This window comes from Humidesulfovibrio sp. (genome assembly GCF_031082295.1).
Taxonomy (GTDB): Bacteria; Desulfobacterota; Desulfovibrionia; order Desulfovibrionales; family Desulfovibrionaceae; genus Humidesulfovibrio.
Genome location: NZ_JAVHLD010000008.1, coordinates 57,672 through 114,052 on the forward strand (window position 1 = coordinate 57,672; position 56,381 = coordinate 114,052).

Genomic DNA, 56,381 nt, shown 5'->3' on the forward strand with positions numbered 1-56,381 from the left:
ACGAAACCACCCCGGGCGCCCAGACCAAGAAAAAGACCGCCAAGGAAGCCGCCAAGGCTTTCGAGGACGCCGTCAAGAAGCTGAAGAGCGGCGAAGCCGTTGACGAGTCCAAACTCGGTCTGCACATCCAGAAGTTCAACATGTCCACCTGCGAGTTCGTGTTCTACGGCGTCCCCTTCAAGTTCAACCCGCTGATCCCCTTCCTGGGCGGCATCTGCATTTCCGCCGTGGCGGCCTTCCTGGGCGTCGGCGGCGGCTTCCTGCTGGTTCCCTTCCTGACCAGCGTGACCCAGCTGCCCATGTACCTGGCAGCCGGCACCTCGGCCCTGGCCGTGCTCGTCAGCATGGTCACCAGCATCATCACCCTTATGACCAAGGGCACTCCCATCGAGTGGACCCTCATCGGCACCGAGTTGGTGGGCATCACCGTCGGCTCCATTGTCGGCCCCATGACCTCCAAGTACCTGTCGGACAAGCTGATGAAGCGCATCTTCATCGCGCTGTCCTTCTACATCGGCTTCGGCTACCTGCTGGCCGGCTTCGTCGGCTACAAGATTCCCGGCGTCTAAACGCCCCGTGCGACATCCTGGCCGGGCTCCCGCAGGGGGCCCGGCCTTTCACAACAGAGCAGCACACCCAAAATGACTCCATTCCAAGCCGTCGACGCCTTTCTCATCATTCCTTTCCGCATTCTGCCCAACCCCGCGGCCGGTTTCTACCTCGGCGTCTTCGTTCTGGCCGTGGGCAGCGCTGTTGTTGGCTGGTGGAGCAAGGCGCTGGTGAACTATGCGAACCGCTCGCGCCGCAGGGCCGAGGACGGAGAGGCGCAGCGCCGCAGCGAGCTGTCCTTCCAGGCGCTGCAGATGAACGACAAGGACGCCTACCTGGCCCAGAACCAGCTGGCCCAGGAACATTACGGCAACTCCCTTGCCCTGGCGGCCGGACGCGGCGCCGCCCTGCTCTGGCCAGGCATGATCGCTCTGGCCTGGCTGACCATCCGCTTCGAGGGCGTGCCTGCCCCCTTCCTGTGGGACAGCGCCGGCCCTGTCACCGTGTTCTTCCCGCCATACATCGCAGCGATGTGGGCGCTCTCGCGGCTGAGCCCCAAGAAGCCGCACAACCCTTTCGCGGCCTGAGGCCACCCTCTTTCCATCCGCCCTTCTCTACCGTAATGTTTGGGCATGACCCCTGACCGCTACATCGCGCACATCGACATGGACGCGTTCTTCGCTTCCGTGGAGCATCTGGACCACCCCGAGTGGCGCGGCCAGCCGCTCGCCGTAGGCGATGGCCCGCGCTCGGTTGTTTCAGCCGCAAGCTATGAGATACGCAAGTTCGGCGTGCGCTCGGCCATGCCCGTGGCCCAGGCCAGGAAACTCTGCCCGCACGGGCTGTTCGTGCCGGTGCGCATGTGGCGCTACAAGGAGATGTCCAGGCGAATCATGGCCGTGCTGCAGCGCTTCTCGCCCCTGGTGGAGCAGGCGAGCGTCGACGAGGCCTACCTCGACGTCACGGGGCTGGAACGGCTCTTCGGCCCGCCCGAGGATCTCGCAGCAACCATCCGCGCCGAGGTGCGCCGGGAGACGGGGCTCTCGTGCTCTGTGGGCATCGCGCCCGTGCGCTTTCTGGCCAAGATCGCCTCGGACTTCCACAAGCCCGACGGCCAGACCATCATCCGCCAGCAGGAGGTGCGCGCCTTTCTGGATGCGCTGCCGGTGCAGAAAATTCCCGGCGTGGGCGGCCGCACCCTGGAGATATTGAACGGATTGGGCGTGCGCCTGGCCGGTGATGTCCTGAAACGTCCGGCGGAGTTCTGGAGACAGAAGCTGGGCGAACGCGGCCTGTGGTTGCTTGAGCTGGCCCAGGGGCGCGACGACAGGCCCGTGACGCCCTTCACCCCGCCCAAGTCCTCCAGCGCGGAGAACACCTTCGAGCGCGACACCCGCGACCCGGTGGTGCTGCGGCGCTGGCTGCTGCTGCAGAGCGAGCGCGTGGGCGCGGACCTGCGCGCCCAGGGAGTGCGCGGCCGCACCGTCACACTCAAGGCCACCTTCGCCGACTTCCGCAAGCTCACCCGCTCGCGAACCCTTGAGGAACCGGTCAACGACACGCAAAGCATCTTCGAGACGGCGCTGGCGTTGCTCAAGGAGCTGAACCCAAGACAGGACTTGCGGCTCATCGGCGTCGGCGTGTCGCAGTTCGGGGAGCGTTCAAGGCAGCTCTCGCTGCTGGAGCCGGAGCCCCAGGCAAAAAAGCCCAAGGGCGCGCTGGACCAGGCCCTCGACGCCGTGCGCGGCCGCTTCGGCAAGGGGGCCATCGTTCGTGGCGACCTGCTGAACTTCGACGACTAGGCGGAGAAGGGGGAGGCAGGCGGCAAGAATTGGCCGCTCAGGTCATTTTGTCTTGCGTGGCGGGCTGCAAGCTCAGAGCTTCAATTTGTATTGGGCCAACTTGTGGCGCAGGGTGCGCGCGCTGATGCCGAGCAACTCCGCCGTGCGGTTCTTGCTGCCGCTCGCGGCCTTGAAGGCGCGCTGGATTGCCCTGATCTCGGCCTCGCGCACCACGGAGTCGAGGTTCAGCCCCTCGACGCTGTCGTCGCCCTGGGGGCACACGGTGTCCATGCCGATGCCGAGGCGCATCTCCAGCGGCAGGTCCTCCGGCTTCACCAACCCCTCACCCTTGTGCAGGAGCACCGCGCGCTCGACCAGGTTCTTCAGCTCGCGCACGTTGCCGGGCCAGGAATGGCGGAGCAGCAGCGCCATGGTGTCCGGCGCCAGGGAAAGGTTGGGCCGATGATACTGGCAGCCGAACAGCCAGAGGAAGTATTCGGCCAGGGGCGCGATGTCCTCGGGCCGCTCGCGCAGGGACGGCAAGGAGATGGGAATGACGTTCAGGCGGTAGAACAGGTCGGCGCGGAAACGCCCGGCCCGGACCATCTCCGGGAGCAGGCGGTTGGTGGCGGCCACGATGCGGGCGCGAAACCCCTGGTCCTTCTCTCCGCCAAGGCGCTTGAAGGTGCGCTCCTCAAGAACGCGCAGGAAGTCCACCTGGTTGGACAAGGGGATGTCGCCCACTTCGTCCAAAAAAAGGGTTCCGTCGGCCGCAAGCTCGAAGCTCCCCTTCTGCAGCCGCAGCGCGCCGGTAAAGGCCCCCGGTTCGTGGCCGAAGAACTTGTCCGCAAAGAGCTCTCCCGTGAGCACACCGCAGTTCACCGGCACGAAAGGCCGCCCGCTGCGGTTGGAGAGGGTGTGCAGCAGCCTGGCGAAGAGCTCTTTGCCCGTGCCGGACTCGCCGGTGAGCAGAACCGGAGCGTCGGACCCGGCGACCTGGATGGCCACGTGGTAGAGCGCGCGCATGGATTCGGAGCGAAAGAGCAGCCCGGCTTCGTGCATGGCGGAACGCGCCTCGGGATCGCCCACCACGCTTTGCGGCAAAAATTTGCCGTCGAACATTTCGGACTCAACGCCCATCCCGTTTCCCCTCTTAGAACACAGACAGGAATCCGCCCTCACTGGCTCGGCGAATAGGCTTTCCTGTGCCGAAGACACCCACACGCCATCACTACTGGGCAATATTTTGCCAGTCAAGAGCAATTGGGACGAAACATGCCGCACAGGGAAGTTTCTTGCCGCTTTTGCGGCAATCTCTTGCCGCATGACCGCGCCAGCGTTTTCAATAAATCAAATTATTACAAGCTGTTATTGTTCGGCACAGATATTGATACTAATGGGAAGTCCCTGCGCCGGGCCGGTTCCGGGGCAAGCAAGGGTGCAGTACAAATCCAACGACGATCAAGGGAGCGGGAATGACGATGAATCGGAAACATGTGCTGGCGGGCTCCGCCTGTATTGCCTTGATGGGTGTGCTGCTTTTCGCGGCCATGGCCTGGGCCTCCAACGCGGGTACGGATGCCGTTGCCCAAGCGGGCTCTGAAATGGTCAAGGCTGGCGCGCAGCTTGGCGCGGACACGGGCGTTGCCTGGTGGGTTTGGCCCCTGGTGCTCCTGTTCTTCTGCTTTGTGCTCGGCATCATCGCCGTGCTTGCGGGTGTTGGCGGCGGCGTGCTTTACGTGCCCCTCGTCAGCGGCTTCTTCCCCTTCCACCTAGACTTCGTGCGCGGCGCGGGCCTCATGGTGGCCCTGGCCGGTGCGCTGGCCGCTGGCCCCGGCTTGCTTAAGCGAAACTTCGCCTCGTTGCGCCTGGCCCTGCCCGTGGCGCTCATCGCCTCCAGCTGCGCCATCGTCGGCGCGTTCCTGGGCATGGCCCTGCCCACCAATGTCGTCCAGCTTTTCCTGGGCATCACCATCATGGGCATCGCCATCCTGCTCCTGTGCTCCAAGAACTCGGCGCACCCCGTCGTCAACAAGCAGGACGCCCTCGGCTTGGCCCTGGGCATGAACGGCGCCTACAATGATCCCTCCACCGGCGAGCTGGTGCAGTGGAAGACCCACCGCACCCTGCCCGGCCTCCTGATGTTCATCATCATCGGCATCATGGCCGGCATGTTCGGCCTGGGCGCCGGCTGGGCCAACGTGCCCGTGCTGAACCTCATGATGGGCGCGCCCCTCAAGGTGGCCGTGGGCACCAGCAAGTTCCTCCTGTCCATCACCGACACCTCCGCCGCCTGGGTTTACCTGAACAAGGGCTGCGTCATCCCGCTCATGGCCATTCCGAGCATCATCGGCCTCATGCTGGGTTCTTTCGTCGGCGTGCGGCTGCTGGCCAAGGCCAAGCCCACCTTCATCCGTTACATGGTCATCGGCGTGCTGCTCTTTGCGGGCGGCAAGGCTCTCCTCAAGGGCCTGGGCATTTAATCCGCTGCGCAACGCACGCATTCATTTCGGAGGATAATATGAGCGATACCATTCATACCGGCAAAGCGACTCCCGAGCAGGTCACCTACGCCAACATGCTGTTCTACGGCTGCTGGGGCGGCCTTGCCCTCATGGCCGTGACCTACCTGCTCTACGTGTTTGGCATCATCACCCCGCACGTGCCCCTGGAAAAGGTTCCCTTGCTCTGGTCCCAGCCCGTCGGCACCTACCTTGAGCTGGGCAATGTCCCCACCGGCTGGGGCTGGAGCGTGCTCATCGCCAAGGGCGATTTCCTCAACTTCCTGGGCATCGTCCTTCTGGCGGGCATGACAATTGTTTGTTATATTCCGCTCATCCCGGCCTTCTTGAAGCGCAAGGAGCTCGTCTTCGCCGCGCTCGCCCTGGCCGAGATCATCGTGCTTCTGTTCGCCGCTTCCGGCATTGTTGGCGGGGGCGCGCACTAGTACTGCCCACCCACCAGGGAGGCGGGCGCAGGCATAACGCTTCCCTGGGGAGGACACGAGTTGGATCAGAACACACTCATCAGCTTGAGCGGACTGGACAGGGCCGACCTGCCCCGCATCCTGCGCGAACTGCCCTTCGGGGTGGCCGTGCTGGATGCGGAGCGCCGGACCCTGTTCCTGAACCGCGCTCTGGAGAGCCTGACCGGCTACAACACCGCGGACGTGGCGGGGGTGTACTGCCGCCACGTGCTGCGGGGCAGCTTCTGCCTGCATGACTGCCCGCGCCAGCCGCAGTCCGGGTCCTGCGCACCCGAAGCCTGCAGCGAGGCCCGCGAGGGCACCCTGGTCAACCGCCACCGCCGCAAGATTCCCGTGCGGCTGACCAGCCTGCCGGTGCTTGATCGCGAGGGCAAGCTGCTGTGCACCTTGGACGTTCTGGAAGATCTTTCGGCCCTGAAGGACATGGAGACACGGCTCTCCGTTTCCGCCAGCCCGGGCCAGATGGTCGGCCGCTGCGCCGTCATGGAGCACCTGCTGCGCATCCTTCCCGCCGTGGCGCAAAGCGACTCCTCCGTGCTGCTCACGGGAGAATCCGGCACCGGCAAGGACCTTCTGGCCGAGTCCCTGCACCGCTTCAGCCCCAGGGCGCGCGAGAGCTTTGTGCGGGTGAACGCCACGCCCATGCCCGAGGCCCTGCTCGACGCCGAGCTTTTCGGCCAGGTGGAAGGCCCCGGCGGCGTGCCCAGGCCCGGCAAATTCCAGCTGGCGCAAAACGGCACCCTGTACCTCTCCGAGATCGCGGACATGCCCCTTGCGCAGCAGGGCCGCCTGCTTCGCCTGCTTGACGAGAAGGCAGTGGTGCCAGCCGGTGGCGAGCGCCCCATGCACCTGAACGTCCGCGTGGTGGCCGCCTCGGGTCGCGACCCGGAGGAAATGGTCAAGGCCGGACTGTTGCGGGAAGACCTGTTCCACCGCCTGAACGCCGTGCGCCTGCACCTGCCGCCCCTGCGCGAGCGTGGCGAGGACATCAACTTCCTGCTGGCGCACTACCTTAAGATTTTCGCGGCCAAGTTCCGCAAGCAGGTGCTCGGCTTTTCAAGCGAAGCCGAGGCGCTGCTGACTTCCTACGATTACCCCGGCAACGTGCGCGAACTGCGCAACATGGTCGAATACGCTGTCATGGTCTGCGCCGACGAGGTGATCCGGCCCGAGCACCTGCCCACCCACCTGCGCCTGCCGCGACCTGCCTCGATGCCCCACGCAGCGCCCGCCCCCTTGCGCGGCAAACCAGCCGGGGTCCACAAGCCCGTCCGGAACAAGGCGTAGGGGGCGATCATGGGTAAAAAAATTCTGGTGACGCTCTACCGCGACGAAGTTGCCCCGCGCTTTGACCTGTGCGCGGAGGTATTGCTTGTCACCGTCGACGCCACAGGGCATGAAGTAAGAAGGCAGGACCTGGTTCTGGCCCACTCCAGCGCCGACGACCTCTGCGACCTGATTCTGGACCGCGAGGTGGCCGCAGTCATCACAGGCGGCATCGAGGAAGAACACTACCACTACCTGCGCTGGAAGCGAGTGGAGGTTGTGGACGGCGTGGCCGGACTTGCCGCAGAGGCGCTGGCCCTGTACCTGCGCGGAGAACTTTCCCCCGGCGCAATCCTTTTCCCAAGGCTCGGCCATGATTAAGCTCGCCGACATCATCAAGCACCCGCTGCGCGAGCTGCAAAGCGACGTGGATGAAGCGGAATCCCCGGTGCGCTATGTCGTGCTTCGCCGCAAGATCTTCGCGCTCATGGCGGCGGCCACGCTCATCCCGCTCCTGGCCATGGGCGCCCTCAACTACTACGAGCACCAGACCACCATGGCGCGCGAGATCCAGAATCCGTTGCGCGTGCTGGTGAACAAGACCAAGAATTCCTTTGAGCTGTTCCTGACCGAGCGTTCCTCCACCGTGAGCCTCATCGCCTCGGCCTACACCTATCAGGAACTGGCCGACGAGAAGAAGCTCGCCCGCATCTTCAGCGTGATGAAGAAGGAATTCAAGGGCTTCGTTGACCTTGGCCTTATCGACGACAGCGGCACCCAGGTGAACTACGTCGGACCCTACGCCCTCAAGGGCAAGAACTACGCCGAGCAGCGCTGGTTCCAGGAAGTGCGGCTCAAGGGCAAATACGTCAGCGACGTGTTCATGGGCTTCCGCAAGTTCCCCCACGTCATCGTGGCCGTGCAGCATATGACCGAGGACGGGCGCACCTGGATTTTGCGCGCCACCCTGGACACCCACCAGTTCGAACGCATCATCGCCTCCATGAGCCTGGAGCCCGATGCCGACGCGTTCCTGGTCAACGCGCAGGGCATTTTGCAAACCAGTTCCAACAACTACGGCAAGGTGCTGGAGAAGATGAGCTTCCCCATGCCGCCGCAGACCTACGAACCCGCGGTGCTGACCATGGTCGACCCCCTGGGGCGCGAGGTCTACCTTGCCTACGCCTACTTCCCCGAGGCCAACTTCGCCCTCGTGGCCGTGAAGCCGCGCGGCTCTGTGCTCAAGACCTGGTACACCGTTCGCGGCGACCTGCTGTTCATCTTCGCCCTGGGAGTGCTGGCCGTTTTCGTGGCCGCCTACCGCGTCACCAACGTGCTCATCGGCCGCATGAAGGAATCCGAGGAGCGCCGCGAGATGGCGCTCCGGCAGGTGGAGCATTCCCAGAAGCTTTCCAGCATCGGGCGCTTGGCCGCGGGCGTGGCGCACGAGATCAACAACCCCCTGGCCATCATCAACGAGAAGGCCGGGCTCATGAAGGACATCATGGCGCGCGAGCAGGATTTCCCCGCCAAGGCCAGGATCGACGGCCAGGTGGAGAGCATCCTGCGTGCTGTGGAGCGCTGCCGGGGCATCACACACCGCATGCTCGGCTTCGCCCGCCGCATGGACGTCAGCATCGAAGACCTGGACGTTGGCGAGATCATCAAGGAGACCGCCGGGTTCCTCTCCAACGAGGCCATGCACCGCAAGGTCGACGTGCGCCTGGAGATCGACCCCGAACTGCCGCGCATCAATTCCGATCGCAGCCAGCTCCAGCAGGTGTTCCTGAACCTGTTCAACAACGCCCTGGCCGCCGTGGCTGATGGCGGGCGCATCCTGGCCACAGCGCGCGAGGTCGGGGACAATGTCGAAATCTCCGTGCGCGACAACGGCTGCGGCATGTCCGACGAAACCCTGAAGCACATCTTCGAGCCCTTCTTCACCACCAAGAAGGGCAAGGGCACCGGGCTCGGCCTCTCCATCACCTACGGAATCATCAAACGCCTGGGCGGAGACATCGCCGTCGAGAGCGAGCAAGGCGTGGGCACCACGCTCACCATCACCCTGCCCAAGGGGCAGCGGGAGGCATTGGCATGAACGCGAAAGACTGGAAGATACTGCTGGTGGACGACGAACGCGAGTTCATCACCACCCTGGCCGAGAGACTGGAGTTGCGCGGCATCCCCGCCCGCGTGGCCTTTGACGGCGAAAGCGCGCTTGAGGCCATCGCTGCCGAGGAGCCGCACGTGGTCATTCTCGACGTGCTCATGCCCGGCATCAAGGGGCTGGAAGTGCTGGAGCGCGTGAAGCGCACCAACCCGCTGGTCCAGGTGCTGCTCCTGACCGGCCACGGCAGCACCCGCGACGGCATCGAAGGCATGCGCCTGGGCGCCTACGACTACATGATGAAGCCGCTCAACATCGACACGCTCATCGAGAAGATGGAATCGGCCATCGACTATGCCAAGAAGGCCGCCGCCCTGCCGGGCAAGAGCGACGGGTAGCGGGAGGACCTTATCATGCGCGACGCCCTGTTCATGGGCCGGATGACGGCCTCTGCAACACACGAATTGCAGAACATTCTGGCCACGATCCGCGAGTCCTCCGGGCTCATGGACGACCTTTTGGCCATGAGCAGCGAAGGCTTCGCCCACGCCGAGCGCTTCAAGAAAGGCCTTGGCGTCCTGGCTGAGCAGGTGGAGCGCGGCATGATCCTGACCGAGCAGCTCAACTTCTGCGCCCACGCGCCGGAGAAAAGCCCGGCCGGAGCCGATGTGAACGAGTCCGTACGCGCCCTTGTGGGGCTCTCGCGCCGCAGCGCTGCGCGCAAGAAGACCTCGCTGGTGCTGGCTCCTGGCCGCGCAGGACTGCGCACGTCCCTGCGCGCCGTCGAGGTCATGGACGCCGTGGGCGCTGCCCTGGAGGCCGCCCTTGATGTGCTGCCCATAGGCACGCAACTGATGCTCTCCGTGGAGGAGCAAGGCGGGCTTGGCGTTGTGCGCCTGGACGGACCGGGCTACGAGACGCTCCAGCAGGCCAAAGGCTGGAACGCACTGGTTGCGCTGGCAAAGACGCTTGGCATCGGCCTTTGCGCCGGTCCGGGCGGCATGGGTTTGGTGCTGTCCCTGCCCAGGCCCGCGGCCTGAGCCCCAGGCCCGGGGGATTGATTTTTAGGCAAAGAAGAGTAGCATCCAGAGTAGCAGCTTGAATCACCATGTTACGCAGGCGGAGTGCACGCCCCTGCGAACACCCAGGAGGTCACTATGCTCGGGATGCTCAAAACGCTTGAGGACACCTTCGCGGCATTGGCATTCGCCGATGCCGGGGAGCGGCAGGAGGCCATGCGTATGGCTGGAGTGAAGGAGATGTCGGTATCCGTCTCGGACGTGTACGCCGCTGTCGCTTTTGCGGAAGCCGGCTGCGTGGCCGAGGCCCGCGAGATGCTGGGAATTCGCCCCGTTCGCCTCGCACCCACGCCCAAAGTCTGCGGGTTCCTTGAATCCGTTGGGCTTGCGGGTGTGCGCGTAGCCTACGGACTGGCGGAAGCCTAGCCGGAGAGCCAAACACCGGGGGCCGGGACCGTCACCTGACGCCCTAGACCCGGCCCCCGGAACCGCGCCAAAACGCGGCAACAAGGAGTGCACCGTGAGCAAGAAGATCAAGCTGCTGCTGGTCGACGACGAGGAAAATTTCATCAACACCCTGGCCGAACGCATGAAGATGCGCGACATGGGCTCGGATGTGGCCCATGACGGCGAGACCGCCCTTGAGATGGTCAAGGACGAGGCTCCCGACGTCATGGTCCTCGACCTGCGCATGCCCGGCATCGACGGCGTGGAAGTGCTGCGCAAGGTCAAGAAGGCCAATCCGCACATCCAGGTCATCATCCTCACCGGCCACGGCTCGGAGCAGGACCAGGAGCTGTGCATGCAGCTCGGCGCCTACGAGTACCACAAGAAGCCCGTTGACATCGACCGCCTGGTCAAGAGCATCAAGGGCGCCTATCGCCAGAAGATGGAAGACATGATGGTGGCCGCCACCTTTGCCCAGGCAGGCGACTTCGAAGACGCCGACGAGGTTATCCACGAGCACGACGAGAAGTAGCCGAGGGGGCAGCCATGAACGCTGTCCTGCTCGTCGATGACGAGCGTGACTTCGCCGACACATTGGCCGAGCGGCTCCAGACGCGGGGCTTTATGGTCCGAACCGCCTACGACGGCGAGGAGGCCCTGCGTCTGGCCGCCGGGTTTGATGTGGACGTGGCAGTGCTTGATGTGAACCTGCCGGGCATGAACGGCCTTGACCTGCTGCGCGAGCTCAAAGTCGTGCGGCCCCAGGCGGAAGCCCTCATGCTCACAGGCCAGAACGATCTTGCCACCGCCGTCTCCGGCATGAAGCTCGGGGCGACCGACTATCTGGTCAAGCCCGTGCCCATTGAGCGGCTGGTCGAGGCCATTACGCGCGCCCAGGACCGCCGCCAGGAGCGACTGGAAGGCTTGCGCATGGCCGAGACGGCCAAGATGGCCGCGCTGGGCCAAATGGCCGAGGGCGTGGCGCATGAGATCAACAATCCCGTCAACGTCATGGTTTCCCTGGCTGGCTGGATGGACGATCTGACCGGAGACCTGGGCGAAGCGCTCAAGACAGGCTCCTGCGATGTCTCCGGCACCCTGACCGAGCTCTCCGAGAGTGCGTCCAAACTCCATGAACACGGCCTGCGCGTCAAACAGCTCACGGCCAAGCTTTTATGCCTGTGCCACAACACCGCCGTGGAACCGGGCGCGCGACCGGCCAGAAGTTCCGACGACGGCGACCTGGACGTCCTCATCCGCACCTTGCTGGCAGAGCGCTCGCAGCGCATGTCCGAGGCGCACATCACCACGAACACCGACCTGACGCCGCACCTGCCCGCGCTGACCCTGCCCCAGGCGACCTTGCCAGGGGCGAACCTGAGCACAGCCCTGGGCAACATCCTCGACAACGCGCTCGACGCCATGGCTTTTGGCGGGGGCATGCTCACCGTGACCACCAGGTCCGAGGCGGGCGAACTCGTCATCGTCATAGAGGACACCGGCTGTGGCATCAGCCCCGCGCACCTGCCCCGCATTTTCGAGCCCTTCTTCTCCACCAAGGAAGTGGGCCAGGGCACAGGACTCGGCCTGTCCGTCAGCTACGGCGTCATCAAAGGGCTCGGCGGAGACATCCTTGTGGATAGCCGCCTGGAGAAGGGCACGCGAGTGGTCGTGCGCCTGCCGCTGGCCCAGGCCATTGACGCTCCCCACCACCCGCACTAGCACAGCCAGACCTCCATCGGCCCGACCCTGCCAGCCCTGCTGGCTCTGGCAGATCCCATGCGCCCGGTGCTTGGCTTATTCTGCCGTGCCCTGAAGAGAAGGCCGCCTGCGACGGATGCGCCCCAAAACCCTGGTGAGGTCGTCAAAGGAGACAGGCTTGGACAGGTAGGCGTCCATGCCTGCGGCCAGGAAGCGCTCCCGGTCGCCTGCCATGGCGAAAGCCGTGAGCGCGATGACAGGAATGTCCTTGATGTGCTGAAATTCCGGGCTGTTGCGCAGGGTCGTGGTGGCTTCAACACCGTTCATGCCTGGCATGTGGATGTCCATAAGGACACAGTCGAACTGCCCCTGGCGCAGATTTTCCAAGGCCTCGACACCACTTGAGGCGCAGGTCACCGTCACGCCCTTGCGTTCAAGGCCGGTGCGCAGGGCCAACTGGTTAATCTCCTCATCCTCCACCAGCAGCACGCGGAGACCTGCCAGGGATACCTCGCCGAGCAACTCCTCCGGCTCGCCTTGAGCAAGGGTCTCCTGCGCGGGTACGTCAAAGGGCAGGACAAACGAGAATGTCGTCCCCTGGCCCACCCCTGAGGAGACGTCGATACCCGGCCCTCCCATGAGCGTCACGAGATGCCGAACAATGGCCAGCCCCAGCCCCGCTCCCTGGTGGTTGCGGCTGAGAGATCCCTCCACCTGGGTAAACATCTGGAAAGCCTGGTCAAGTTTATCAAACGGTATGCCCTCGCCAGTGTCCGAGATCACGAACAGCACCCGACAGCGTGTGGTGGACCGCGGCATGAGCCCCTCCACCTCCATCGATATCTCACCGGACTTGGTGAACTTCACGGCGTTGCCGACGAGGTTGAAAAGCACTTGGCGCAGCCTGTGCTCATCACCGGAAAGATACTTCGGAAGATCCGGATCCACGTGCAGGCGCAACGCTACACCCTTCTGTCCGGCCGGGGCCCGGTACAGGGTTTCAACGGACTCAAGCACATCAGCCAGGGCAAAAGCCTTCAGCTCCAGCTCGAACTTTCTGGCCTCGATGCGCGAGAGGTCAAGAATGTCGCCCAGAAGGTTCGTCAGCCGCTGGCTGGCCTGGATCGCGGCCTGGGCATAGCGCTTCTGCACCTCATCAAGGTCCGAACTGCTCAGCAGCTGGAGCATGCCGACGATGCCGTTCAGCGGTGTGCGAATTTCGTGGCTCATATTGGCCAGGAATTCACTCTTGGCGCGGTTTGCCGCGTCAGCGGCGTCCTTGGCCTCGGTCAGGGCCTCCTCTGCGCGCTTTCGGTCGGAGATGTCGCGGAAAATGCCCTCCACGCCCAGAATGTTGCCAGCCTTGTCGCGATAATACGAGCTGGTTGTGGCGACGAGCAGCACAGAGCCATCCTTGCGCACCAGGGGCACCTCATAGTCGCGCAGCACTCCCTCGGCGCTCAGCTTTTCCAGAAATAACCGACGCCCACCAGGAGTGGCGTAGAATTCCTCGGCCTTATGTCCCAGCACTTCGTCCATGGAGTCATAGCCCAGCAGACTCAGCACCGAGGGGCTGAACATGACCAAGCGGCCCTCTGCATCTGTCCGGTAGTAGGTGTCGTGCATGTTCTGGATGACTGAGCGGTAGCGCTCCTCGCTCTCGCGCAGGTCGCGCAGGAAGAGCAGGCTGTTCAAGGCGTCCTGGATGCGGCCGCCCATGGCCTTGAACAGCGTCCTCTCCTGCGCGGTCCAGGTTCGGGCATGGGAACACTGGTGCAGGCCGAACACCCAGGGTTTGCCGAGTTTGGGGTACAGCGCAACCAGCAGTTGCGACTGAATGGAATACATTTCCTGAAGGTCGGGCAAGAGGGGCATTTCCCCTCCTGGACCGAAGAGGACTGGCCCTTCGGAATTCAGGCATGCCCGGAAGACCTCTTGGCTCACCTCTGTGCTCGGCACGATCTGCTCAGGCTCCAGGATGTCCGCGTAGTCCGGCAGCGTCCGCATCATGGGCACGCTCCATGACGGTGCGTCAGGATCGCAGGGATACAGCAACCAGGCGCGATCAACCATCATGATTTCAAGGACCACATCCAGAGTGTCGCCCATCATCCTTTCAAAATCCGGCGCCTTGCGAATGGCTTGGTCGAGGCGGTCCATACTCTCCAGGTATAGAACGTTGGCCTTGAGGGCATCCTCGGCCCGCTTGCGCTCGGTGATGTCGGTGTGGGTGCCGGCAAGGCGGGTGGGTCTGCCGGAAGAGTCCCGGTCCACAACCCTGCTGCGGGTGAGGATCCACTTCCACTCGCCGGACTTGGCGCGCATGCGGATCTCGAAGGCGTTTGTTTCCGAGGTTGTCAACCTGGACTGCACCGTTTCTGTGATGAGCGAGAGATCGTCTGGATGCAGCAAAGCGGAAAAGCTCTCGAAACCAGCCGGGAACTCGTCCGGTTCATAGCCGAGCATGGTGTAGTAGCGCGGGCTGAAATAGGCCTCACCGGTGTCCAGCCGCCAGTCCCAAAGCCCGTCGTTGGCCGCGTCCAGGGCCAATTGCAGGCGCTCCCGGTTCTGCAGCAAGGCCTCCTCCACGCGCTTGCGTTCGGTGATGTCGGTGAACATGCCGAAACAGCCGATTGACTTGCCGACCTCGTCGTACAGGGCGCTGGCCGAGGCGAGCGTCCAAATCTCCTCGCCGTTTCGCCCCTGGAAGCGCTGCTCGGAACGTCCCGAGGTTCCTGCCGTATGCTTCCCAAGGAGACTGCCGAACGTCTCCCTGTCCTCGGGAAACAGGAACGCCAGGATCTGGCGGCCGAGCATCTCCTCCGGCACATACCCCAGCATATTGGCCATGGTGTCGTTGACGTAGGCGATGGCCGACTGTTCATCCAGCCGGACAATGCCCTCGCTGGCGGTTTCCACCATTGTCCGGAACAGGAGCTCACTCTCGCGAAGGAGTGCGAGGGTTTGCGCAAGCTCCGCTGTTTTCGAGCGCACCCGGCGGCGCAGAACAAGGACAAACAAGGTCAGAGCCAACGCCAGTGCAGCAATGGCGCCGACGATGGTGAGCAGCAGGCCCAGGTCGTACCTGGCGGCAAGGGGCGCCCCCAGCCACTTCTCCTCTATGGCGCGGCTCTCTTCACCCGGGATGGCCGAAAAGCCTTGCTCCACAAGCCTGAGCAGGGGCTCGTCGCCTTTCCGCACGGCCCGGTGGAACTCGCCCGAGTAGAGTACGAAAGCCTGCCGGAACTCGCCTTCCAACTCGTACTTATACAGGTAGTAGAGGGCGGGCGGCGCATCGATGGAGAACACGCGGATGTCGCCAGTACGCGCCGCGTTGATGATGTCCTTGTAGCTGTCATACGCCTTGACGGAATGGATGCCGTATTGCTTCAGGACATCGATGACCGCGTCCCCGGCCTTCACGCCGACGTTGAACCCGCGCAGAGACTGGACGCTGCTGATGCCGCCCAAAGTCTTGTGCACGAAGACAGGCACGTCAAGGCGAGCGTAGGACTTGGTGAAGTCGTATATCTTCGCCCGCTCTTCGTTGAAAAAGATGGTGTCGATGACATCGGCCTTGCCGGCCCTCATGGACTGTTGGGCGTCATCCCAATTCATGGCCTTGAGTTCGACGCGCACGCCCGTTGCCTTCTCCCAGGCCTTCCACTGGTCCACCAGGATGCCCTGAATCTGCCCTTCTTCGCTGCGAAAGATGTAGGGAGGATAGTTGTCGTCCGAGACGACCGTGATGAACTTGGGGCGCTCAACCCCGTAGGGATCATGGTCCGCTTGCGCAGGGCGCACGCCGCACAGGAGCGTCAGCAGGACCACAGCCAGCCACACAGGCGAGAGCATAACCCTCAAGACGCGCTTCAACCGCAGACCGCTCACTTTCCCCCTGAACCGACAAAGTGATTCTTGCTACCGTAGATTTCTATTACAGCTTCCAGGGCAGGAGCAAGAACAATCATTGGCGGGCGGATGCGCAACAGCATCAAAAAAGCCCCCGGAACCGATCCGGCTCCGAGGGCTTTGCTGGCTTGGCAGGGGCGTTGATTATTCGCCGAGGTAGGCCTTGCGAATGTCCGGGTTGGCGAGCAGGGCCTTGGCCTCGTCTTCCATGATGACGTTGCCGGTCTCCAGGACATAGCCGCGGGTGGAGGCCTGGAGCGCCAGGTTGGCGTTCTGCTCAACCAGCACCACGGTCACGCCGTCGGCTTCATTGATCTCGCGGATGATGCGGAAGATCTGCTGCACGATGAGCGGGGCCAGACCCAGGCTCGGCTCGTCCAGCAACAGCAGGCGCGGGCGGCTCATAAGCGCGCGGCCCATGGCCAGCATCTGCTGCTCGCCGCCGGAAAGGGTGCCCCCGTGCTGCCTGCGGCGCTCCAACAGAATCGGGAAGAGCTGGAACACGCGGTTCATGTCGTGCTCGATGCCCGCCTTGTCCTTTCGGAAGAAGGCGCCCATGTCCAGGTTCTCCTCCACGGTGAGGCGCGGAAAGATGCGCCTGCCCTCCGGCACCTGGCACAGGCCGCGGGAAGGCAGCAGGTCCGCCGGAGTGCCGTCGATGCGCTCCCCGTCGTAGTAGATCTCGCCGCCCGTGATGGGCAGCACGCAGGAGATGCTCATGAGCGTCGTGGACTTGCCCGCGCCGTTGGCGCCGATGATGCTGACAACCTCGCCGGGATAAACCTTGAGCGAAATGTCCTTGATGGCGTTGATGCGGCCATACGCCGCCGAGACGTTCTTCAGTTCGAGGATGGGTTGCTGCGTCATGGCCTAGTCCCTCTCCTCGCTGCGCGCGCCCATGCGTTTGGCGGGCCACAGCCCCTTGGGCCGGAAGAGCATCATCAGGGCCATGACCCCGCCGAAGACGAACATTCGATAGAGTTCGAACCCGCGGAAGACCTCGGGCAGCGCGATGAGCGCCAGCGCGCCCAGAATCACGCCGGGGATGGAGCCCATGCCGCCCAGCACGACCATGGCCAGGACCATTGCCGACTCGATGAAGGTGAAGGACTCTGGACTGACGAAACGCATGCGCGCCGCGAAGAAGGCTCCGGCCAGACCGCCGAAGATCGCGCCCAAGGCATAGGCCAGCAGCTTGATGCGCAGGGTGTTCACGCCCATGAGCTCGGCCGCGGTCTGGTCCTCGCGCACGGCCTCGAACGCGCGCCCGATGCGCGAATTGTTCAGGCGGTACACGGCAATCACGGTACACACGGCCAGGGCCAGAATGACGTAATAGAACTGCTCCAGGCTGCCCAGCCAAATGTGGTCGATCTTGCCGTCGGACCACCAGTAGGTTCCCGGAGGCTTGACGCCAAGGATGCCGTTGGGGCCGTTGGTCAGGCTCATCCAGTTGTTCAGCACGATGCGCACGATCTCGCCGAAGCCGAGCGTCACGATGGCCAGGTAGTCGCCTCGCATGCGCAGGGTGGGATAGCCGATGATGCAGCCGGCTATGGCCGAGAACGTGCCCGCGATGGGCAGGCAGAGCCAGAAGGACAGGCCGTAGTGCACGGACAAGAGCGCGTAGGTGTACGCGCCCACGCCGTAAAAGGCGATGTAGCCCAGGTCCAGCAGACCGGCCATGCCTACCACCACGTTGAGGCCAAGGCCCAGGCAGACGTAGACCAGCACGCTGATGGCCACGTCATGGGCGTAGCGTTCCGTGAGAAGCGGGAAGGCCAAGGCACCGGCCAGCACAAGAGACAGCCAGACCCAAGTGGGAACCACCCCCGTGGCCTTGCCCAGGGAGTCGGAGAGCGCCTCGACAGGACGGGACACGAAGCCGAAGACCCCACGCTGCTTGAGCTGCCAAAGGGCAAGAATGATGGCGGCGGCCACGGCCACCTTGGACCAGATGCCGAAGCTTGTGGCGAACTCCAGGCCCTCGGGGGTTATGCCCAGCAGAGGCCACAGGAGCACAAAAAACCAGAGCATGGCCACGGCGTAGCCGAGCCAGAGCTTCCTAGACGCGGGTGTCGTCAACGTTCTCTCCCATGATGCCGGTGGGCATGAAATAAAGCACCCCGATGAGGATGATGAAGGCGAACACATCTTTGTATTCGCTGGAAATATAGCCTGCGGCGAAGACCTCGATCATGCCGATGATGAGCCCGCCGAGCATGGCGCCGGTGATGTTGCCGATGCCGCCCAGCACCGCGGCGGAGAAGGCCTTCACGCCGGGCACGAAGCCCATGTCGTAGCGCACGCTGCCGTAGTACATGCCAACCATGATGCCCGCGGCGCAGGCCAGGGCGGCGCCGATGGCGAACGTCAGGCTGATGATGCGGCTGGAGTTGATGCCCACAAGCGCGCTCATGGTCTTGTCCTGGGCCGTGGCGCGCATGGCCTTGCCGATGCGCGTCTTGAACACCAGGATGTTGAGCCCCACCAGCAGAAGCACGGTGATGCCGACGATGACGATCTGCATGTAGGAAATCACGGCCCCGCCGATCTCGAACCCGCCCTGGACCATTTCGCCGGGGTAGGCGCGGTCGTACACGCCCTGGGTCAGCATGAGGCCGTTTTGCAGAAAGATGGACATGCCGAGCGCGGAAAGCAGCACGGACAGTCTGGAGGAGGAGCGCAAAGGCTTGTAGGCCAGCTTCTCCACGGCCATGGCCAGCAGCGCGCAATAGCCCATGGCCAGCACGAGCGCCACGCTCAGGCAAATGAAGGGCGGATAGCCCTGGCTCACCAGCCAACTGATGAGGATGACCCCCATGTAGCCGCCAGCGGCGAAAATCTCGCCGTGGGCGAAGTTGATGAGCTGGATGATGCCGTAGACCATGGTGTAGCCGAGGGCCACCAGGGCGTAGACACCGCCCAGGGTGATGCCGTTGACCAACTGCTGAAGAAAAAATTCCACGTGTTTATGCGCCTTATGAAAGGCGGGGGCCAAACGACCCCCGCCAGTGCTTTCAGTACGTGCGGGCCGGACTACTTCTTGTAGAGCTCGCCGGTTTCGGGATTCCAGAAGTTGTCGAACTTGCCGTCCTTGACCACCTGGATCACGTAGTTGGAGCCGGAATCGCCGTTCTCCTTGTACTTGATCTTCTTGGAGGCGCCCTCGAACTCAAGCTTCATGAGCTCGGCCTTGACCTTATCGGCGTCGGTGGAACCGGCGGCCTTGACGGCCTTCAGGTAGGCCACGGCGGAATCGTAGGCATAGGCGGAGTAGGCGCCGGGCTCGCCCAGCTTCTTGTAGGCCTCGGCAAACTTCTTGTAGGCCGGGGTCTCCTTGTCGGTGTAGCCAAAGGTAAGGAACACGCCCTCGGCATCCTTCTTGGCCAGTTCCATCAGCTGCGGATGGTACACGGCGTCCTGGGCAAGGATCTTGGTCTTGATGCCCATGCGGGCGACCTGGATGAGCATGGGGGCGGCGGCGGCGGAGTTCTGCAGGCTGACGTAGAAGACGTCGGGCTTGGCGGCCTTGACCTTGGTCAGGACGGCGGAGAAGTCCTTGTCGCCCTGGTTCACGTGCTCGTGGCCCAGCACCTTGAGGCCGGCGGCGGCGGCGAGCTTCTCGACGTTGTCGGCCAGGCCCTGGGAGTAGGTGGTCTTGTCGTCCACCAGGTAGATGGTCTTGGCCTTCAGGTACTCCTGGGTGAACTTCACGGCGGCCTTGCTCTGGTCGTCGTCACGTCCGCAGGTGCGGTACATGTACTTGTGGCCGCTCTCGGTGACCTTCTCGTTGGTGGAGGCCGGGGTCAGCATGAGAATCTTCGCGGCCATGAGGGGCTCCGCAGCCGGGATGGTGGCGCTGGAGCAGTAGGCGCCGATGACGGCAGTGACTTTCTCGTTGATGAGCTTGTTGGCGGCGGCCACGGCCTGGCGCGGGTCGCAGGCGGTATCTTCAGCCTGGAGGGTCACGGGGCCAAGGGGGCCCATCTCGGCGTTCATGACTTCGATGGCGGCGAGAACGCCGTTCTTGATGTCGTTGCCGTCAGCGGCGTACTGGCCGGTCAGGGGGCTCAGGCTGCCGATCTTGATGCCGGCGGCCTTGGGGGCCTCGGCTTTCTTCTCTTCTTTTTTCTCGCCGCCGCAGCCCACGGCCACGAACGAGACGAGCAGTAGCAAGGACAGCAAATATAACGCGCGTTTCATCTCATCTTCCCCCTGTTTGTAGATTTGCTATTGGCCCAGATACGCCTCGATCACCCGTGCATCGCGCTGAATCTCTTCAGGCTTGCCCTGGGCGATCATCACACCGTGATCCAAAACGACAATGTTGCGGCAGATGCCCATGACGACCTTCATGTCGTGCTCAACCATGAGAATGCTGATGCCAAGGGAGCTGATGCGCCCGATGGTGTGCATCAACTCCCGGCTCTCGGCCGGATTCAGGCCTGCGGCGGGCTCATCCAGCAGGAGCGTCTTGGGCTCGCTGGCCAGGGCGCGGGCGATCTCCAGCCTGCGCTGCAGGCCGTAGGCCATGTTCGAGGCCACTTCACCGGCGAAGTCTTCAAGTCCCATGAAGACGAGCGCCTCCATGGCCTTGCCGCGGATTCGCCGCTCCTCCCGCTTTTGAGCCCCTGTGCGCAGAATGGCGCCAAGAACCCCCTCTCGGGTGCGGCTGTGCTGCGCCACCATGACATTTTCCAAAGCTGTCATATTCTGGAACAGCCGGATGTTTTGAAAGGTTCTCGCCACACCCAGGGCCAGGATCTTGTGCGGACGCATCTCTATGAGCGGCTTGCCGTCGTAGCTCACCTGCCCTGCCGATGTCTGGTACACGCCAGTGATCACGTTGAAGACCGTGGTCTTGCCAGCTCCATTGGGACCGATGAGGCCCACGATATCCCCTTCGCTCACGCGGAAGGAGACATCCGTGAGCGCCTGCAACCCGCCGAAGCGCACGCTGATGTCTGAAAGTTCCAAAATTGCCATAAGTGCCGTGGACTATACAGAAGCCCGGCGAATAAAATCAAGCTCGAAGATGACTAAAATGCGTGGCGCATGGACATATCCTTAGCGGCACGTCACTTTTAAGACACGACAGGCACTGGCGCAGAACAATATTCGGCACAAGGTCTCCCACCCCGAGAGCTGCCGCACATGCACTTGCCCGCTGGCCCGATTCCGGCTAAGAGAGCTTTTTACACCACACCAGAAAAGAGACCCCATGACAGACAGACCCATCAAATTTGACCGCAATGACGAGTCCAAGCCACGGCTTACGCCCTTGGAAGACCTCCTCGACCTGGACGCAAAACTCTTGTCCATGGTGGCTCGCCGTTGCCGCATCGTGCAGCGCGCGGCACGAGGCCGCCAGGTGCTCGACCGCGACATGGAGAAGCAGCTCCGCCTGGGCTTCGAGCAGGCCGCAAAGCAGCAGAACCTGGACCCGCGCCTGGCGCGCCAGCTGTTCCCGGTGCTCAACGCCTTTGGCCTGGAGCCCCAGGAAACCCGCCGCTCCTCGGACAAGCCCTTCGCGCTCATTCCGCGCTCCGAACCCGCGGACATCGATATCAAAGGTCCGCGCTCCCTCTCGCGCACGCGCATGCTCGCGGTGCTTGCCGCCGCCACCGGCTCGTCCGTGCGGCTGTCCGGCGTGGTGCTGAACGACCCCCTTGTGGAACTCGTCAAGGCGCTGAACCAGGCCGGAGCGCACCTGTCCTGGACCACGGACGAACTCACCGGCTCTGCCAGCCAGGGCAAGGCGGAAGACTCCCCCCTGCGCTTCGAGGACGTGCTCGTCTTCGCCGGGGAGGAACCCTTCACGCTTTATGTGCTGCTGGCTTTGGCCCTGCGCGAGGCCGGCCGCTCCAAGTTCGCGGGCGGGCCGAACCTCAAGTTTCTCGACCTGCGGCACCTGGACGCCATCCTGCCGCGACTTGGCGCGCGCCTTGCGCCCATGAACCCGCGTTCGCGCGGGCTGCCCGCTCGCCTGGAGTCCGGCGGGCGCATGGCCTCGCGCCTGGAGCTTCTGCCCGAGACCCCGCCCCTGTTCGCCCAGGCTTTGGCGCTGGCCGCCTGGAGCTACCCCGAGGGACTGCGCCTGGTGCTCTCCTCCGAGCCCATCGCCGCCGCCGGTCAGGCCCTTGCCCTGGACGAGGCCGTGGAGACCCTGAACCTTTGCCAGGTCTCCGCTCGGCGCCAGGGCAACGAGTACATCATCCCGTCGTGCAGCCCAAAGGTTCCCGCGGCCCCCGAGCTGCCGCTCGATCCCGCGCTCTCGGCCTACCTGCTGGCGCTGCCCGCGCTGGCCGGTGGCGTCACGCGCCTGGCGGGTCGGCTTGAGCTGCCGCAGTTCGTGCGTGACGACTTCGAGGCCCTGGGCCTTCCCCTGAACATCGAAGCCGCCGTGGCGGAATCGCGCAACGACAGCCTGACCCCCGGAGTAGACCTGTTCATGGGCCGCCAGAGCGAATACCTGCCCCTGGCTCTGGCCCTGGCGGTCAAGGCTGGCGGCGCGCGCGTGATGCTGCCTCTCGACGTGCCCGCTCGCGCCCAGGCCATCGACCTGCTGGAGCGCCTGGGTGTGGAGCACGACTCCCTTGAAGACGCCCTGGTGGTGCAGGCCGGAAGCCTCAAGCCCTGGGAGGGCGTGTGGACCAGCCCTGGCCCGCACTCCACGCTGGCCTTGGCCTTGCTGTCCTTCCTGCGACCCGGCATCGCCATCGACAACCCCGGCGGACTGGCTTTCCTCTGGCCGAGGTTCTGGTCCGTCTACAACGCCCTGCCCGTGGTGCGAGAGCAAGCCCCCGCGCCCAAGGAACCCGAGAAGCATGTCGTCAAGTCCAGAAAACAGCGCGTCCGAGTCTGAGACCATCGCCCTGTGCGAGTCCGAGATCGCCAGCTTCACCGCCCAGCGCGACGACTGCGTGCGCAGGGTGCGTGAGCTCATGGCGGCTGAGGACATGGCCAAGGGCATCTTCCATTCAGAGGAGATTTTCCTGCTCCAGCGCGACAAGCTGCGCCTGGAGGTGGAAATCCAGTTCCGGACGAACAAGATCAACCGCATCCGGAAAGGCTATTCGGACGAGGCTGGCGGCCCCGACGCCGGCGGACTCCTCTTCTAGCCCCGGCAGACAAGCATCCCAAGGAAGCACAAGGAGCACCGTCACATGGCCAAGGCCCGCAACCTTACCCAGAAGATCATCGCCCAGCACCTCGTTTCCGGTAAAATGAACCCTGGCTCCGAGATCGGCCTCAAGATCGACCAGACCCTCACCCAGGACGCCACCGGCACCATGGCCTGCCTGCAGTTCGAGGCCATCGGCATTGAACGCGTGCGCACCGAGCTTTCCGTGAGCTACGTGGACCACAACACGTTGCAGACCGGCTTCCGCAATCCCGACGACCACCGCTACCTGCGCACCATCGCCGCCAAGTACGGCATCGTGTTCTCGCCCGCAGGCACCGGCATCTGCCACCAGCTACACCTTGAGAATTTCGCCAAGCCGGGCAAGACCCTCATCGGCTCCGACTCGCACACCCCCACCGCGGGCGGCGTGGGCAGCCTCGCCATCGGCGCCGGCGGCCTGTCCGTCGCCCTGGCCATGGCCGGAATGCCCTACATGCTGCCCATGCCCAAGGTCGTGCGCGTGCTCCTCACCGGCGAGTTGACCGGCTGGGCCAGCGCCAAGGACGTGATCCTGCACCTGCTGGGTCAGCTCACCGTCAAGGGCGGCGTGGGCAAGGTCATGGAGTTCGCCGGGCCAGGCGTGGCCACGCTCACCGTGCCGGAACGCGCCACCATCACCAACATGGGCGCGGAGCTGGGCGCAACCACCAGCATCTTCCCCAGCGACGCGCAGACCAAGAAATTCCTGTCGCGCATGGGGCGCCCCGAGGACTTCGTCGCAATGGCCGCAGACCCCAAGGCCACCTACGACGACGAAATCGCCATCGACCTCTCGACCATCGAGCCCCTGGCCGCCGCCCCGCACATGCCCGACCGCATGGTGCGCATCAAGGATTTGGCTGGCATGCAGGTGGACCAGGCGGCCATCGGCTCCTGCACCAACTCATCTTACACAGACCTCAAGGCCACCGCGCAGCTGCTCGACGGGAAGCGCATCAACCCCGCCACGGACCTGCTCATCGCGCCGGGCTCCAAACAGGTGCTGAAGCTCCTGACCGCCGAGGGCCTGCTGGACAACCTGCTCGACGCCGGGGCGCGCATCCTTGAATGCGCCTGCGGCCCGTGCATCGGCATCGGCGGATCGCCTGTGTCCAAGGGCGTGTGCGCGCGCACCTTCAACCGCAACTTCGAGGGCCGCAGCGGCACCCAGGACGCCCAGGTGTACCTGGTGAGCCCGCTCACCGCCGCCCAGGCCGCGCTGAACGGCAAGTTCACCGACCCGGCCACCTGGGGCACCCCGCCCAAGAAGGCCGAGCTGCCGAAGAAATCCCCGAGCATCCGCCAGCTCTTCGTCTACCCGCCTGAGAACGGCGCTGGCGTCGAGGTGCTGCGCGGGCCGAACATCGTGGCCCTGCAGCGCTTCGCAGAGCTGCCGGCCGTCATCTCCGGCAAGATCGCGCTAAAGGTCGGCGACAACATCACCACCGACCACATCATGCCCGCAGGCGCACAGATCATGGCCCTGCGCTCGAACATCCCGGCCATCAGCGAGCACGTGTTCACCAAGGTGGACCCGGACTTCGTCAGCCGCATCAAGGAACTCGGCGGCGGGTTCATCCTGGGCGGCGAAAACTACGGCCAGGGCTCCAGCCGCGAGCACGCGGCCCTGGCGCCGCGCCACCTGGGCGTGCACGCGGTCATCGTCAAGAGCCTGGCCCGCATCCACCGCGCCAATCTGGTCAACTTCGGCATCCTGCCGCTCATCCTCGTCAACAAGGACGACTACGAGACGCTGGACCAGGGCGCGGAGCTCGCCATCAACGCCAAGGATATCCGGCCGGGCAAGCCTGTGGAGGTTCTGGTGGGCGGTTCCACCAAGGTCATGGTGACAAATGATTTGACGGACCATGAGCTGAAGATTATCCAATCGGGCGGACTGCTGAACACCGTGCGCGCCACAAAGAGCTAACGCTCAGGCATATCAGAACAATCGGAGAGATCATGCTCGAAATGTTACGTAGAAACGCCGGAAGCTGGGGCATCAAGATCGCTTTTGGCATCATCATAGTGGTCTTTGTCTTCGCCTTCGGCATGGGCAGCTTCACCGACAAGAAGGAGCCCGTGGTGGCGTATGTGGGCGGCGAGCCCATCAGCGCCCGCGAATTCCAGAAGGCCTATGAGGACGCCATCACGGCCATGCGCCGCCAGAACCCCGGCATTTCCGCCGAGGAACTGAACACGCCGCAGTTCAAGCAGGCGATTCTTGGCCAGTTGGTGAACACGAAGCTGCTGCTCGGCGCTGCCGCAAAAATGGGCATCACCGTGTCCGAGGCCGAACTGCGCGCCTTCATCAGCAGCATTCCAGCCTTCCACAACGCCCAGAACACCTTTGACCAGGGCATCTACAAGAACGCACTGGCGCAGAACAACTCCAACCCCCTGCGCTTCGAGGCCGAGGTCAAGAACAATCAGATTATCCAGAAGCTCCAGGGCTACACCACCATCTCCGCCCTGCTCACTGAACCGGAGGGAAAAGGCCTGTACCAGTGGGCGCGCGAAAACGTCCGCATGGATTACGTGCTCTTCGCGGCCAAGGACTTTGAGGCCCAGGTGAAGCCCACGGACAAGCAGATCGCCGACCAGTACGAGGCGACCAAGGACAAATACAAGGAACCCGCGCGCATCCGCCTGGAGTTCCTGCCCATCACCGTTTCGGAGTTGGCCGCCACCGTGAAGGTCAGCGACGAGGACGCCAAAAAGAACTACGACGCAAACGCCGAGAGCTTCAAGCACCCGGCGCAGATGCAGGCGAAACACATCCTGCTCATGGTGCAGCCCTCCGCGCCCAAGGAAGTCGCCGAGAAGGCCCTGGCGCAGATCAAGGACATCCAGGCGCAGCTCAAGAAGGGTGCCAGCTTCGATGCCCTTGCCAAGAAATACTCCCAGGACCCCGGCAGCGCGGCCAAAGGCGGCGAGCTGCCCTGGTTCTCCCAGGGCGCAATGGTCAAGCCCTTTGAGGAAGCGGCCATGGCCCTCAAGCCCGGCCAGATCAGCGAGCCGGTGCGCACCCAGTTCGGCTGGCACCTGATCAAGCTCATGGGCAACCGCCCGGCAGGAACGGTGCCTTTCGATCAGGTCAAGGAAGAGATAAAGAAGCGTCTGGCCGAAGAAAAAGCATCTGAGAAAAGCAACGAAATCCTGGACCAGAGCATGGACCAGATCGCTGCCGGCGTGAAGCTGGCGAAGATCGCCCAGGGCCTGGGCCTCAGCGTTCGCAAGAGCGAACCCATGGACCAGCAGGAGATCCAGAAGCAGTTCGGCCTCAAGAAGGAAGCCGTGGACACCCTGTTCACCCTGGCTGACGGCAGCGGAGCCAAGACCCCCCTGTCCATGGAAGGCGGTCGCGGGTACCTGCTGGCAGAAAAGATTGACGGCACCCCCGAAGCCATCCTGCCTCTCGACAAGGTTCGTGACAAGGTAGTGGCCGAGATCAAGAGCATGGAAGCGCGCAAGCTGGCCATGGAAAAAGCCCAGAAGGTGCTGGCCGGACTGCAGAACCCTGAGACTCAGGCGCAGACCCTGGCCTCGGTCAAGGCCGAGTTCAAGACCACCCCGCCGCTGGATCGCCAGGCCGCCGTGGCGCAGACAGGCGGAAACATGCAGCTGCTCGCCGACATCTTCGCCGCCGCCGACACGAACTGGCTGAAGCAGCCTTACGAGATTCCTGCGGGCGTGGCCCTGGCTCGCCTGGCCGAGCGCATCCCCGCTCCCGAGGCCGATTGGGAGAAGGAGAAGCGCGTCTGGATCAGCCAGGGTGCGCAGGCCTTCAGCCAGGAGCTGTTCAATGCGCTGCTGACCAACCTGCGCGAGAGCGTCAAGGTGGAGATTGTGCGCCAGGATCTCCTCAACTAGCCAGCTCCCTTACCAAAGAGAAAAAAAGGGGGAAGCCGCAAGGCCTCCCCCTTTTTTTCTGCGCAAACAGCTTGCGGCAGTGCATTGTCCTAACGTGGGCCTGCCCCATGATTTTCCTTGCGCCCCCCCTCTCCGACACTGGCGCTCATTGCCGTGGCCGCGCGAACGCCTTCGGTTCACGCTCCAGGGCTTGCACTGGTCCCCAGCCAACGACTGTGGTCCACAGAGCGAGCCTCGCCACGGCCAAGGACTGTTCGGCTGCCGCAAAAGAGAAGGGGGAAGGCCCGCGAGCCTCCCCCCTTGTTTGGGCGGTGTTGCTGTTGCGCTTTAGGAAGACTTGAGCGTCACGATGATGGTGCGAAGCTGGGCCGCCATGTGCGCCACCTCGCCGATGGCCATGACCGACTGCGCCATGCCTTCTGCTGTCTCAGCGGCCACGCGGTTCACCTCTTCAATGGCCGAGCTGATCTTCTCGGACACGCCGGACTGCTCCTCCGCCGCGCCAGCGATGAGCTGCACCATATCGGCGTTGGTTTTGGCGATGACCACGATCTCGTCCAGAGCCTTGGCCGACTCGTCCGAGTGGCTGGTGGCCTCGCCGATGGCCTGGGCGGCCTTGTCCATGCTCTCGATGTTCTTGCGGCTGGAGTCTTGGATGGCGCGGATGTTTTCGCCCACTTCCTTGGTGGCGCCCATGGTCTTCTCGGCCAGCTTGCGCACCTCGTCGGCCACGACGGCGAACCCGCGCCCGGCGTCTCCGGCCCTGGCAGCCTCGATGGCGGCGTTCAGGGCCAGCAGGTTGGTCTGGTCGGCAATGTCGTTGATGACGTTCATGACCTGGCCGATAGCCTCGGCCTGCTTGCCAAGCTGCTGCATGTTCTCCTTAAGCTGCAGGGAGATGGAGTTCACATGGCTGATGGCCAGTTGCGAGCGCCGCACAACGTCCGCGCCCCCGGCGGCCTTGACCTTGGCGGTATCCGAACTTCCGGCAACCTCCCCGGCTTGGCGCGCCACGGAAATCACCGAAGCGTTCATCTGTTCCATGGCCGTTGCGGTCTCGCCAACGCGGTCGCGCTGCAGGTCCATGCCCCGGCTCATGACCTCCACCTGGGAGGAGAGTTCCTCGGAGGAGGAGGTGATGCGCTCGACGATCTCCTCAAGCTTTCCGGCAGCGTCGAGCATGCCCTCGCGCTTGGCCGACTCGGCCTGAAGCTTGGCCTCGAGGGCCTCCTGGGTGGCCAGCTCGGCCTCCCTTGCCTTCAAATCGGCCTGGGAGCAACTGGTCTCGGCCTCCTGTATCTTGGCCTTGAGATTCTTGGCCATGACGCGCAGGGACTCTGCCAAGATATGGGTTTCATCGTTGGAGGTCACGTTCAGTTCATCGTCCAGGTTGCCCGCGGCAACGTGGTTGGCGAAGTCGATGGTCTGGAGGATGGGCCTCACCAAAGCCTTGGAGAAGTAGTAGCCCAACACCAGCATGAGGAGGCCCACTAGAATCGTGGAGGTCAGGGTGGTGATGTTTGTTTCTGAAAGAACTCGCTCAATGAATTCACGGCGCTGGCCGATGAAGAACATGCCCGCGGCCTTGCCATGCACGTCTATGACTGGCCAATAGGCGGTGTTGTAGTCCGCCCCGAGAATCACATTGCGGCCGATGAAGCGCTGCCCCTTCTGCAATACTTCCTCGAGCACCTTGGGATTGTCCATCTTGGTGCCGACAGCGCGCTTGCCCTCCTTCACGATGGTGGTGGAGATGCGCGTGTCGCCCTGGAAGATGGTGCATTCCAGCTCAAGATTCTTTTTTACCTGATCCACAAAATGGTCGCTGGAGAGGGTGAAACCCGGCGTGATGCAGCCGATAATGGTATCGCCTCGCTCGACAGGAACCCCTGCGCGCAAAGAGAACGCAACCACAGTGCCCTGCTCCACGCCAACAGTGGTCTTGCCCTTGAGCGCCTGCTGGACGTTGACCTGCTTGGCCACGCTGTCGCCGACCTTGTCAGAATGCCCGCGCGCGATGCACACGCCATCAGCGTCCGAAATAGTGATGGATTCAAGCCCCGTCTCTTCCATGACCTTCTTGGCGTACTTCTGCAGCCAGGCGGTATCCCTGGCGGCGATTCTGCTGACCACCTCAGGGTTTGTGGCCATGTGGTAGCCGCTTGCGGTCAGGGTTTTCTTCATCTCCTCAAACTGCGCCATCACCAGATCAGCGCGGCTGCTGATTTCCCTGATGTTCTGCTCGTCGAGCATCTTGTTCAGGAAATAGCGGTTGGAGAGATAGTTGCCGCCCCCCACCAGCATGACGGCGACAAACACAAGACCAGTAATTTTTTTTAACAAAGTTAGTCGCATAAGACCTCCGGTCAGAGCTTTGGGCTGTGTTGGCTAGAATAATAGTATCTCACCGCGCGAGATAGTGCAATATTTCACATACGCCCCAAGTGATTGAATCCACTACCACTGACATCGTAGCAAGCCCAACACTTATCGACCCACCTACAGGCGAACGTTAGAGAATAATATAAATAATCGCGCTGTCGCTTGACATTCGTGGCCCCTGCAATCCATTGCAGATAAGTCATTTTGCACACGCCACGGGAGCACGGTATGCAAACCGAACTCGTCTTGTTCATCCCCGCCGCCCACACGGCCGCCCTCTACCCTTTTTTGGAGCGGGCCTCCCATGGCCGGGCAAAGCTGCTGCGCGACAAGCCCAGGCCCTGTCTGCGGCTCGCGGATCTGCGCTGTCTTAACCTGGCTCTGCACGGTTCGGGCGAGCATGTGCGCACCCCTTTGGTGTTCCCCTTCGTGCGCACGAACAACTTCAACTTCGAGCCCCAAGCCCGCGCCGTCCACATGGTTTCCGGGGCGGACTGGCTTGTTCTCGGCGGCAAGGGCGACGACCTGGAGGCTTTCGTGACCGAGGCCCTGGAGGCCAGGGTGCGGGATGGGGAGCAACCCAAGGTGCGCGTTGTCCCCTTCGCCACCCTGCAAGGCCCCTTGTCCCAAGAGCCAAAGGAAGGCGACATATCCTTCGTCCTGCGGAAAAACCCAAAAAACTTCAACCAGCCCACCTGGATGGAGTGTGTAGATAAACTGCTCACCCTGCCAGAGGAGCGCTGGCATGAGGTGGGCATCTCCAACACCTCGGATCTGGTGCACGTTTTCGACGACGCCCTGGCGCGCCTGGCGCCTCCCTCGCCCCGGCTGATCCTGGACCTGGGCTGCGGCCTTGGGCAGATCACGCGGACCATGGCCCTGCGGCACCCCGAAGCCAGGGTTGTCGGCATCGACGCCAGCGCAGAGGCCATCGCGGTGGCGACCCAGGCCTAAAGCTGCCGAACCTGAGCTTCGAAGTGGTGGATTTTTCCCGCCCCCTGGACTTTGCCCAGGGCAGCGTGGATATCATCGTGTCCACCAACGCCCTGCCCTATGCTCAGGACCAGCTCGCCTCCGCGCGCGAGCTCTTTGGGCTGCTCTCCCCGGACGGCCTGCTCTTGAACCACTGCCGCTGCGAGGAGTCGCAGATGTTCTGGGACTTCCCCTACAGCCTGGCCCTGCCGAGCAACACCCAGATATTCCTGTCGGACTGGCTGCCGGCGGCCCTGGCCGCAGGCCGCAAAACCGAAGTCTCAAGCATCCCCCTGGGAATGGGCGCCTTCTACTTCCTCCCCAATCAGGCCAAACCCTTTTCCGAACCGCTCAACGCCTTCGCCGAGGCCCACCGCCACGATGGCCCCGGGGCATATGCCCCCTGGACCTCGCATGTGCTCCTGGCCCACAGCGCAAAGGCTCTTTCGACCGACGAAAGCGCCCTGCCCCTGGCGCAGAACCACATGGCGCGCCTGAGCCAGATCCTCAACGCGGTTCTCCGCGCCCCTCGCGAGATACAAGAGACGGCCATCGTGGCCTGGATCTGCAATGCCAAGATGCTTGGCCTGCTGCCGGAGTTTCTGGACTATCTGGAGGCCGTGTTGCCGGGCAGCATGCCCGTGCTCAGGCCCGTGTTCGAGGCCAGCTTCAAAGCCGACCAGAAGGAAGGGAAAAACGTCTACTCGTCCTGATCCTTTCCCGGAATCTGGATATTGTACTTCTTGATCTTGTAGTGGATGGCGCGGCGGCTGATGCCGAGCAGGTCCGCGGCGGTCTTCTTGACCCAGGCCGTGCGCTCAAGGGCGCGGAGAATGGCCTGGTGCTCGTTGTCCTCAAGAGACAGGGAATCTGCGCCTGCGGGCGCGGCCGCCTCCACAGGAGCTGCGGCAGGCGCGGGCGCGGGCGTGGGCGTCGGCAGCGCCTGAACCTGCTCAAGCTGGATGTCGCAAGGCTCCAGCACCTGGCCCCGGCAGAACACCACGCCGCTCTCCAAGGCGTGCTTCAGCTCGCGCACGTTGCCGGGCCAACTGTGGGCCATGAGCACGCGCAGCGTCTCGGGCGAGGCCGTGACCTTGGGCCGGTTCTGGGCCTGGCTGAAGGCCTCCAAAAAGCGCTCGGTGAGCAGCGGGATGTCTTCCTTGCGCTCGCGCAGGGGCGGGACCCGCAGCGTCACCACCTTGAGGCGGAAATAGAGGTCTTCGCGGAACTCGCCCTTCTTGACCAGCGCGGGCAGGTCGGCGTTGGTGGCGGCGATGACCCGGCAGTTCACCGGGATGGCGCGGGTATCGCCCACGCGGCGGATGGTGCGCTCCTGCAGAAAACGCAGCAGGCGCGTCTGCATCTCGGGGCTGATGTTGCCGATCTCGTCCAGCACCAACGTGCCGCCGTCGGCCTCCTCCATGAGCCCCTTCTTGTCGCGCACGGCGTGTGTGAAGGAGCCCTTCACGTGGCCGAAGAGTTCGCTCTCAAGCAGGGTGGGCTGGGTGGAGCCGCAGTCCACGATGACGAACGGCCCCTTGGCGCGCGGCCCCTGGTCGTGCAGGATGCGCGCGATGAGCTCCTTGCCGGTGCCGGACTCGCCCAGGATAAGCACGGCCACGTCGGTGGGCGCCACGCGCTCCATGAGGCCGTAGAACTCCCGCATGACCGGGCTCTTGCCGCCCCAAAGCTGGTCGCTCAGGGCCGACTTGCCCTGCCGCGCCTTTGCAGGCGCCTTGTCCGCGGCCTTGCCGAGCAGACCAGCGATCTTTTCCAGCAATTGGTGCCCGTCAAAGGGCTTGGTCAGGTAGTCCGCCGCGCCGGAGCGGATGGTGGAGACCGCGTCGGGGATGCTGCCGTAGGCGGTGAGCAGGATCACCGGCACCTGCGGCCACTGGGCCAGCACCTCGCGCAGCAGGCCCACCCCGCCCATGCCGGGCATCTTCACGTCGGAGACGACAAGGTCCACCGGCTGGCTGGCCAATACCTCAACGGCCTCCTCGGCGCTTCTGGCGGTGAGGGTCTTGTACTTGGCGAAGGCCAAGCGCGCCTCCAGCACCTGAAGGATGTTCTTGTCGTCGTCCACCACGAGGATGGTGGCGTTCGGGCACGGCTGGACGGGCTGCTTGGTGTTTTCCATAGGCGTGCGGGCTACTCCAGCCCCTTCTTCTTGTGGCTGATTTCCTGGTACAGGCGCTCCAGGGCGTTCAGCTGGCTGCGGAGAGACTCGGCCTCGGCCGTTTTGCGCCGCAAAAGGTCCTTGGTCTTGCCGCTCTCCTCCTGGCAGCCGACCAGACGCTGGGTACGCGCCAGTTCGCGGTCGATCTCGGCCTCGGAGAGCAGGGGCGGGCTCGCCTTGCTGCTCGACGCCGCAAGCCGCGGCAAAAGCGGGGTGATGAGGCGCGGATCCTCTGAGGGCAGGCCCTCGGGGGTCATCTGCACCCACGTGTTCCAGATGCTCAGGCCGTCGCGCAGCTCTTCCGGCGTCCTGGCCAGGGCCAGCCGGGCGCAGGCAAGCCCGAAATAGGCCTTGCGCGCAAGCACCGGATCGGCCTGGTCACCGGAGAGGCGCTGGAAGACGCTGGCGGCCTTCTCGTACTGTCCGGCCAGATAGGAATCCACGGCCAACACGTAGTCGGCTCGCGGGTCCTGCGGCGAAGGCCGCTCGCCCGGCCTGGGTGCGAAAAAAGAACAGCCCGCAACGGCCAAGGCAAGAAGCGTGATGGCCGCCAGCCTTGCCAAGCGTGGCAACTGCAGGAGCGAAACAGAACGCTGCGTCATGCCCATATTGCTATACCATCGCCTTCGGCTTGGGAAGGGAAAAGCAAAAGCTTGAGCCGCAACCCGGCGCGCTGTTGAGCCACATGGCGCCTCCATGGGCCTCCACGATGCCTTTCGCGATGGAAAGGCCAAGCCCCAGCCCGGCGACGCTGCCGCGCACAGAGGGTTCGCGGTAGTATTTTAGGAAGATGCGCGCCTGCTCCTCAATGGCTATGCCCGGCCCTTCGTCCACCACGCAGAAGATCACCGAGTCACCAGTTGGCTCCGGGGTCACGCTCAGGCGCACCACAGAGTCCGGGGGCGAAAACTTCACCGCGTTGCCGAGCAGATTGGCCAGCACCTGCGTCACGTGCTCCTGATCGGCCTCTACAAACACGAACTGCTCCGGCAGCTCGGTCTTGAGCGCGATGTTCTTTGCCAGAGCGGTGGACTGCAGCCGCTCCACGGCCCCGCGCGCCAGGGCCGAAGCGTCCAGCGGCGCGGTGACCAGCTTCAGGCGCTGGGACTCCAGGCTGGAAACCTTCATGAGACGCTCCAGCAGGCTCGTCAGCCGCTGGGCCTCCTGCCGGGAGATATCCAAGAAGTGGTGCTGCTTCTCGTTCACCTCGCCAAACACGCCATCGGCCACGAGGTCAACGGATTCGCGGATGCTTGTGAGCGGCGTGCGTATCTCGTGGGAAAGCATGGCGATGAAGTCCTGGCGCATGCGCTCCTCTTCCTGCAAGCGCGCGGTCATGTTGTTGAAGGCCTGGGCCAGATCGCCCAGTTCGTCCTGTGAGGTGACGTGCACCGGCCTGGCGGGCTCGCCCCGGCCCAGTTCACGGATGCCCCGACGTATCTCCGAGAGCGAAAGGTTCAGGCGGTAGGCGATGAACACGCTGCCCAGCACGCCGATCGCGATGCTGGCCACCAGACCGATGAAGCCGAGGCGCTCGGCGGTTTTGCTGCGAACCGCCAACTCGTTCAACCGAGACTCCATCTCGTCCTGGTTGCTTTGGCGCGTGGCGGAAAGAATCTCCAGCCAGCGGGTGATCGTCTTGTCCGGCAGGGAGCTTGTTTCGGGATCCCTGCTGCGCGAAAGCACGATGGTGTACTCCTGCGTCAGCTCCTTCCAGGGGGTGCGGTACTCGGGGTGGCGCGCCAAAACACCGTTCAGCGTCTTGCCGAACTCCTGCATGTCCGCCAGGAAGTTCTCCATGTAGATGTCTTTCTGCAATATTTCGAACCGCTTGCGATTCTCCTCCATGGACAGGAGGGTCTGGATCATGTGCTGGGCGGACTTGTCGATGTCGTAGTTGACGTTGACGATGGCGTTTGAGACCTCGACCAGGCTCTGGATGCGCAGGAAGAGCATGCTGGTGGTGGCGTAAAAGATGGTCACCAGAAGCAGGCACCAGAGGAGAAGTTTGCCGGTGATGCCGAGGCGTCGAGATACGGTTCTATCCACAAGGGCTCCAAACGTGTTGTTGCGCCGTTTCACCATGCTATCCGAGTTCTTGCTCCGGGTCCATGCCGGAGCGGCAACCCGCCAGGCCGTTGGTCCTGGAGGCTACGAACCTTTTGCCGGAGCCTCGGGCAGAAGGTCCAGCACGAGGATGTCGGGCGGAGCCAACACGCGCATGGGAGGTCCCCAGAAACCAGCGCCCGCGCTCACCCCCAGCAGCATGCCGTTCTCCTCGTACCACCCGCCCATGAACGTGTTGAACATCTTCACCACGAGATAGAACGGGGACAACTGCCCCCGGTGAGTATGGCCGGAGAGCATGACCTCGATGCCCAGCGGCTGAACCGCCTCGCGCCAGGCATGGGGCCGGTGGTTCATGAGAACGTGGAGCCGGGCCGGATCAAGGTTCCCTGAGAGGGAGCGGACTTCACTGGCGAGCACTCCGCTGACATCCCCAGCGCGGCCGGGGTCGTCGACGCCGAGAAGCTGCACCCCGGTTCCCGGCAGATCGACCACGCGGCCGCGCAGCAGCTCCGCCCCGGCCCAGCGAAAGACCTGGGCTGAACGCGCATCTCCCTCGTAGCGCTCATGGTTGCCGAACACCCCGAACATGCCAAGGCTTGGGCGCATGCCGCGCAGAATGGCGGCCTGCGGCTCAAGCGACTCGGGGTGGTCGTTGACGATGTCGCCCACCAGGAGCACCAGGTCCGGCTTCTGCTCGCCCACCAGCCGAACCAGGCGCTCCAGCCGGGCGTCGATAGTGAGCGCGCCCAGGTGCAGATCGCTCAAGGCCACCACGCGCACCGGCCGCAAAACCTTGGCCGAGCGGACCTCATGCCGAAGCACGCGTACCGCGCCGCCCTCGTACACCCCCCAACCCACCGTGAGCACGGTCAGCACGACCACGGCCAGCAAGGCCTGCGGAGACCGCAGCCGCGGCGCCATGAACGGCAATACCAGGCGCGAAGCCTGCTCAGCGATGAAGAGGATCACCTGATATAGAAACAGATAGGCCACGGTCCCGAACGTGCCGTAGCCCAGCCACCAGGCCGGGCGAGCGAGAGACATGGGCCAGCTCTCGGGCATCAGTCTTGTGCTGGCCAGAAAGAGGCTGACGAACAATCCGCCAAGAAGCGTCAGCACATAGGCCCGCCGTGACTGCCTGGCCTGGCGGTGCACCTGCAGCAACACCACAAGCAGCATGAACATGAAGATGATGGTGAAGATGACATAGAAGCGCATGAATGCTCCAGGGAGGTTGGCGCAAGAGCGCGACTGGCGGCGCCGGTCACGTCCGTGGCACACTAGAAGCGGCGGGCATACCGCGTCAAGTGCCGCCCCTGCGGGGCTTTACGCGGGGGGCTGTTCTGGGGCATGATGCGGACACAACACCGGAGGCCACATGCGTACGCTCTACCTCGTCTATCGCGTCACTCCCGACGGCGACCGCCACCCCGAAACCATCATGGCCATGGTCGAGGAAGACCTGCCCACCGCCGCCCAAGCCCTCGACCGCGTCATCCACGACGACAACCCCGAAGACGCGCTGCGCGAAGGCGAACGCTGGGAGTTCGTGCCCCAAGACCTCGCCCCCATCGCCGACTGGGAGGAGATCGCCCCCCCAGGTTCGCGCTCCCTGCCCTATTAGGACACTTGCATGCCAGAGGGCGCCGCCCCCTGGACCCCCGCCAAAGGGCCTGAGGCCCTCTGGACTCCCCAGTACGTGAAAGGTTCCTGTCGACGCAAAGCCGTCAACAGGAACCTTTCACTTTTGGGATGCTCAAGGGAATCGTGAAGCAGGCGGCAGCGGCCATGGCTTGCAGGCAAGACAGGGGCACAACACCCTTGAAACCCCGAAGGGGGCAGGAGGAACCTGAAACAGCCCTTTCGGCTTTCAGGGGGGCAGCCACGAGAGGGTGTCTTTATTCTGATCTATCGACTTGGCTTCAAAAGAGTCATTTTAAGAAAATCAGCCTGCCAGCCGTCTCGTCTTGTCTTTCCTCTCAAGAAACGGGGCCAACCGCGCGCATTGCCTTCGCCCAGCCTAGCCCAGCCGCCACCCCTGCCCAGCCCCGCTGGGGGGTCCGGGCGTCAGCCGTTACGATGAGCGGTCTTCCGCGAATCTTACGGCTGTCGACAGCATAGATGGGCCTCAGGCCCCAGGCCGCCGGAGGCTCTCCCCGTGGCTGGCCTACCCCTTGCGCATGGTCAAGGCCGAGTTGGCGAGCACGCCGCCAACGAGCCCCCAGAACGCCGAGCCGATGCCCCAGAGGGTGATGCCGGACACGGTGACGAGGAAGGTCACGAGCGCGGCTTCGCGCCGGGGCTCGTCGTCCATGGCCTGGGTCAGTCCGGCCATGAGCGCCCCGAAGAGCGCCAGCCCGGAGATGGTCGCCAGCAGGGGCGCTGGCAGGGCCGCGAAGAGGCCGACGAGGGTGGCACCGAAGATGCCGACCACGAGGTAGGTCAGGCCGCAGGCGACGCCCGCGATGTAGCGCCGGTCCGGATCGCCGTGGGCTTCCGGGCCGGTGCAGATGGCGGCGGTGATGGCCGCGAGGTTGATGCCGTGGGAGCCGAAGGGCGCGAGCAGGGCCGAGAGCGCTCCGGTGATGGCCACGAGCGGCCCGCCCGGAGTCTTGTAGCCGGCGGTGCGCAGCACGCCCAGGCCTGTGGCGTTCTGGCCGGTCATGGTGACCAGGAAGAGCGGCACGCCGAGGCCGATGAGCGCGCCGAGGCTGAAGCGGGGACTGGTGATCTCGGGGCTGGCCAGGGAGGCGTCCAAGCCGCCCAGGTGCAGCAGCCCGAGGGCGGCGGAGGCGGCCAGCCCGGCGCAAAGGGTGGTCAGGATGGCGTAGCGCGGGGAAAATCGTTTCATGATCAGGTAGCAGCCAAGCATGGGTGCGACCAGCATGGGCGCCCCGCGAAGCGAGGTGAACACGTCCACGCCGAAGCGGAACAGGATGCCCGCCAGCATGGCCGCCACCACTGCGCGCGGAATGCGCTCCATGAGGGTGGAGAACAGGCCCGTGGCCCCGAACACGGTAATGCCGATTCCGGCCAGCAGGAAGGCGCCGATGGCTTCGGGGTAGGGATAGGCGGCCCAGCCAGCGGCGAGCAGGGCTGCGCCCGGCGTGGACCAGGCCACGATGACGGGCACGCGGTAGCGCAGGCTCAAGACCAGGCCGGCCAGGCCGGAGCCGATGGACACTGCCCAGATCCAGCTGGTGAGCTGCCCGGGAGTGAGCCCGGCCTTGGCCGCGGCCTGAAAGATGATGGCGGCAGGGCCGCCGTAGGACACCATGACGGCGATGAGTCCCGCCGTTGCGGCGGAAAGCGAGAAATCCCGACGCAGGTCGGAAATGGTTGCGGTGGTGGCCAGGGTGATGTGTCGCATGGGCGCCTCCGATGGGCCTCCTTGTCAGGAGGGTGTCGGTGATACATTCCGGTTGCCGGAATGCAGCCCAGGCGAGCGGCAGAGGGCACCCCACGCTTCCTCGTGGTTCATTCCACGTTTCGCCAGTTGCGCAGGGCGATTGTGAGGTTTGAGATTTAGCCCTGCAGACCCCTGGCGTCAAGCTCTTTGCCATACGCAGAGGAACTGTTGGGGCTGGACCTTGAAGGCGTGGACGTGCCCGTCACCGGCCTTTACTGGTAGGATTCAGGAGAAAGGACAGGGCGGCCCGGGCTGATGTCCGGGCCGCCCTTTTGATTTCTAGCGCCCGCCGAACACCTTCTTCAGAATTTCCGTGGTGCGTGCGGCCGGGTTCTCGCGGATGCTCTTCTCTTCCTGGGCGATGAGCGCGAACAGGCCGTCCTGGGCCTTGGCGTTGATGTAGCCGTTCAGGTCCAGGCCGTAGTTCTGGGCCAGGCCCGCCGCGATGGGGTTGGCGGCAAGCTTGTTGAAGGCCTTGCCCACGCCCACGCTGTCCATGGCCTTGGTGATGATGGGCTGCATCATCTCACCGATCTTGGCGCCGCTGGACTTGCGGAAGTACTGCGTGGCGGAGTCCTCCGGCCCGGAGAGGATGCCCTTGGCATCCTGCACGCTCATGTTCTTCACGGCATCGCCCAGGATGCCCGCGGCCTGGGGCACGGCCTTCTCGGCGGCGCGGTTCATGGCCAGCACCAGGTCATCCACAAGCTTGCCCTGCCCGGCCAGGCGCAGGGGCGTCTCCAATTTCTGCAAGGACTCGGGCAACAGGATCTTCACGGCCTGGTTGCCGAAAAAGCCGTCGCTCTTGCCGAGCGAGGCCACAGCCTTCTGGGTGCCCTTGGCCAAGGCTTCCTTGAGCCCCTTGCTGGCGTCCAACTCCGACAGGCTTGAGGCGATGCCGCCGGAAGAAGTCGAAGAGCCGGAGGTGGCAACCGGCATCTGTGACTGCACCTTGTCCAGCACGTCCGCCCAGCCAGCCAGGGCCGGGGTGGAGAACACGCTCAGCGCCAGGGCCAGGACCATCGCTCGTTTCATGACAGGCTCCGCGTTATGTAGAGGGTTGAGGACTTCAACCCTGAACATAGCCCGCAGCGCCGGGGGTGGCAAGGGAGCTTTCTGCCGCCTGCGCGTTCTGGCCCGGATTCTGCACGATTCGGCCCAAGAACCCAGGAGGGAAAATTATGCGCGTCAACCCCAAGCTGGCGAACCTTCAGTACATGTACGCCAACGGCGAAACCACCCAGGGCCTGCCCGAGGGGACCTATTCCAATCTGGCCGCCACCAAGTACATCAAGGACAATGACAAGAACAAGGACAGGTGCCTCACGAGCGACGAGGTCAGCTTGTCCCAGGAAGCCTTCGACAAGCTTGATGCGGACAAAAACGGCAAGATAGACAGCAAGGAGATGAAGGCGGGCCTCAAGGGCCAGGACGCCGCCATCGCCGCCTACTACAAGAACAAAAAGGCCGGGACCAACACGCTTGACCCCACTGCAAAGCTGCTCGGCAACTCCTCAAGCTCTCTCGCGGGCACTTACGCCAATCTGGCTTCCGCCAAGTTCATCAAAGAGAACGACAAGGACGGGAGCGACACCCTCACCAGCGCGGAGGCAGGGCTTTCCCAGGCGACCTTCAAGAGGCTGGACACCAACAACGACGGCAAGCTCGACGCCGACGAGATACGCGCGGGCCTGGTTGGGCAGGAAAGCGCCGTCGAGACGTTCTACGAAAAGAACGGAACCAGCAGCAGCGTGTCCAAGACGCTGGCCAGCCTGCTCGAAAACCCCAAGACCACATCGACATCCACGACCACGTATACTTACACGGCCAAGGCCGCGACAAGCTACGTCGAGTCCAAGGATGCCGATGGGAACGGCGCCCTGTCGAGCGCGGAGGCCGGCCTGGAGGCCGACGCCTTCACGGTGCTGGACACGGACAAGAACGGCACGCTGGAGCAGGACGAGGTGCAGGCCGCCATCAAGTCCAAGGAAAGCGCCTTCAAGATCTACTACGGCAACAAGGTCTCCAGCAAGGTCATCAACGGCTTGACTTCAAGCCTGCTCAAGACCATCTAGGGGCATGGCCCAAGACACTCCCGCCAGCATCCGCATCTACGGCAAGGACGGCTGCCCGCACACCAAGCGTGCCCGCGACGCCTGGCCCGGGGCCGTTTTTCTTGATGTCATCGCCGATCCGCCGCGGCTTGAGGAAATGCTCGCGCTCTCCGGCGGGGTGCGGCGCATCCCGGTCATCGTGAAGGACGGAACGGTGGAGATCGGCTTCAAGCGCGGGGCCTGACACGTCTGACGCGCCGGGCCGTGCGCCTGGCTCCTGCCAAAACCACCGGACCTAGACGATCTCCACGCCGACGGGGCAGTGGTCCGAGCCCTGCACGTGCGGTTCGATCCAGGCGCGCTTCACCCGCTCCCTCAGCTCATCGGACACGAAGAAGTAGTCTATGCGCCAACCGGCGTTGTTCTTGCGGGCGTTGTAGCGGTAGCTCCACCACGAGTAGTGGTTCGGGCCGGGCTCGAAGAGCCGGAAGGTGTCCACGTAGCCGTGCGCGATGAACTTGTCGAGCCAGGCCCGCTCGATGGGCAAAAAGCCCGAGGTCTTCGCGTTGGCCTTGGGGTTCTTCAGGTCGATCTCGGTATGGGCGGTATTGAAGTCGCCGCCCACCACGATGGGCTTGTTCTTGCGCAACACCTCGGCCTGGGCCAGGAAGGCGTCGTAAAAGCCGAGCTTGTAGTTCAGGCGGTCCTCATCCTTCTGGCCGTTGGGAAAATATATATTGAACAGGTGGAAGTCCGGATATTCCATGTGGATGACGCGGCCCTCCCCACGGTAGCGCGGGTCGTCCAGGCCAAAGGCATGGGCCTGGGGCTCGGTCTTGAAAAAGCAGGCCGTGCCGGAGTAGCCCTTCCTGCCCTTGGACCAGTTCCACAGGGTGTCATAACCCGCCAGGCTGCGCTCGGCCTCGGTTATCTGCTCGGGCTCGGCCTTGGTCTCCTGCAGCATGACCACATCCGCCCCGCAGGAGGCCAGCCAGTCCGCGAAGCCCTTCTGCAAAACGGCCCGGTAGCCGTTGACGTTCCATGAGATGATGCGCATGTACCCCCCGTGGCCGAAGTCTTGCCCGCGGCCCTTGTCTTCCGTATAGTTCGCCCAAGTCGCTGCCTCCAATTACAGGGTGACGGGCCGGGAGCGCAAGCTCCCCGGGCGACGCCACCCAGAGGTTCCATGTCCAAACGCTCCGATCTGCTCGCAAGCCTCCTGCTCGTTCCAGCCAGTCTCCTTGTGCTTCTGCTTGGTTTGGAGCTCTTCTTCCGTTTCGTCGCCCCGGCCCCGGACATCCCGGCGCCCGCCTTCATCGACGATGTGCTGCGGCACGAACCGGGCCAGCGCGGCGTTTACTGGAGCGCCCCCTTCGGCCAGGAAGACGTGCGCGCGCCTTTCGCCATCAACGCCCAGGGCTGGAACTCGGCCCGCGCGGACTACCCGCAGGCGCACACTCCCGGCCGGCTACGCATCGGCGTGATCGGCGACTCCTATGTGGAGGCCCTGCAGGTTCCCCCGGACGCCAGCATCGCCGAGAATATGGAGCGGGAGCTTGGCGCGGACGCCGAGGTCTTCCGCTACGGCGTCAGCGGCGCGCCGCTGTCCCAATACCTGCACATGGCCCGCAAGGCCGTCCTTCCCTCCAGGCCGGACGTGCTCGTGGTGCTGCTCATACACAACGATTTCGACGAATCCTGGCGCAACGTGCCGGGCATGTACACAAAGAGCTTTCTGCGCCTGAACCTGGGACAGGACGGCTCCATCGCGGAGCTCCCGCCCGAGCCATACCGCCAGGGGCTGCTCTCGCTGGTCCGCAACCACAGCGCCACCTGGCGCTACCTTGCATACGGGCGACAGGCGCGCTTCGAAACCCTGCGGGAGCTTCTGCTGCCCCGAGGCAAGGCCGTCAGGCACCAGGCCAACATCGACATCAGCGCCCTGGCCGGGCGCGAGCCCCTGGACCGCCGAGCCACGCGCTACCTCTTCGGACGGTTGGCCGCGGAGGCAGCCCAGGCAGGCGCCAAACTGCTGCTGGTCATGGACGGGGTGCGCGGCCCGATTGAGGCGGGCTCTCCTGACAGCATGGACTACGGCTCCGGGGCGCTGAGCCTGAACGCCATGGCTGCGGAGGAGGCCTCGCTCCTGGGCATCGCCTTTTTGGACCTGCACCCGGCCTTTGCCGAGGACTTCCGCCAGCATCACCGGGCCTTTGCCTTCAAGACCGACGGACACTGGAACGCCCATGCCCACGCCCTGGCCGCTCGCGTCGTGGCCGTAAAGCTGCGCGAGCTGGGCTGGACCACCCCGACGCCACAATAAAAAAAGGCCCGCCGAAGCGGGCCGAAAAGGCGCGCTCCCCACCGCCCCGAAGGACCGGCGAGGAAACGTGAGCGAACGGGCTGCGCGAGGCTCAGGGCCTAGTGGTGTCCGTTCGGGGTCGTCTTCTTGATGACCACAAGGGCCGCGATGACGCTGAACAATCCGGCAAAAAAGAAAGTGAAATCCATGACCCACCCCTCTTGAAGTTTTCGGAGCCGCGCTCCAGCCATGTGCCTAGCACAGTCCGCGGCGGATGGGAAGAGGGAACGCCCCTGCGCGCGCCTTGTGTTCCCGGCCCCCTTCCCCTACAACCGCGCCATGCCCCAGCAAAAATCCCACACAGACTTCACGGCCGCCCGGCATCTCGATGTCCTCGTCCTGGGGGCCGGCCCCGCCGGGCTCTTCTGCGCCCTCACAGCAGCCCGCAGGGGCCGCCGCGTGACCCTGGTGGACGCTTCGGAGATCACGGCACGCAAGCTGCGCGCCTCTGGCGGTGGGCGTTGCAACTGCACCAACATGGACGCCTCGCCCGCGCACTACCTCTCGGCCAACCCGAAGTTCACAACCCAGGCGCTGAAGCGCTACACCCCGCGCGATTTCCTGGCGGAGCTCGGCGGGCTCGGCCTCACGGCCAGCGAGGAGGACTTCGGGCGGATGTTCTGCGACCAGGGCGCGACGCCGCTCACCGACGCCCTGGAAGGCGCCTGCCGCAAGGCAGGGTGCCGCTTCCTGCTGAACCGCCGCGTGGAGGCCGTGACCCCGGCGGAGCACGGTTTTCTCGTCGACACCGACAAGGGGCCGCTGGACGCCCCGCGCGTGGTGCTGGCCCTGGGCAGCCCTGCCTGGCCCGCCCTTGGCGGCACGGACGCCACAGCGCGCCTGGCCGGGGCCTTGGGCCTGACCCACGTCCCGGCCCGGCCCGCGCTGACGCCCTTCGCCTGCACCGGAGCCATGCTCACCCTGTGCCGCGAGCTCTCAGGCCTGTCCGTCACCGCCACGCTTTCCTGCCTCGGCAAGTCCTACACTGATGGCCTGCTGTTCACGCACCAGGGTCTGTCCGGCCCGGCGGCGCTGCAGCTCTCGTCGCACTGGCGCAAGGGCACGGCGCTGACCATCGACCTTGCGCCCCAATCGGACCTGCGCCAGCTCCTGCGCGACCCGGCCCACGGCAGGCACCTGGCGCGCACGGTGCTGTCGGGCCTTTTGCCGCGCAGGCTGGCCGATGCCCTGCTGGCGCAACTGCCGCCAGACCTGGCCGCCCTGCCCGAGCGCAAGTGCGCCGAGCTGTCCAAGGCCCAGATGGCGGCCCTGGCCGACCTCGTGCACGGCTGGAGCGTGACTCCCTCCGGCACCCTGGGCATGGCCCGGGCCGAAGCCGCCAGCGGCGGGCTCGACACCGCGCAGTTCTCGCCCAAGACCTTCGAGTGCCGCAAGCTGCCCGGCCTGTTCGCCATCGGCGAGGCCCTGGACGTGGCGGGCGAGCTGGGCGGCTTCAACCTGCACTGGGCCTGGGCCTCCGGCTTCGCGGCCGGGCAGGCGGTGTAGCGCCATGCCCTCGAAATGGGCGAACGACTGGGCCGAGCGCTGGAACGGCCCCGGCGGCATGCGCGAAGCGCTGGCCATCGGCACGCCGCTCATGGTCAGCATGGGCAGCATGACCCTCATGCAGTTCACCGACCGCGTGTTCCTGGGCCGCCACAGCGTGGCCGAGATCGCCGCCTCGGTGCCCGCGGGCATCACCTCCTTCATGTTCCTGGGTTTCTTCATGGGCGTGGCCAGCTGCGTCAGCGTGCTGGTGGCACAATATGCCGGGGCCTGCCGCCCGGAGCGCGTCGGCCCGGCGCTGTGGCAGGGCGTGTGGTTCAGCCTTGCCTCGGCGTTCATCCTGGCCGGGCTGGCCTTTCTTGGCGGGCCGCTGTTCACCTGGGCCGGGCACTCGGAAACGGTGCGCGCCCTTGAGGTCGACTACTTCTTCATCCTCACCCTGGGCGGGGGCTTCATGATCCTGTCCACCACGCTCTCGTCGTATTTTTCCGGGCTGGAGAGGACCGTGCCGGTGATGCTGGTGAACCTTGCGGGGGCGGCGCTGAACATCCCGCTGGACTACGCGCTCATCTTCGGCAAATGGGGCGCGCCGGAACTCGGCCTGCGGGGCGCGGCCATGGCCACGGTGGCGGGCAGCGCCATCACCTGCCTGCTGTTCATCGCGCTCATCGTGCGCTCGCCCGAGGCCAGGGCGCACCACAAGATCGCCTCCATGCCGCGCCCGGACCTTGAGATGCTTGCCCGGCTCATGCGCATCGGCGCGCCCGCGGGCGTCCAGTTCTTCCTCGACATCCTGGCCCTCACCGGGTTCTCGCTGCTGGTGGGCCGCCTGGGGCTGGTGGCGCTCTCGGCCACCAACATCGCCTTTTCCATCAACTCGCTGACCTATCTGCCCATCATCGGCATGTCCATCGCCGCCAGCATCCTGGTGGGCCGCAGCCAGGGCCAGAAGCGCCCGGACATCGCCGAACGCGCCACCGGCAACATCCTGCGCCTGTCGCTGGGCTGGATGTGGGCCGTGGGCCTGATCTTCGTGCTGCTGCCAGGCCCGCTGCTGGACCTCTTCGAAACCACCCCGGGCGTGGCCCCGCTGCCCGGCACCCCGGACTTTGCCGCCATCAAGGACACGGGCGTGGTGCTGCTGCGCTACGTGGCGCTCTACAGCCTCATCGACGGCGTTTCCATCGTGTATTTCGGCTCGCTCAAGGGCGCGGGCGATACCCGTTTCGTCATGCTGACCATGCTCACCGCAAGTGTGGGCTTACTTATCCTGCCGGTCTGGCTCCTCGTCGACACCGGCACCGGCGGCATCCACGGCCCGTGGCTCTGCCTGACGGCCTACATCGCCACCCTGGCAGGGTCCTTCGCCTGGCGCTTCCGCAGCGGAAAATGGCGGCGCATCGAAGTCATCGAGCAGACGCCCAGCCCCGACGGCAGCGCTTGTCCTTGACAGCGCCAGAGGTCATGGCACAGGTAGGACACGGGACACGACACATGGACGCACGACTCGCCAGCCTCATCGACTCTTTCCGCGCCACCGGCACAGAACGCCCGGTGGCCGTGGCCTTTTCCGGCGGGGTGGACAGCTCGCTCGTGCTCTGGGCGGCCAGCTCGGCCCTGGGCCGCAACGCCGTGGGCGTCACCGTGCGTTCGGAGTTCGTCTGCTCTGCGGAACGCGACCGGGCCGACAGGCTGGCGGCGTTCCTGGGCCGCGAGCGAGGCGCGCACGTGCTTGTGCGCGGCATCTCCGCCCTGGCCGATGCGGACCTGCGCGCCAACACGGCAGAGCGCTGCTATTTGTGCAAGCGCCATGTCCTGGCGGAGATCCGCCAGGCGGCGGCAGACCATTTCAGAACGGACGCGGCGCTTGCCGAAGGCACCAACGCCGACGACGACCCGGCGCGTCCCGGCAGGCGTGCCGTGGCCGAGGCCGGGGCGCAGTCGCCGCTGGCGGCCTGCGGCATCACCAAGGCCGAGGTGCGCGAGTTGGCGCGGATGGTCGGGCTGCCCAACGCCGAGGACCCGTCCAATTCCTGCCTGGCCACGCGCGTGCCCGAGGGGCATGAGCTGACCTTCAAGCGCCTCACCTGCATCGAGGCCTTTGAACGCACGGCGCGCGAGTTGGGACTCGAGGACCTGCGCGCGCGGCTTTCGCCCGGCTCGGAAAACGGCGCGAAAAACGGCGCGGACGGGGTGCGGCTTTTGGTGCGCCCGGCGCAGCTCCTGCTGGCGCAGAGCCTGGCCGCGCGGCTGGAAGAACGGGCCAGATTCATCGGATTTTCATCCTTTCAGCTTGGAGAACGCACGTGAACGTGGACGCACTGCTTGAGGATTTCCGCCAGGGCCGGGTCACGGCCGAGGAAATCAAGCGCCAATTGACCGGTCACAGCTACACGGACGCCGGGTTCGCCCGGCTGGACCACCACCGCCTGCTGAGAAAAGGCCAGCCCGAGGTGGTCTTCTGCCAGGGCAAGACCCCGGAGCACGTGGCGCACATCTTCCAGGAGCTGGCCCAGGCCAACGGCCGGGTGCTCGGCACCCGCGCCGACGCCGCCCATTTCGAGGCCGTGCGGAACCTGCCCGGGGCCGACTACGACCCGCTCTCGCGCGTGCTGAGCATCAAACGCGAGGACGTGGAGCTGGTGGGAAAGGTCATCGTGGTCAGCGCGGGCACGGCGGACCTGCCCGTGGCCGAGGAGGCCGCCCGCGTGGCCGAACACCTGGGCAGCCGCGTGGTGCGCCACTTCGACTGCGGCGTGGCGGGCATCCACCGCTTCCTCTCCGTGCTGGACGACTTTCTGGACGCCCGGGCCGTGGTGGCCGTGGCGGGCATGGACGGCGCGCTGCCGTCGGTGGTGGGCGGGGCCGTGGCCGCGCCGGTCATCGCGGTGCCCACAAGCGTGGGCTACGGCGCCAGCTTCGGCGGCCTGGCCGCGCTGTTGACCATGCTCAACTCCTGCGCGCCAGGGGTCACCGTGGTCAACATCGACAACGGCTTCGGGGCCGGATACATGGCCCACGTCATCAACGCCCAATGCGTGGCCGCAAGCAAAGGATAGCAACCAGTGAAGACCCTGTACCTTGAATGCGCCCTGGGCGTGTCCGGCGACATGCTTTTGGCGGCGCTGAGCGATATGGTCGAGGACGGCCCGCAGCTCCTGTCCGAGGCCGTGGCCGCCCTCGGGCTTTCCGGCGTGTCCGTGCGTTTTTCCGAGCAGATGGTCCAGGGCATCCGCACCCGGCGGGTGGAAGTGCTGGAGAAAACCCCGCAGCCCTTGCGCCACCTGTCCGACCTGACCCGGGTCGTGGGCGCCGCGCCCCTGCCCGAACGCGTCAAGGAGGGCGGCCTGGAGGCCCTGACGCGGCTGGCCATCGCCGAGGCGACGGTGCACAACGAGCCGCTGGAGCACATCCATTTCCATGAGGTCGGCGCGGTGGACACCGTGGTCGACGTGCTGGGCGCGATCCTGCTGGCGGAGGCCAGCGGCGCGGACAGGGTGGTGGCCTCGCCGGTGAACCTGGGCTCCGGGTTCGTGGAGTTCTCGCACGGGCGCTTCCCGGTGCCGGCGCCTGCCTGTGCCGAGCTGGCCAAGGGCATGCGCACCTTCGCCACCGACTCCGGCATGGAACTGGCCACGCCCACAGGCCTGTGCCTGGTCAAAACCATGGCCGAATCCTACGGGCCGCTGCCGCTGGGCAGCGTGCTGGCCGTGGGCTACGGCTCCGGCACCTACTCAACCGGACCCTACCCCACCTTCCTGCGCGCGTACCTTATAGACGACGGCCTGGAAGACGAGGAATGCTGTGGCTGCCACGGACATGACGAATAGCGGGACGGACGTGCAGCTTGTCGTGGCGCGCTACCGCGAGGACCTCTCGTGGCTGCGCGAGGTCGGCCTGCCCTGCGTGGTCTACAACAAGGGGCCCGAGCTCGACCCGGCCACCCTGCCGCAGGAGGCGACGGTCATCGCCCTGCCCAACCTGGGGCGCGAGGCGCACACGTACCTGACGCACATCCTGGCCCGCTACGACCGGCTGCCGCGCTTCACGGCTTTTGTGCAAGGCAACCCCTTCGCGCACCTGGCCCCGCCCGAGGAGCCCACGGCGACGCCCGAGGGCCTGCGCCAGCGGCTGTTGGAACTGGCGGCCAAGGACACGCCCTTTGCCGGGCTGGCCTGGTTCCGGCTCCGCTGCGACGGCCTGGGCCGCCCCCATGATCTTGCCGACCCGGCCAAGGAGGGGCGGTGGAAAGGCTGGGGCAAGGACATTCCCGTGGGCAAGACCTTCGAGGCGCTGTTCTCTGCGCCCGCCCCCAGAGAGTTCATCGCCCGGGCCTCCACCGGCAACATGCTTGTGCGCTCCGATCGCATCCTGGCCCGGCCGCAGGCCTTCTACCAGCGCGCCCTCGACCTCGTGCTGGCCGACCCGGACGACGCGGACAACACCGGGCATGCCTTTGAGCGCCTGTGGCAGGTCATCTTTTCCGGTGCCGATTTTGGGGCGGATTCCACCGCCACCGGGCCACTCAGCATTTGACGAGCATGCACCTCGCAAAGTATAATTTCTAGTTGGCCAAGGCTTCGCCTTGGCATCAAACGTTTCCTCTGGCGTTGCAGGCAGTATTCAGGCTTCAGGGCGCACACATCACCAATACGGCAGGACCAGACCGGCCGCCCCCCACTGGCGGGATGAATTGAATGCTGAAGCGGCTTAAGCCATTTCTCGGGCCTGCACTGGCCCTTGTCCTGCTCGCTGCGGCTGCCTGGGTTCTCTCGGCGCAGCTTTCCGGACACGGCCTCCAGGAGATCCTGGACACCCTGGCCCAGGAGACCGAGCGCGACCTGCTCCTGGCCTTCGGGCTCACGGCGGTGAACTTCGCCGTGCTTGCGGGCTACGACATCCTGGCCCTGCGCTACATCGGGCACCCCCTGTCACACGCGCGGGCGGCCTTCGCCTCCTTTGCCGGAAACGCGTTCAGCAACACCATCGGCCTCTCCACCCTGGCCGGAAGTTCCGTGCGCTACCGGCTGTACAGCTCCTGGGGCCTCTCCGCAGCGGAAATCGCCAAGATCGTGGTCTTCACCACGCTGACCTTGTGGCTGGGGCTGTTCTCCATCGGCGGCATCATCTTCACCGTGCAGCCCCTGCCCCTGCCGGACTGGGTCACGCTGCCCTTCCACACCACCCGCCCCCTGGGCTTCATCCTGCTCCTGCCGCCAGCCATCTACCTGCTGGCCGCGTCCAGAAAGGAGTCCACCTGGCGCATCGGTAAATTCGAGCTGATCCTGCCGGAATTCAGGAGCGCCTTCGTCCAGGTGGTCATCGCCTCGCTTGACTGGGCGCTGGCCGCGGCGGTGTTCTACGCCCTGCTGCCGCCCTGGGCCAACGTGACCTTCCCGCTGGTGCTGGGAGCCTTCCTGCTGGGACAGATCGCCGGCCTCATCAGCCAGGTGCCCGGCGGCCTCGGCGTCTTCGAGTCCTGCCTGATCTTCCTTTTGACGCCGCGCATCCCGGCGCCCACGCTCTTCGCCGCGCTGGTGGCCTACCGCGTCGTGTACTATGCCGCGCCCCTGGCCGTGGCCAGCGCGCTCCTAGGGGTCCGCGAGACCATCGCCGCCAGGAACACGCTCAAGGGCATCCTGGGGTTCCTGGGCGACTGGCTGCCCGTGGTGGCCCCGCGCGCCCTGGCCGTGACCACCTTCCTGGCCGGAGCGCTACTGCTCTTCTCCGGCGCCACGCCCTCCGTGTCCTCGCGCCTGGACTGGCTGCAGAACTTCCTGCCGCTAAGCGTGCTGGAGGCCTCGCACTTCCTGGGCAGCCTGGCCGGCCTTGGGCTGCTCATCCTGGCGCGCGGCCTGCACAAGCGCCTGGACGCAGCCTATTACGTCACCGCAATGGTGCTGTTCATGGGCATCATCGCCAGCCTGCTGAAGGGCCTGGACTACGAGGAAGCCTTCTTCCTCACGGTGCTGCTGCTGGCGCTGCTGCCCTGCCACAAGTTCTTCTACCGCAAGGCTTCGCTGCTGTCAGAGGGCTTCACCTTCGGCTGGATCACCGCCATCGTGCTGGCGCTGGGCTGTTCCGTCCTTCTTGGCCTCATGGCCTACGGAGACGACGCCCTGGACCGCGAACTGTGGTGGGTCTTCACCTTCGAGGACGAGGCCAGCCGCTTCATGCGCGCCACCGTGGGCATCCTTGTGGGCGTGGTCTTCGTGGCCGTGCTGCGGCTCATGCGCTCTGCCCGGCCGCGCTACGCGCCCGTCTGCGAGGGCGACATGCAGATCGTTCGGACCCTGGTGTCCAAGTCGCCGGACACCTTCGCCCACCTGGCCATGCTGCGCGACAAGAGCTTCCTGCTGAGCAAGGACGGCGCCGGTTTTCTCATGTACGCCATGGCCGGCCGCAGCTGGGTCTGCATGGGCGATCCGGTCGGCCCGCCCGCTGTCCGCGCGGAACTGGCCTGGCGTTTCCGTGAAATGGTGGACCTCTACGCCGGATGGACCGCCTTCTATCAGGCTGGCAAGGCCAACCTGGGACTCTACCTCGACCTGGGCCTGACCATCGTGAAGATCGGCGAGGAGGCGCGCGTCTTCCTGCCGGAGTTCTCCCTGGCCGGACAGGCGCGCAAGGGCCTGCGCTACACGCGCAACATGGTGGAAAAGGAAGGTTGCGTGTTCGAGTTGGTGCCCGCCGCCGAGGTCGGCCCCCTCATGCCGGAACTGCGCGCCGTTTCCGACGCCTGGCTGGCCTCCAAGAACGCGCGGGAGAAGAAATTCTCCCTTGGCTTCTTCGACGTGAAGTACTTGAGCGACTGCGCCATGGCGGTGGTGCGCCGGGAGGGCCGCATCGTGGCCTTCGCCAATCTGTGGGAGTGCGAGGGACGCGAGGAGCTGTCCGTCGACCTCATGCGCTACTCCCCGGAAGCCCCCCCCAGCGTCATGGAGTACCTCTACATCATGCTCATGCTCTGGGGACGCGAGCAGGGCTACCAGTGGTTCAACCTGGGCATGGCGCCCTTCTCCGGCCTGGAGCGGCATTTCCTGGCGCCCACCTGGACGCGCCTGGGCGGGCTGCTGTACAGCTACGGCGGCACGCTCTACAATTTCCAGGGACTGCGCCGTTTCAAGGACAAGTTCGATCCCGTGTGGGAATCCAAATACCTGGCTTGCCCAGGCGGCACTGTGCCGCCGCGCGTGCTCGCCAACATCGCCACCCTCGTCTCGGGCGGTGTGCGTGGAGTCATGACCAAATGAAACGATCCGCCTTCGCATCCACCGTGGCCTTGCTGCTGCTTGCCTTATGCCTCGCTGCCACCGCCTGCGCCAAGCCCGAGAAGGCCCCGGAAAGGCTCAGCTTCGGCGTGTTCGGAGAGGTGCTCATCTACCGCAACACCGCCGAGCCCAGCCGCACCGTGCTGCTATTGTCCGAGGGCGCCTGGAACCCGTCCATGGATCGCGCCGCGCGCACCATGGCGGACATGGACGCCACCGTTGTCGGCATCGACACCGACCGCCTCGTCGGCCCCCTGCGCGCCAAGAACTCCGGCTGCTTCTACCAGGCCTGGGAGTTCGAGGGCTTAAGCAAGATCGTGCAGAAGACGCTGGAGTTCAAAGGCTACCACCTGCCCGTGCTGGCAGGCTTTGGCGAGGGCGCTGGCGTGGCCTACGCCACTTATGCCCAGGCCCCGAAGGACACCTTCGCCGGGGCCATCACCCTGGGCTTCTCGCCGCGCATGGCCCTCGGCAAACCCTTCTGCGCGGCCAACGGCCTCAAGTTCGACACAGCTCCGGGCGCCACTCCGGGCATCATCCTGCTGCCGGTGGAGAAACCTTTCGGCACGCTGGCGCTCCTGCAGGGGGCCAAGGACGAGACCTTCAGCCCGGATGCGGCGCGTGCCTTTGCCAGCAAGGTGCCAGGCGCGCGCGTGGTCGAGCTTGAGAATGTCGGGCACAGCCTTGCCGACCCGAGCCAGTGGCGCACCGCCTTTCTGGAGACCCTGAACGCCATGGCCCCGGCCACGTCCTCCGCCGACAAAAACGGCGCCCAGGCCGACGCCAGCGACCTGCCCCTGGTGGAGGTTCCGGCGGAGCATCCCGGCAAGGTGCTGGCGGTCATCGTCACCGGAGACGGCGGCTGGGCAGGCATCGACCAACAGATCGGCGACATCATGGCCCAGCATGGCGTCAACGTGGTGGGCTTCAACTCGCTCAAGTATTTCTGGACCAAGCGCGAGGCCGACGAAATGGCGCGCGACCTGGAGCGTACGCTGAAGCACTACGCCGCCAAATGGGGCGCAGAACGCTTCATCGTGGTGGGCTACTCCATCGGTGCGGACGTCATGCCCTTCATGGCCGGACGCATGAGCCAGCCCACGCGCGAGAAACTGGCCCTGGTGGCCATGCTCGGCCCCGGCACGCACACCGAGTTCGAGTTCCGCCTGTCCAACTGGCTGACGGAAGAGAACAGGCCCGAGGGCCACGCCATGATCCCGGAGATGCCCAAGCTTGAAAAGACGCCGGTGCTGCTCATCTGCGGCAGCGAGGAGGAAGGCACCCTGTGCCAGAACTACCAGGCCCCCAACGTCAAGAGCCTGGTCCTGCCGGGCGGGCATCATTTCAACAAGGAATATGGGCAGATCGCCCTGGCAATTCTGCATGGGGCGGGCATTCCCGCCCAGAAATAGGGCGCACCAGCGAGGAGCACGTCTTGAGCGCAACCCAAGTTCCCGCTGCCGGCCGCCCGGCCGGACGCCTGGCGTACATCGACAACGTACGCATCTTCCTGTCCATGCTCGTGGTGGCGCACCACGCTGGCCAGCCCTACGGCAGCGAGGGCTGGTGGCTGTTCCAATCGCCTTCGCGCTCCCACTGGATCGGGCTGTTCTTCGGCGTCAACGAGGCCTTCTTCATGGGCCTGTTCTTCCTCATGGCCGGATATTTCCACCCCGGCAGCGTGGACCGCAAGGGGCCGGGACGCTTCGTGCTGGACCGCCTGTGGCGCTTTGGCGTGCCCGCCGCGCTCATGGTCCTGGGCATCACCCCCATCTTCATCTACTTCCATGAAGTGCTGTTCAAGCACCTGCCCGCCATTCCCTATTGGGACTTCTTCAAAGGCGTGTACCTGGGCCTCGCCGACCGCCCCGCGGGCTGGCCCGGCGACCCAGGCATCCACCTGGAGTTCATCCACCTCTGGTTCATCGAGAACCTTTTCATTTACGGCGGCGTGTACGCCCTGTACCGGCTGCTGGCTGGCGGGCGTGACACCGCCCCCGCCACGCGCCCGACAGCGCCCATCGCCCCGCGCACCGCGCACCTTGCCCTGGCCGGGCTGACCCTCTGGCTCGCGGCGACGACATATCTCATCCGCATCTGGTGGAGCGTGGACGACTGGAAGGTGCTCCTGGCCGTCTGGGAGATCGAGTTCGCGCATTTGCCGCAGTACGTGACCATGTTCGTTCTGGGCATCGTGGCGGCGAGGCGCAACTGGTTCGGGCGCTTCCCGGCCTGCGTGGGCTGGACGTGGCTCGGCATCGGCGCGGCCTGCGTCATCATCTGGATGGCGCGCGGCGCGGGGCTCGACATCACGATGTGGAACGGCGGCGTCGCCATCGGCGCGGTGAACCGCGCGTCGTGGGAGGCGTTGCTCTGCGTGGGCTTCTGCGCGGGCCTCTTGACCCTGACCAGGGAACGCTTCCCCGAACAGACGAGGCTGATGAAGATCCTGTCCGACAACGCCTTCGCGGTCTACGTCTTCCATGTGCCAGTGGTGACGCTGCTGCAGTACGCGCTTGCCGGAACCGGACTTGGGCCGCTGGAGTCGTTCCTTGCCGTGACGGTGCTCGGTATAGCCCTGACCTTCCCGCTGACGCACTTCGTGCTGCGCCGCCTGCCACTGCTGAAGCAGGCGCTTTAGGACTGCGCCGGAGCTGGGCTAGGCGCCCTCTCCGCCCTGGCTGGCCTTGAGGGCGCGCTCCATGCACTGGACAAGATCGGCCTGGCGCACAGGCTTGGACAAGATTTCGAACACGCCAAGGCCCGCTGCGGCCTCCCGCGCGGCGGTGTCGCTGAACCCCGTCCACACGATCACCGGCAATCCTGGCCGCAGCGCCCGCACCCCGCCCACAAAATCCGTGCCGGAAAGGCCCGGCATGATCTGATCCGTCAGGACGAGGTCGAAGGTGTCGGGGTTCGCGGCAAAAATGGTCAGAGCCTCCTCGCCGCTGCCCGCGGTGGTGACCTCGTACCCAAGTCCGGTCAAGGCCTCGCGCCAGACCGAAAGCAGCGAAGCCTCATCGTCCACCAGCAGGACGCTCGCCTGTCCACCGCCCATGGCCACGGACTGGGGGGGCGCAAGCTCCACCGCAGTCCGCGCGCGCGGCAGCAGCACGCGCATGGTGGTGCCCAGCCCTGGCACGCTCTCCACGCCGATCAACCCGCCGAGCTTGTGCACGATGCCATGCACCACAGCCAGGCCCATGCCCGAGCCTTCGCCCGGGCGCTTGGTGGTGAAGAATGGATCGAAGATGCGCTCCACAATGGCCGCCGGGATGCCTGGTCCGGTGTCGCGCACGCGCAGACGCACATAGGTTCCCGGCTCCAGGGTCGAGAGGTCCGGCGCCCGGTCCACGCCCAGGTACAGCTCGTCCACGGCGACCTCCAGGATGCCGCCGGTGTCGCCCATGGCTTGCACGGCGTTGGTGCACAGGTTGAGCACCACCTGGTGCACAAGGGACGGGTCGCCCAGCACCATGTCCGACGCGCTGTCAAAGCGGCGGCGCACACTGATGCCCTGCGGCATGGTCACCAGCAGGTGCTGGAGCACCTCCTTCACGAGCGGCGTCAGGCGCAGGGGCACGGGGGTGCCCTCGCCCTGGCGGCTGAAGGTCAGGATCTGGGCGATGAGTTCCTTGGCGCGTGTCCCGGCGCGCAGGATCTCCTCCACGCGGCGCTCCTGGGGGCCGCCGCTCAACGCCACCTCAAGCATCTCCGCGTAGCCCAGCATGACGCCAAGGATGTTGTTGAAGTCGTGTGCGATGCCCCCGGCCAAGGTGCCCAGGGCCTCCAGGCGGCGCGACTGCTCAAGCTGGCGCTCCAGCTCCTTCCAGCGAGATATGTCGTGGGCCACCACGATGGTGCCGACGCGTCCGGCGTCGTGCTTGTGAAAGGGCGACACGGCCACCAGGAAATGCCCGCCCCAGCGGGGGATCGTCAGCTCCTCGGAGGAGCAGAACGCGCAGTTGGCCAGGGCCAGAATGCGCTCGGTGACATGGTTGTCACCGGCCTCCTCGGCCACCTCCACCAGAAACTTGCCCACCAGGCTGCGCGGATGCACGCCCAGGCGGCTGCCCAGAGCCATGTTGAGCCGCCGCACGCGCATCTCCCCATCCAGGATGAGGATGGGGTCAGGCACTGAGTCGAAAGTGCTCTCCCATTCCTGCTTGGCCTGAATCACTGCCTGCTCCACCAGCAGGCGCTGGCTCATGTCCACGCCGATGCGCCAGGCCTTCCAGCCCGGCAGCGGATACTGGCGGGAGATGTCGGACCAGGCGATGATGCGCTCGCTCCCGTCCTTGCAGCTCAGGCGGCTTTCCAGGTCGCGGTGGTCCTGGCCCCGGCCGCGCAGGCTGCGCCGGAAGGCTTCGTCCGGGAAGAGCCGCTCCGGGGTCGCACGGTCATGCAGCACCTCAAGGGCGCTGTAGCCCGAGACCCGCTCGCACTCGCGGTTCCAGAACACAATCTCGCCGTGGGCGTCGAAGGCCACGACGAGCACCGGCATGTTCTCCACCATGCCCCGCAGCGCCTGGGCTCCGGCCAGGAGGGTCGCCTCGGCGCGCTCCCTGCCCACTCGGCCTCCCAGGAGATCGGCCAGCACCCGCAAGAGCGCCATGTCCTCCAGGGTCCAGCGGCGCGAGACGGCAGCGTCGACGCGCACGAAGCCCAGCCAGGCCCCGTCGTGTCGCATGGGCAGAAGCGCGGTGGACGTGGGGCCGTCCTGCTCCAGAAAAGGCCTTTCGGATGCGGGAAAATCGTCGCTCGTGCCGTGCAGGGCGTTGCCCTTGAACAGGTCCTGGGCCAACCGGCCAAGGCCGAGGGTGGCGTAGCCGACCTGCTGCCCCAGGGGGGGATATGCCAGAGGCGGGGTGCCGTTGCCCTGGGCCTCCGCAAGGAGGCTCAAGGCCAGACCGCGCTCAGGGTCGTCGTGGTTCAGAAAGACCGCCGCGCGGGTCAGCCCGCCCTTGCGGACCAGGGCTCCGAGCGCCCGAGCCAGACTGCCGCCGTTGCGCTTGGCCCCGTGCAGCATGTCAGAACAGGCCGCCAGACCCCGCGCCAGGCGCAAGGAAACATCGCCGCCGCGGCCATTTGTGGCGCGAGGCGCGGAAGTGCCGGGGCTGGTTCGTTGAGACGGCTTCGGCATTGGGCTCGACTTTCCGGGCTCGAATTGGTGGTCCAAAAACAGCATCCGTTCAGGATCTCCTTTTGTATAGCATAGCCAAAGCCTTGGCGACAAGACTCGCGGCGTCGCTCAATACATCCATTGAACGACGCCTACTTAACACTGCCTGCTCTGATCAGGGCTGGCCGCGCGGAGCCTGGGCGAAAGAAATAGCTGCTATTTGCCGCGTCCGCCGCCGCCACCGC

Annotated in this window: 48 protein-coding genes and 1 riboswitch (1 of these 49 only partly in view); of the genes, 32 read left to right on the plus strand and 16 right to left on the minus strand. The window is 65.0% G+C overall.

Annotated elements, in window-relative coordinates; translation table 11 throughout:
• The 3 genes from RDU24_RS06535 to dinB form a co-directional block, all read left to right on the plus strand.
• Positions 1–569 carry the 3' end of a sulfite exporter TauE/SafE family protein gene (locus tag RDU24_RS06535; RefSeq protein ID WP_308734944.1) on the plus strand. It extends 694 nt beyond the left edge of the window, so the window shows 569 of its 1,263 coding nt (coding positions 695–1,263); the start codon falls outside the window, past its left edge; its stop codon occupies positions 567–569.
• Between the two features lie 72 nt (positions 570–641).
• Positions 642–1,136, plus strand: a complete 495-nt coding sequence (locus RDU24_RS06540) for a hypothetical protein (RefSeq protein WP_308734945.1) — start codon at positions 642–644, stop codon at positions 1,134–1,136.
• Between the two features lie 45 nt (positions 1,137–1,181).
• Complete coding sequence (dinB, locus tag RDU24_RS06545) at positions 1,182–2,351, plus strand: DNA polymerase IV (protein ID WP_308734946.1); 1,170 nt, start codon at positions 1,182–1,184, stop codon at positions 2,349–2,351.
• A gap of 72 nt (positions 2,352–2,423) precedes the next feature.
• On the opposite strand, the gene RDU24_RS06550 is transcribed toward dinB, so the two are convergent.
• On the minus strand, positions 2,424–3,470 hold the full coding sequence (locus RDU24_RS06550; protein ID WP_308734947.1) for a sigma-54 interaction domain-containing protein: 1,047 nt from the start codon (positions 3,468–3,470) through the stop codon (positions 2,424–2,426).
• Between the two features lie 464 nt (positions 3,471–3,934).
• Between RDU24_RS06550 and RDU24_RS06555 the strand changes: the two genes are divergently transcribed.
• From RDU24_RS06555 to RDU24_RS06600, 10 genes are all read left to right on the plus strand, one after another.
• Positions 3,935–4,813, plus strand: coding sequence for a sulfite exporter TauE/SafE family protein (locus tag RDU24_RS06555; protein ID WP_308734988.1), 879 nt, complete (start codon positions 3,935–3,937; stop codon positions 4,811–4,813).
• A gap of 38 nt (positions 4,814–4,851) precedes the next feature.
• Complete coding sequence (locus tag RDU24_RS06560) at positions 4,852–5,277, plus strand: DUF1634 domain-containing protein (protein WP_308734948.1); 426 nt, start codon at positions 4,852–4,854, stop codon at positions 5,275–5,277.
• A gap of 60 nt (positions 5,278–5,337) precedes the next feature.
• Positions 5,338–6,603: a sigma-54 interaction domain-containing protein gene (locus tag RDU24_RS06565; RefSeq protein ID WP_308734949.1), complete on the plus strand. Its 1,266-nt coding sequence runs from the start codon at positions 5,338–5,340 to the stop codon at positions 6,601–6,603.
• Positions 6,604–6,612: 9 nt separating this feature from the next.
• Complete coding sequence (locus tag RDU24_RS06570) at positions 6,613–6,963, plus strand: NifB/NifX family molybdenum-iron cluster-binding protein (RefSeq protein ID WP_308734950.1); 351 nt, start codon at positions 6,613–6,615, stop codon at positions 6,961–6,963.
• Complete coding sequence (locus RDU24_RS06575) at positions 6,956–8,680, plus strand: sensor histidine kinase (protein ID WP_308734951.1); 1,725 nt, start codon at positions 6,956–6,958, stop codon at positions 8,678–8,680. Before RDU24_RS06570 ends, RDU24_RS06575 begins: the two co-directional genes overlap by 8 nt.
• Positions 8,677–9,087: a response regulator gene (locus RDU24_RS06580; protein ID WP_308734952.1), complete on the plus strand. Its 411-nt coding sequence runs from the start codon at positions 8,677–8,679 to the stop codon at positions 9,085–9,087. The genes RDU24_RS06575 and RDU24_RS06580 overlap by 4 nt, the downstream gene beginning before the upstream one ends.
• Before the next feature lie 15 nt (positions 9,088–9,102).
• Positions 9,103–9,729: a hypothetical protein gene (locus tag RDU24_RS06585; protein ID WP_308734953.1), complete on the plus strand. Its 627-nt coding sequence runs from the start codon at positions 9,103–9,105 to the stop codon at positions 9,727–9,729.
• Positions 9,730–9,846: 117 nt separating this feature from the next.
• Entirely contained in the window at positions 9,847–10,134 is a 288-nt protein-coding gene (locus RDU24_RS06590) for a hypothetical protein (protein WP_308734954.1), read from the plus strand.
• 94 nt (positions 10,135–10,228) lie between these two features.
• Complete coding sequence (locus RDU24_RS06595; protein WP_308734955.1) at positions 10,229–10,687, plus strand: response regulator; 459 nt, start codon at positions 10,229–10,231, stop codon at positions 10,685–10,687.
• 14 nt (positions 10,688–10,701) lie between these two features.
• Positions 10,702–11,877: a sensor histidine kinase gene (locus RDU24_RS06600; protein WP_308734956.1), complete on the plus strand. Its 1,176-nt coding sequence runs from the start codon at positions 10,702–10,704 to the stop codon at positions 11,875–11,877.
• 75 nt (positions 11,878–11,952) lie between these two features.
• Here RDU24_RS06600 and RDU24_RS06605 read toward each other — a convergent pair whose 3' ends face one another.
• From RDU24_RS06605 to RDU24_RS06630, 6 genes are all read right to left on the minus strand, one after another.
• A complete protein-coding gene (locus RDU24_RS06605; RefSeq protein ID WP_308734957.1) occupies positions 11,953–15,711 on the minus strand; it encodes a PAS domain S-box protein in 3,759 nt (1,252 codons plus the stop codon).
• Between the two features lie 201 nt (positions 15,712–15,912).
• Positions 15,913–16,635 (minus strand): ABC transporter ATP-binding protein, encoded by a 723-nt coding sequence (locus RDU24_RS06610; RefSeq protein WP_308734958.1) that lies wholly within the window; start codon positions 16,633–16,635, stop codon positions 15,913–15,915.
• A gap of 3 nt (positions 16,636–16,638) precedes the next feature.
• Positions 16,639–17,853 carry an ABC transporter permease subunit gene (locus tag RDU24_RS06615; RefSeq protein WP_374989743.1) on the minus strand — a complete coding sequence of 405 codons (1,215 nt, stop codon included), beginning with the start codon at positions 17,851–17,853 and terminating at the stop codon, positions 16,639–16,641.
• Positions 17,834–18,736 (minus strand): branched-chain amino acid ABC transporter permease, encoded by a 903-nt coding sequence (locus RDU24_RS06620; protein ID WP_308734959.1) that lies wholly within the window; start codon positions 18,734–18,736, stop codon positions 17,834–17,836. The genes RDU24_RS06615 and RDU24_RS06620 overlap by 20 nt, the downstream gene beginning before the upstream one ends.
• A gap of 71 nt (positions 18,737–18,807) precedes the next feature.
• Positions 18,808–19,974, minus strand: coding sequence for a branched-chain amino acid ABC transporter substrate-binding protein (locus RDU24_RS06625; protein ID WP_308734960.1), 1,167 nt, complete (start codon positions 19,972–19,974; stop codon positions 18,808–18,810).
• A 27-nt stretch (positions 19,975–20,001) separates the two neighbouring features.
• Positions 20,002–20,757 carry an ABC transporter ATP-binding protein gene (locus RDU24_RS06630; RefSeq protein ID WP_308734961.1) on the minus strand — a complete coding sequence of 252 codons (756 nt, stop codon included), beginning with the start codon at positions 20,755–20,757 and terminating at the stop codon, positions 20,002–20,004.
• A gap of 235 nt (positions 20,758–20,992) precedes the next feature.
• Here RDU24_RS06630 and RDU24_RS06635 point away from each other — a divergent pair, with 235 nt between their 5' ends.
• The 4 genes from RDU24_RS06635 to RDU24_RS06650 are packed head-to-tail and all read left to right on the plus strand — an operon-like array spanning position 20,993 to position 26,809.
• Positions 20,993–22,636: a hypothetical protein gene (locus tag RDU24_RS06635; RefSeq protein WP_308734962.1), complete on the plus strand. Its 1,644-nt coding sequence runs from the start codon at positions 20,993–20,995 to the stop codon at positions 22,634–22,636.
• A complete protein-coding gene (locus RDU24_RS06640; protein ID WP_308734963.1) occupies positions 22,599–22,892 on the plus strand; it encodes a hypothetical protein in 294 nt (97 codons plus the stop codon). Before RDU24_RS06635 ends, RDU24_RS06640 begins: the two co-directional genes overlap by 38 nt.
• Positions 22,893–22,937: 45 nt before the next feature.
• A complete protein-coding gene (locus RDU24_RS06645; protein ID WP_308734964.1) occupies positions 22,938–24,866 on the plus strand; it encodes an aconitate hydratase in 1,929 nt (642 codons plus the stop codon).
• 32 nt (positions 24,867–24,898) lie between these two features.
• On the plus strand, positions 24,899–26,809 hold the full coding sequence (locus RDU24_RS06650) for a SurA N-terminal domain-containing protein (protein ID WP_308734965.1): 1,911 nt from the start codon (positions 24,899–24,901) through the stop codon (positions 26,807–26,809).
• Between the two features lie 327 nt (positions 26,810–27,136).
• Here RDU24_RS06650 and RDU24_RS06655 read toward each other — a convergent pair whose 3' ends face one another.
• Positions 27,137–29,164 (minus strand): methyl-accepting chemotaxis protein, encoded by a 2,028-nt coding sequence (locus tag RDU24_RS06655; RefSeq protein ID WP_308734966.1) that lies wholly within the window; start codon positions 29,162–29,164, stop codon positions 27,137–27,139.
• 255 nt (positions 29,165–29,419) lie between these two features.
• Between RDU24_RS06655 and RDU24_RS15960 the strand changes: the two genes are divergently transcribed.
• Complete coding sequence (locus RDU24_RS15960) at positions 29,420–30,145, plus strand: class I SAM-dependent methyltransferase (RefSeq protein WP_374989744.1); 726 nt, start codon at positions 29,420–29,422, stop codon at positions 30,143–30,145.
• 23 nt (positions 30,146–30,168) lie between these two features.
• Positions 30,169–30,876, plus strand: coding sequence for a hypothetical protein (locus RDU24_RS06660; RefSeq protein ID WP_374989745.1), 708 nt, complete (start codon positions 30,169–30,171; stop codon positions 30,874–30,876).
• Here the strand turns inward: RDU24_RS06660 and RDU24_RS06665 are convergent.
• From RDU24_RS06665 to RDU24_RS06680, 4 genes are all read right to left on the minus strand, one after another.
• Positions 30,864–32,303 (minus strand): sigma-54-dependent transcriptional regulator, encoded by a 1,440-nt coding sequence (locus RDU24_RS06665; protein ID WP_308734967.1) that lies wholly within the window; start codon positions 32,301–32,303, stop codon positions 30,864–30,866. The genes RDU24_RS06660 and RDU24_RS06665 overlap by 13 nt on opposite strands.
• Positions 32,304–32,314: 11 nt before the next feature.
• A complete protein-coding gene (locus RDU24_RS06670) occupies positions 32,315–32,944 on the minus strand; it encodes a tetratricopeptide repeat protein (protein ID WP_308734968.1) in 630 nt (209 codons plus the stop codon).
• Between the two features lie 10 nt (positions 32,945–32,954).
• Positions 32,955–34,391: a HAMP domain-containing sensor histidine kinase gene (locus tag RDU24_RS06675; RefSeq protein ID WP_308734969.1), complete on the minus strand. Its 1,437-nt coding sequence runs from the start codon at positions 34,389–34,391 to the stop codon at positions 32,955–32,957.
• A gap of 102 nt (positions 34,392–34,493) precedes the next feature.
• Complete coding sequence (locus RDU24_RS06680) at positions 34,494–35,630, minus strand: metallophosphoesterase (protein ID WP_308734970.1); 1,137 nt, start codon at positions 35,628–35,630, stop codon at positions 34,494–34,496.
• Positions 35,631–35,790: 160 nt separating this feature from the next.
• Between RDU24_RS06680 and RDU24_RS06685 the strand changes: the two genes are divergently transcribed.
• The gene (locus tag RDU24_RS06685; RefSeq protein ID WP_308734971.1) at positions 35,791–36,036 is read left to right on the plus strand and encodes a hypothetical protein; all 246 of its coding nucleotides are present in this window, start codon (positions 35,791–35,793) and stop codon (positions 36,034–36,036) included.
• 543 nt (positions 36,037–36,579) lie between these two features.
• Here RDU24_RS06685 and RDU24_RS06690 read toward each other — a convergent pair.
• On the minus strand, positions 36,580–37,782 hold the full coding sequence (locus RDU24_RS06690) for a benzoate/H(+) symporter BenE family transporter (RefSeq protein ID WP_308734972.1): 1,203 nt from the start codon (positions 37,780–37,782) through the stop codon (positions 36,580–36,582).
• 58 nt (positions 37,783–37,840) lie between these two features.
• Positions 37,841–37,922: riboswitch (ZMP/ZTP riboswitch) on the minus strand.
• Between the two features lie 178 nt (positions 37,923–38,100).
• The gene (locus RDU24_RS06695) at positions 38,101–38,856 is read right to left on the minus strand and encodes a DUF4197 domain-containing protein (RefSeq protein WP_308734973.1); all 756 of its coding nucleotides are present in this window, start codon (positions 38,854–38,856) and stop codon (positions 38,101–38,103) included.
• A gap of 146 nt (positions 38,857–39,002) precedes the next feature.
• Between RDU24_RS06695 and RDU24_RS06700 the strand changes: the two genes are divergently transcribed.
• Both RDU24_RS06700 and uxx1 read left to right on the plus strand, forming a co-directional pair.
• Positions 39,003–39,896, plus strand: coding sequence for a hypothetical protein (locus RDU24_RS06700; protein ID WP_308734974.1), 894 nt, complete (start codon positions 39,003–39,005; stop codon positions 39,894–39,896).
• 4 nt (positions 39,897–39,900) lie between these two features.
• Positions 39,901–40,119: a UXX-star selenoprotein family 1 gene (uxx1, locus tag RDU24_RS06705; RefSeq protein ID WP_308734975.1), complete on the plus strand. Its 219-nt coding sequence runs from the start codon at positions 39,901–39,903 to the stop codon at positions 40,117–40,119.
• A gap of 51 nt (positions 40,120–40,170) precedes the next feature.
• Here the strand turns inward: uxx1 and RDU24_RS06710 are convergent, their stop codons facing one another.
• On the minus strand, positions 40,171–40,932 hold the full coding sequence (locus RDU24_RS06710; protein WP_308734976.1) for an exodeoxyribonuclease III: 762 nt from the start codon (positions 40,930–40,932) through the stop codon (positions 40,171–40,173).
• A 129-nt stretch (positions 40,933–41,061) separates the two neighbouring features.
• Here RDU24_RS06710 and RDU24_RS06715 point away from each other — a divergent pair, with 129 nt between their 5' ends.
• From RDU24_RS06715 to RDU24_RS06760, 10 genes are all read left to right on the plus strand, one after another.
• On the plus strand, positions 41,062–42,198 hold the full coding sequence (locus RDU24_RS06715; protein ID WP_308734977.1) for an SGNH/GDSL hydrolase family protein: 1,137 nt from the start codon (positions 41,062–41,064) through the stop codon (positions 42,196–42,198).
• A 228-nt stretch (positions 42,199–42,426) separates the two neighbouring features.
• Positions 42,427–43,743 (plus strand): NAD(P)/FAD-dependent oxidoreductase, encoded by a 1,317-nt coding sequence (locus RDU24_RS06720; protein WP_308734978.1) that lies wholly within the window; start codon positions 42,427–42,429, stop codon positions 43,741–43,743.
• A 4-nt stretch (positions 43,744–43,747) separates the two neighbouring features.
• Complete coding sequence (locus RDU24_RS06725) at positions 43,748–45,193, plus strand: MATE family efflux transporter (protein ID WP_308734979.1); 1,446 nt, start codon at positions 43,748–43,750, stop codon at positions 45,191–45,193.
• 44 nt (positions 45,194–45,237) lie between these two features.
• Complete coding sequence (locus RDU24_RS06730; protein ID WP_308734980.1) at positions 45,238–46,053, plus strand: asparagine synthase-related protein; 816 nt, start codon at positions 45,238–45,240, stop codon at positions 46,051–46,053.
• The gene (larB, locus tag RDU24_RS06735) at positions 46,050–46,802 is read left to right on the plus strand and encodes a nickel pincer cofactor biosynthesis protein LarB (protein WP_308734981.1); all 753 of its coding nucleotides are present in this window, start codon (positions 46,050–46,052) and stop codon (positions 46,800–46,802) included. Before RDU24_RS06730 ends, larB begins: the two co-directional genes overlap by 4 nt.
• A 6-nt stretch (positions 46,803–46,808) precedes the next feature.
• Complete coding sequence (locus RDU24_RS06740; protein ID WP_308734982.1) at positions 46,809–47,573, plus strand: LarC family nickel insertion protein; 765 nt, start codon at positions 46,809–46,811, stop codon at positions 47,571–47,573.
• A complete protein-coding gene (locus tag RDU24_RS06745; protein WP_308734983.1) occupies positions 47,563–48,279 on the plus strand; it encodes a DUF3431 domain-containing protein in 717 nt (238 codons plus the stop codon). Before RDU24_RS06740 ends, RDU24_RS06745 begins: the two co-directional genes overlap by 11 nt.
• 161 nt (positions 48,280–48,440) lie before the next feature.
• Positions 48,441–50,996 carry a bifunctional lysylphosphatidylglycerol flippase/synthetase MprF gene (gene mprF, locus RDU24_RS06750; RefSeq protein WP_308734984.1) on the plus strand — a complete coding sequence of 852 codons (2,556 nt, stop codon included), beginning with the start codon at positions 48,441–48,443 and terminating at the stop codon, positions 50,994–50,996.
• Positions 50,993–52,426: an AcvB/VirJ family lysyl-phosphatidylglycerol hydrolase gene (locus tag RDU24_RS06755; protein ID WP_308734985.1), complete on the plus strand. Its 1,434-nt coding sequence runs from the start codon at positions 50,993–50,995 to the stop codon at positions 52,424–52,426. Before mprF ends, RDU24_RS06755 begins: the two co-directional genes overlap by 4 nt.
• Before the next feature lie 23 nt (positions 52,427–52,449).
• Positions 52,450–53,655 (plus strand): acyltransferase family protein, encoded by a 1,206-nt coding sequence (locus tag RDU24_RS06760; RefSeq protein ID WP_308734986.1) that lies wholly within the window; start codon positions 52,450–52,452, stop codon positions 53,653–53,655.
• 18 nt (positions 53,656–53,673) lie between these two features.
• On the opposite strand, the gene RDU24_RS06765 is transcribed toward RDU24_RS06760, so the two are convergent.
• Positions 53,674–56,157: an ATP-binding protein gene (locus RDU24_RS06765; RefSeq protein ID WP_308734987.1), complete on the minus strand. Its 2,484-nt coding sequence runs from the start codon at positions 56,155–56,157 to the stop codon at positions 53,674–53,676.
• Positions 56,158–56,381 lie beyond the last annotated feature (224 nt).

Coding starts and splice junctions, on each gene's coding strand:
- RDU24_RS06540 (WP_308734945.1), top strand. CDS start 642: ATGACTCCATTCCAAGCCGTCGACGCCTTTCTCATCATTCCTTTCCGC.
- dinB (WP_308734946.1), top strand. CDS start 1,182: ATGACCCCTGACCGCTACATCGCGCACATCGACATGGACGCGTTCTTC.
- RDU24_RS06550 (WP_308734947.1), bottom strand. CDS start 3,470: ATGGGCGTTGAGTCCGAAATGTTCGACGGCAAATTTTTGCCGCAAAGC.
- RDU24_RS06555 (WP_308734988.1), top strand. CDS start 3,935: ATGGTCAAGGCTGGCGCGCAGCTTGGCGCGGACACGGGCGTTGCCTGG.
- RDU24_RS06560 (WP_308734948.1), top strand. CDS start 4,852: ATGAGCGATACCATTCATACCGGCAAAGCGACTCCCGAGCAGGTCACC.
- RDU24_RS06570 (WP_308734950.1), top strand. CDS start 6,613: ATGGGTAAAAAAATTCTGGTGACGCTCTACCGCGACGAAGTTGCCCCG.
- RDU24_RS06575 (WP_308734951.1), top strand. CDS start 6,956: ATGATTAAGCTCGCCGACATCATCAAGCACCCGCTGCGCGAGCTGCAA.
- RDU24_RS06580 (WP_308734952.1), top strand. CDS start 8,677: ATGAACGCGAAAGACTGGAAGATACTGCTGGTGGACGACGAACGCGAG.
- RDU24_RS06585 (WP_308734953.1), top strand. CDS start 9,103: ATGCGCGACGCCCTGTTCATGGGCCGGATGACGGCCTCTGCAACACAC.
- RDU24_RS06590 (WP_308734954.1), top strand. CDS start 9,847: ATGCTCGGGATGCTCAAAACGCTTGAGGACACCTTCGCGGCATTGGCA.
- RDU24_RS06600 (WP_308734956.1), top strand. CDS start 10,702: ATGAACGCTGTCCTGCTCGTCGATGACGAGCGTGACTTCGCCGACACA.
- RDU24_RS06605 (WP_308734957.1), bottom strand. CDS start 15,711: ATGCTCTCGCCTGTGTGGCTGGCTGTGGTCCTGCTGACGCTCCTGTGC.
- RDU24_RS06610 (WP_308734958.1), bottom strand. CDS start 16,635: ATGACGCAGCAACCCATCCTCGAACTGAAGAACGTCTCGGCGGCGTAT.
- RDU24_RS06625 (WP_308734960.1), bottom strand. CDS start 19,974: ATGAAACGCGCGTTATATTTGCTGTCCTTGCTACTGCTCGTCTCGTTC.
- RDU24_RS06630 (WP_308734961.1), bottom strand. CDS start 20,757: ATGGCAATTTTGGAACTTTCAGACATCAGCGTGCGCTTCGGCGGGTTG.
- RDU24_RS06635 (WP_308734962.1), top strand. CDS start 20,993: ATGACAGACAGACCCATCAAATTTGACCGCAATGACGAGTCCAAGCCA.
- RDU24_RS06640 (WP_308734963.1), top strand. CDS start 22,599: ATGTCGTCAAGTCCAGAAAACAGCGCGTCCGAGTCTGAGACCATCGCC.
- RDU24_RS06645 (WP_308734964.1), top strand. CDS start 22,938: ATGGCCAAGGCCCGCAACCTTACCCAGAAGATCATCGCCCAGCACCTC.
- RDU24_RS06650 (WP_308734965.1), top strand. CDS start 24,899: ATGCTCGAAATGTTACGTAGAAACGCCGGAAGCTGGGGCATCAAGATC.
- RDU24_RS06655 (WP_308734966.1), bottom strand. CDS start 29,164: ATGCGACTAACTTTGTTAAAAAAAATTACTGGTCTTGTGTTTGTCGCC.
- RDU24_RS15960 (WP_374989744.1), top strand. CDS start 29,420: ATGCAAACCGAACTCGTCTTGTTCATCCCCGCCGCCCACACGGCCGCC.
- RDU24_RS06665 (WP_308734967.1), bottom strand. CDS start 32,303: ATGGAAAACACCAAGCAGCCCGTCCAGCCGTGCCCGAACGCCACCATC.
- RDU24_RS06670 (WP_308734968.1), bottom strand. CDS start 32,944: ATGACGCAGCGTTCTGTTTCGCTCCTGCAGTTGCCACGCTTGGCAAGG.
- RDU24_RS06680 (WP_308734970.1), bottom strand. CDS start 35,630: ATGCGCTTCTATGTCATCTTCACCATCATCTTCATGTTCATGCTGCTT.
- RDU24_RS06685 (WP_308734971.1), top strand. CDS start 35,791: ATGCGTACGCTCTACCTCGTCTATCGCGTCACTCCCGACGGCGACCGC.
- RDU24_RS06690 (WP_308734972.1), bottom strand. CDS start 37,782: ATGCGACACATCACCCTGGCCACCACCGCAACCATTTCCGACCTGCGT.
- RDU24_RS06695 (WP_308734973.1), bottom strand. CDS start 38,856: ATGAAACGAGCGATGGTCCTGGCCCTGGCGCTGAGCGTGTTCTCCACC.
- RDU24_RS06700 (WP_308734974.1), top strand. CDS start 39,003: ATGCGCGTCAACCCCAAGCTGGCGAACCTTCAGTACATGTACGCCAAC.
- uxx1 (WP_308734975.1), top strand. CDS start 39,901: ATGGCCCAAGACACTCCCGCCAGCATCCGCATCTACGGCAAGGACGGC.
- RDU24_RS06710 (WP_308734976.1), bottom strand. CDS start 40,932: ATGCGCATCATCTCATGGAACGTCAACGGCTACCGGGCCGTTTTGCAG.
- RDU24_RS06715 (WP_308734977.1), top strand. CDS start 41,062: ATGTCCAAACGCTCCGATCTGCTCGCAAGCCTCCTGCTCGTTCCAGCC.
- RDU24_RS06720 (WP_308734978.1), top strand. CDS start 42,427: ATGTGCCTAGCACAGTCCGCGGCGGATGGGAAGAGGGAACGCCCCTGC.
- RDU24_RS06725 (WP_308734979.1), top strand. CDS start 43,748: ATGCCCTCGAAATGGGCGAACGACTGGGCCGAGCGCTGGAACGGCCCC.
- RDU24_RS06730 (WP_308734980.1), top strand. CDS start 45,238: ATGGACGCACGACTCGCCAGCCTCATCGACTCTTTCCGCGCCACCGGC.
- RDU24_RS06745 (WP_308734983.1), top strand. CDS start 47,563: ATGACGAATAGCGGGACGGACGTGCAGCTTGTCGTGGCGCGCTACCGC.
- mprF (WP_308734984.1), top strand. CDS start 48,441: ATGCTGAAGCGGCTTAAGCCATTTCTCGGGCCTGCACTGGCCCTTGTC.
- RDU24_RS06755 (WP_308734985.1), top strand. CDS start 50,993: ATGAAACGATCCGCCTTCGCATCCACCGTGGCCTTGCTGCTGCTTGCC.
- RDU24_RS06765 (WP_308734987.1), bottom strand. CDS start 56,157: ATGCCGAAGCCGTCTCAACGAACCAGCCCCGGCACTTCCGCGCCTCGC.